The sequence below is a fragment of the Desulfovibrio desulfuricans DSM 642 genome, assembly GCF_000420465.1.
GTDB classification, from domain to species: Bacteria; Desulfobacterota; Desulfovibrionia; order Desulfovibrionales; family Desulfovibrionaceae; genus Desulfovibrio; species Desulfovibrio desulfuricans.
Genome location: NZ_ATUZ01000019.1, coordinates 1 through 57,671, shown reverse-complemented (window position 1 = coordinate 57,671; position 57,671 = coordinate 1). Strand labels below are relative to the sequence as shown.

49 protein-coding genes and 4 tRNA genes are annotated in these 57,671 nt (G+C 53.4%); 24 read left to right on the top strand and 29 right to left on the bottom strand.

Translation table 11 applies throughout. The features are described 5' to 3' along the window. Position 1 precedes the first annotated feature (1 nt). From G449_RS0114520 to gcvH, 3 genes are read left to right on the top strand one after another with little or no spacing between them, the layout of a single operon-like run. Complete coding sequence (locus G449_RS0114520) at positions 2-823, top strand: glutaredoxin family protein (protein ID WP_022660043.1); 822 nt, start codon at positions 2-4, stop codon at positions 821-823. An 8-nt stretch (positions 824-831) separates the two neighbouring features. After that, on the top strand, positions 832-2,205 hold the full coding sequence (locus G449_RS0114515; protein ID WP_022660042.1) for a dihydrolipoyl dehydrogenase family protein: 1,374 nt from the start codon (positions 832-834) through the stop codon (positions 2,203-2,205). Between the two features lie 25 nt (positions 2,206-2,230). Further along, entirely contained in the window at positions 2,231-2,611 is a 381-nt protein-coding gene (gene gcvH / locus G449_RS0114510; RefSeq protein ID WP_022660041.1) for a glycine cleavage system protein GcvH, read from the top strand. A 203-nt stretch (positions 2,612-2,814) separates the two neighbouring features. On the opposite strand, the gene G449_RS17350 is transcribed toward gcvH, so the two are convergent. The 4 genes from G449_RS17350 to G449_RS0114490 all read right to left on the bottom strand — a co-directional run bounded on the left by G449_RS17350 (position 2,815) and on the right by G449_RS0114490 (position 8,796). Then, the gene (locus tag G449_RS17350) at positions 2,815-4,182 is read right to left on the bottom strand and encodes an aryl-sulfate sulfotransferase (RefSeq protein ID WP_022660040.1); all 1,368 of its coding nucleotides are present in this window, start codon (positions 4,180-4,182) and stop codon (positions 2,815-2,817) included. Between the two features lie 54 nt (positions 4,183-4,236). After that, a complete protein-coding gene (locus G449_RS0114500) occupies positions 4,237-5,823 on the bottom strand; it encodes an outer membrane homotrimeric porin (RefSeq protein WP_022660039.1) in 1,587 nt (528 codons plus the stop codon). A gap of 29 nt (positions 5,824-5,852) precedes the next feature. Further along, the gene (locus G449_RS0114495) at positions 5,853-7,253 is read right to left on the bottom strand and encodes an SLC13 family permease (RefSeq protein WP_022660038.1); all 1,401 of its coding nucleotides are present in this window, start codon (positions 7,251-7,253) and stop codon (positions 5,853-5,855) included. A gap of 94 nt (positions 7,254-7,347) precedes the next feature. Next, the gene (locus tag G449_RS0114490; RefSeq protein WP_022660037.1) at positions 7,348-8,796 is read right to left on the bottom strand and encodes an aryl-sulfate sulfotransferase; all 1,449 of its coding nucleotides are present in this window, start codon (positions 8,794-8,796) and stop codon (positions 7,348-7,350) included. Positions 8,797-9,013: 217 nt separating this feature from the next. On the opposite strand from G449_RS0114490, the gene G449_RS0114485 reads away from it, so the two are divergent. Further along, complete coding sequence (locus G449_RS0114485) at positions 9,014-9,685, top strand: cyclic nucleotide-binding domain-containing protein (protein WP_022660036.1); 672 nt, start codon at positions 9,014-9,016, stop codon at positions 9,683-9,685. Positions 9,686-10,143: 458 nt separating this feature from the next. Here the strand turns inward: G449_RS0114485 and G449_RS0114480 are convergent. Continuing rightward, positions 10,144-10,226 (bottom strand) — tRNA-Arg (locus G449_RS0114480). A 130-nt stretch (positions 10,227-10,356) separates the two neighbouring features. Here G449_RS0114480 and G449_RS0114475 point away from each other — a divergent pair. From G449_RS0114475 to G449_RS17345, 4 genes are all read left to right on the top strand, one after another. Beyond that, entirely contained in the window at positions 10,357-11,607 is a 1,251-nt protein-coding gene (locus tag G449_RS0114475) for a tyrosine-type recombinase/integrase (protein ID WP_022660035.1), read from the top strand. A 138-nt stretch (positions 11,608-11,745) separates the two neighbouring features. Next, a complete protein-coding gene (locus G449_RS18510) occupies positions 11,746-12,174 on the top strand; it encodes a helix-turn-helix transcriptional regulator (RefSeq protein WP_159060485.1) in 429 nt (142 codons plus the stop codon). Positions 12,175-12,376: 202 nt separating this feature from the next. After that, on the top strand, positions 12,377-12,559 hold the full coding sequence (locus tag G449_RS0114470; protein WP_022660034.1) for a helix-turn-helix domain-containing protein: 183 nt from the start codon (positions 12,377-12,379) through the stop codon (positions 12,557-12,559). A gap of 130 nt (positions 12,560-12,689) precedes the next feature. Further along, the gene (locus G449_RS17345) at positions 12,690-14,615 is read left to right on the top strand and encodes a DUF927 domain-containing protein (RefSeq protein WP_022660033.1); all 1,926 of its coding nucleotides are present in this window, start codon (positions 12,690-12,692) and stop codon (positions 14,613-14,615) included. Positions 14,616-15,244: 629 nt separating this feature from the next. Here G449_RS17345 and G449_RS18705 read toward each other — a convergent pair. The 15 genes from G449_RS18705 to G449_RS18590 all read right to left on the bottom strand — a co-directional run bounded on the left by G449_RS18705 (position 15,245) and on the right by G449_RS18590 (position 33,878). Then, positions 15,245-15,379 (bottom strand): hypothetical protein, encoded by a 135-nt coding sequence (locus tag G449_RS18705; RefSeq protein ID WP_022660032.1) that lies wholly within the window; start codon positions 15,377-15,379, stop codon positions 15,245-15,247. Positions 15,380-15,730: 351 nt separating this feature from the next. Further along, positions 15,731-16,126: a hypothetical protein gene (locus tag G449_RS0114455; protein ID WP_022660031.1), complete on the bottom strand. Its 396-nt coding sequence runs from the start codon at positions 16,124-16,126 to the stop codon at positions 15,731-15,733. Positions 16,127-16,892: 766 nt separating this feature from the next. Continuing rightward, complete coding sequence (locus G449_RS18220) at positions 16,893-18,671, bottom strand: UvrD-helicase domain-containing protein (RefSeq protein WP_081640586.1); 1,779 nt, start codon at positions 18,669-18,671, stop codon at positions 16,893-16,895. Further along, on the bottom strand, positions 18,664-20,475 hold the full coding sequence (locus tag G449_RS0114450; RefSeq protein WP_022660030.1) for an ATP-dependent nuclease: 1,812 nt from the start codon (positions 20,473-20,475) through the stop codon (positions 18,664-18,666). The genes G449_RS18220 and G449_RS0114450 overlap by 8 nt, the downstream gene beginning before the upstream one ends. Before the next feature lie 841 nt (positions 20,476-21,316). Beyond that, positions 21,317-21,393, bottom strand: a tRNA-Arg gene (locus tag G449_RS0114445). Between the two features lie 166 nt (positions 21,394-21,559). Next, entirely contained in the window at positions 21,560-21,826 is a 267-nt protein-coding gene (gene rpsT, locus G449_RS0114440; protein WP_022660029.1) for a 30S ribosomal protein S20, read from the bottom strand. A gap of 198 nt (positions 21,827-22,024) precedes the next feature. Then, the gene (glyS, locus tag G449_RS0114435; RefSeq protein ID WP_022660028.1) at positions 22,025-24,109 is read right to left on the bottom strand and encodes a glycine--tRNA ligase subunit beta; all 2,085 of its coding nucleotides are present in this window, start codon (positions 24,107-24,109) and stop codon (positions 22,025-22,027) included. A gap of 3 nt (positions 24,110-24,112) precedes the next feature. Then, positions 24,113-24,991: a glycine--tRNA ligase subunit alpha gene (glyQ, locus tag G449_RS0114430; RefSeq protein ID WP_022660027.1), complete on the bottom strand. Its 879-nt coding sequence runs from the start codon at positions 24,989-24,991 to the stop codon at positions 24,113-24,115. A 109-nt stretch (positions 24,992-25,100) separates the two neighbouring features. Beyond that, positions 25,101-25,853 carry a DNA repair protein RecO gene (recO, locus tag G449_RS0114425; RefSeq protein WP_022660026.1) on the bottom strand — a complete coding sequence of 251 codons (753 nt, stop codon included), beginning with the start codon at positions 25,851-25,853 and terminating at the stop codon, positions 25,101-25,103. Beyond that, the gene (locus tag G449_RS0114420; RefSeq protein WP_022660025.1) at positions 25,850-26,908 is read right to left on the bottom strand and encodes a helix-turn-helix domain-containing protein; all 1,059 of its coding nucleotides are present in this window, start codon (positions 26,906-26,908) and stop codon (positions 25,850-25,852) included. Before G449_RS0114420 ends, recO begins: the two co-directional genes overlap by 4 nt. Positions 26,909-26,989: 81 nt before the next feature. Further along, positions 26,990-27,949, bottom strand: a complete 960-nt coding sequence (locus tag G449_RS0114415) for a SurA N-terminal domain-containing protein (protein WP_081640585.1) — start codon at positions 27,947-27,949, stop codon at positions 26,990-26,992. Between the two features lie 114 nt (positions 27,950-28,063). Further along, positions 28,064-29,296: a peptidylprolyl isomerase gene (locus G449_RS17340; RefSeq protein WP_159060484.1), complete on the bottom strand. Its 1,233-nt coding sequence runs from the start codon at positions 29,294-29,296 to the stop codon at positions 28,064-28,066. A 77-nt stretch (positions 29,297-29,373) separates the two neighbouring features. Further along, entirely contained in the window at positions 29,374-32,817 is a 3,444-nt protein-coding gene (gene mfd, locus G449_RS17335; protein WP_022660021.1) for a transcription-repair coupling factor, read from the bottom strand. A 315-nt stretch (positions 32,818-33,132) separates the two neighbouring features. Further along, positions 33,133-33,450: an IscA/HesB family protein gene (locus G449_RS0114390; RefSeq protein WP_022660019.1), complete on the bottom strand. Its 318-nt coding sequence runs from the start codon at positions 33,448-33,450 to the stop codon at positions 33,133-33,135. A gap of 101 nt (positions 33,451-33,551) precedes the next feature. After that, a complete protein-coding gene (locus tag G449_RS18590; RefSeq protein WP_081640584.1) occupies positions 33,552-33,878 on the bottom strand; it encodes an IscA/HesB family protein in 327 nt (108 codons plus the stop codon). A 124-nt stretch (positions 33,879-34,002) separates the two neighbouring features. On the opposite strand from G449_RS18590, the gene pyrR reads away from it, so the two are divergent. From pyrR to G449_RS0114360, 5 genes are all read left to right on the top strand, one after another. Next, positions 34,003-34,539: a bifunctional pyr operon transcriptional regulator/uracil phosphoribosyltransferase PyrR gene (pyrR, locus tag G449_RS0114380; protein ID WP_027181040.1), complete on the top strand. Its 537-nt coding sequence runs from the start codon at positions 34,003-34,005 to the stop codon at positions 34,537-34,539. Positions 34,540-34,903: 364 nt separating this feature from the next. Next, complete coding sequence (yedE, locus tag G449_RS0114375; RefSeq protein ID WP_022660017.1) at positions 34,904-35,998, top strand: YedE family putative selenium transporter; 1,095 nt, start codon at positions 34,904-34,906, stop codon at positions 35,996-35,998. After that, the gene (locus G449_RS0114370; RefSeq protein ID WP_022660016.1) at positions 35,998-36,216 is read left to right on the top strand and encodes a sulfurtransferase TusA family protein; all 219 of its coding nucleotides are present in this window, start codon (positions 35,998-36,000) and stop codon (positions 36,214-36,216) included. Before yedE ends, G449_RS0114370 begins: the two co-directional genes overlap by 1 nt. Positions 36,217-36,372: 156 nt before the next feature. Beyond that, on the top strand, positions 36,373-36,999 hold the full coding sequence (locus G449_RS0114365) for a putative Se/S carrier protein (protein WP_022660015.1): 627 nt from the start codon (positions 36,373-36,375) through the stop codon (positions 36,997-36,999). After that, the gene (locus tag G449_RS0114360) at positions 36,987-37,889 is read left to right on the top strand and encodes an NAD(P)H-hydrate dehydratase (protein WP_022660014.1); all 903 of its coding nucleotides are present in this window, start codon (positions 36,987-36,989) and stop codon (positions 37,887-37,889) included. The genes G449_RS0114365 and G449_RS0114360 overlap by 13 nt, the downstream gene beginning before the upstream one ends. Positions 37,890-38,061: 172 nt before the next feature. Here the strand turns inward: G449_RS0114360 and G449_RS0114350 are convergent, their stop codons facing one another. Then, positions 38,062-39,621 carry a putative bifunctional lysylphosphatidylglycerol flippase/synthetase gene (locus G449_RS0114350; protein ID WP_022660012.1) on the bottom strand — a complete coding sequence of 520 codons (1,560 nt, stop codon included), beginning with the start codon at positions 39,619-39,621 and terminating at the stop codon, positions 38,062-38,064. A gap of 397 nt (positions 39,622-40,018) precedes the next feature. On the opposite strand from G449_RS0114350, the gene greA reads away from it, so the two are divergent. The 3 genes from greA to G449_RS17325 all read left to right on the top strand — a co-directional run bounded on the left by greA (position 40,019) and on the right by G449_RS17325 (position 42,970). Beyond that, on the top strand, positions 40,019-40,507 hold the full coding sequence (gene greA, locus G449_RS0114345) for a transcription elongation factor GreA (RefSeq protein ID WP_022660011.1): 489 nt from the start codon (positions 40,019-40,021) through the stop codon (positions 40,505-40,507). A 371-nt stretch (positions 40,508-40,878) separates the two neighbouring features. Beyond that, positions 40,879-41,985: an AI-2E family transporter gene (locus G449_RS0114340; RefSeq protein WP_022660010.1), complete on the top strand. Its 1,107-nt coding sequence runs from the start codon at positions 40,879-40,881 to the stop codon at positions 41,983-41,985. Next, on the top strand, positions 41,978-42,970 hold the full coding sequence (locus tag G449_RS17325; RefSeq protein WP_022660009.1) for a D-alanyl-D-alanine carboxypeptidase family protein: 993 nt from the start codon (positions 41,978-41,980) through the stop codon (positions 42,968-42,970). The genes G449_RS0114340 and G449_RS17325 overlap by 8 nt, the downstream gene beginning before the upstream one ends. A gap of 387 nt (positions 42,971-43,357) precedes the next feature. On the opposite strand, the gene G449_RS0114330 is transcribed toward G449_RS17325, so the two are convergent. Then, positions 43,358-44,620 carry an O-acetylhomoserine aminocarboxypropyltransferase/cysteine synthase family protein gene (locus tag G449_RS0114330; RefSeq protein ID WP_022660008.1) on the bottom strand — a complete coding sequence of 421 codons (1,263 nt, stop codon included), beginning with the start codon at positions 44,618-44,620 and terminating at the stop codon, positions 43,358-43,360. Between the two features lie 438 nt (positions 44,621-45,058). Here G449_RS0114330 and G449_RS0114325 point away from each other — a divergent pair, with 438 nt between their 5' ends. The 3 genes from G449_RS0114325 (at position 45,059) to G449_RS0114315 (ending at position 48,413) form a co-directional block, all read left to right on the top strand. Continuing rightward, positions 45,059-46,006 (top strand): hydrogenase small subunit, encoded by a 948-nt coding sequence (locus tag G449_RS0114325; RefSeq protein ID WP_022660007.1) that lies wholly within the window; start codon positions 45,059-45,061, stop codon positions 46,004-46,006. A gap of 8 nt (positions 46,007-46,014) precedes the next feature. Then, entirely contained in the window at positions 46,015-47,694 is a 1,680-nt protein-coding gene (locus G449_RS0114320; RefSeq protein WP_022660006.1) for a nickel-dependent hydrogenase large subunit, read from the top strand. A 227-nt stretch (positions 47,695-47,921) separates the two neighbouring features. Beyond that, the gene (locus G449_RS0114315; protein ID WP_022660005.1) at positions 47,922-48,413 is read left to right on the top strand and encodes a HyaD/HybD family hydrogenase maturation endopeptidase; all 492 of its coding nucleotides are present in this window, start codon (positions 47,922-47,924) and stop codon (positions 48,411-48,413) included. 224 nt (positions 48,414-48,637) lie between these two features. On the opposite strand, the gene G449_RS0114310 is transcribed toward G449_RS0114315, so the two are convergent. The 4 genes from G449_RS0114310 to G449_RS0114295 all read right to left on the bottom strand — a co-directional run bounded on the left by G449_RS0114310 (position 48,638) and on the right by G449_RS0114295 (position 51,193). Continuing rightward, positions 48,638-49,072 carry a 2-thiouracil desulfurase family protein gene (locus G449_RS0114310; protein WP_022660004.1) on the bottom strand — a complete coding sequence of 145 codons (435 nt, stop codon included), beginning with the start codon at positions 49,070-49,072 and terminating at the stop codon, positions 48,638-48,640. Then, positions 49,072-49,302 (bottom strand): hypothetical protein, encoded by a 231-nt coding sequence (locus G449_RS0114305; protein WP_022660003.1) that lies wholly within the window; start codon positions 49,300-49,302, stop codon positions 49,072-49,074. The genes G449_RS0114310 and G449_RS0114305 overlap by 1 nt, the downstream gene beginning before the upstream one ends. 266 nt (positions 49,303-49,568) lie before the next feature. Further along, positions 49,569-49,733, bottom strand: a complete 165-nt coding sequence (locus tag G449_RS0114300) for a hypothetical protein (protein WP_022660002.1) — start codon at positions 49,731-49,733, stop codon at positions 49,569-49,571. Positions 49,734-49,753: 20 nt separating this feature from the next. After that, positions 49,754-51,193 (bottom strand): putative sulfate exporter family transporter, encoded by a 1,440-nt coding sequence (locus G449_RS0114295; protein ID WP_022660001.1) that lies wholly within the window; start codon positions 51,191-51,193, stop codon positions 49,754-49,756. 446 nt (positions 51,194-51,639) lie between these two features. On the opposite strand from G449_RS0114295, the gene G449_RS0114290 reads away from it, so the two are divergent. Both G449_RS0114290 and G449_RS0114285 read left to right on the top strand, forming a co-directional pair. Further along, positions 51,640-51,714: transfer RNA gene (locus tag G449_RS0114290), tRNA-Gln, on the top strand. Between the two features lie 9 nt (positions 51,715-51,723). Then, positions 51,724-51,800, top strand: a tRNA-Glu gene (locus G449_RS0114285). A gap of 136 nt (positions 51,801-51,936) precedes the next feature. On the opposite strand, the gene G449_RS17915 is transcribed toward G449_RS0114285, so the two are convergent. Further along, positions 51,937-53,211, bottom strand: a complete 1,275-nt coding sequence (locus tag G449_RS17915) for a tyrosine-type recombinase/integrase (RefSeq protein ID WP_022660000.1) — start codon at positions 53,209-53,211, stop codon at positions 51,937-51,939. 384 nt (positions 53,212-53,595) lie between these two features. Here G449_RS17915 and G449_RS18505 point away from each other — a divergent pair, with 384 nt between their 5' ends. The 3 genes from G449_RS18505 to G449_RS0114255 all read left to right on the top strand — a co-directional run bounded on the left by G449_RS18505 (position 53,596) and on the right by G449_RS0114255 (position 56,816). Next, positions 53,596-54,339 carry a hypothetical protein gene (locus G449_RS18505; protein ID WP_027181038.1) on the top strand — a complete coding sequence of 248 codons (744 nt, stop codon included), beginning with the start codon at positions 53,596-53,598 and terminating at the stop codon, positions 54,337-54,339. A 285-nt stretch (positions 54,340-54,624) separates the two neighbouring features. Beyond that, positions 54,625-56,427 carry a MobA/MobL family protein gene (locus G449_RS18215; RefSeq protein WP_081640583.1) on the top strand — a complete coding sequence of 601 codons (1,803 nt, stop codon included), beginning with the start codon at positions 54,625-54,627 and terminating at the stop codon, positions 56,425-56,427. Positions 56,428-56,534: 107 nt separating this feature from the next. Further along, the gene (locus G449_RS0114255) at positions 56,535-56,816 is read left to right on the top strand and encodes a hypothetical protein (protein ID WP_159060483.1); all 282 of its coding nucleotides are present in this window, start codon (positions 56,535-56,537) and stop codon (positions 56,814-56,816) included. A 6-nt stretch (positions 56,817-56,822) separates the two neighbouring features. Here G449_RS0114255 and G449_RS0114250 read toward each other — a convergent pair whose 3' ends face one another. Continuing rightward, a complete protein-coding gene (locus G449_RS0114250) occupies positions 56,823-57,362 on the bottom strand; it encodes a hypothetical protein (RefSeq protein WP_022659994.1) in 540 nt (179 codons plus the stop codon). 16 nt (positions 57,363-57,378) lie between these two features. After that, on the bottom strand, positions 57,379-57,671 hold a 293-nt coding region (locus G449_RS17310), incomplete at its 5' end, for an integrase core domain-containing protein (protein WP_022659993.1).

Below are 57,671 nucleotides of genomic sequence, written 5' to 3'. Positions count from 1 at the left end.
CATGGGCATAACCCTTTATACAGCGCCGGACTGCATCCGCTGCAAGATCGTCAAAGCCTTTCTTGCCGAACGCGGGCTGACATACGACACCATAGATTTCAAGGCTGACGCGCAGGAATTCAACACGTTCTACCGCACAAACCGCAAGGCCATTTACCGCAATCCTGAAGGAGTGGAATTTCCCCTGTTCTCCGATGGCGAGGTCATCAAGCAGGGTTCCGGCGAAATCATCGCCTACCTGCTTTCGGGCCACGCGCTGGAGGCCTGCGTAACCCGCAGCGACATGCTCCACGGCAAAATTGCGGGTCTTTACCCTTCGCAATGCCCTGCCGGGCAGGAAGATAATTTCGCGGTTCTTGTTGACCGACTGGCTGCTGGCGGCTTGCAGGTCTGGTTGCAGACCGATGGCCGCAAGCCGGAACTGCTGGAAAAACTGCTGAAGACCAAGGATGTGCACGTAGTCTGCAATCTTGTGGGCTGCCCTGAGGCAAGCACAAAAATTTTTGGCGGCGCTCCCAGCAAGGAAGAACTGGCAAAAACCATCGCCCTTGTGCAGGCCACGCCCGATGGCTCGGTGCGTTTTCTGGCCATGCCGCTTCCCGCTGGCGATGGCTGGGACTGGCCCAAGAGGGAAGATGCCGCAGCGGCGGCAAAACTTGTGGCCGAAGCTTGCGGCCAGCCCACCATGCCCTACAGCATCACCGCCGTCACGGCGGATATGGTGTGGGACATGCGCGGGCTGGAACCCCTGCCGGAGCAGAACCTGCTCATGTACCGCTCCGCCTCGCGCCAGCATCTGTTCAAGGCAGACATCGTTAAATAGGGGGCGTCATGCAATCTTTTGATATTGTCATTCTGGGCGGCGGCCCCGGCGGAACCACGGCAGCGCGTCTTCTTGCCCAGGCGGGCAAAAGCGTTGCCCTTGTGGAAAAAACGCACCTTGGGGGCACCTGCCTGAACTGCGGCTGCATCCCCACCAAGATGCTGCTCGGCGCTGTGGCCCCGCTGGCGCTCCTGCATGCCCAGCAACGAACCCGCGTAGCCAAGGGCGAAATTGCCGTGGACTTTGCAGCGCTCCAAACACGCGTGAGCCGCTTCACCTCAGGGACGAGCAAAACGCTTGGCAAAAGCCTTGCCAGCATGGGCGTGACGATCTTTACCGGGCGTGGCGAAGGTATTGCACCGGGCACTGTGCGCGTTCATGCCGAAGATGGCGCTACAGATCTGACTGCGCAGCACATCATTCTGGCCTGCGGGTCATCTTCCGCAGCGTTTCCCGGTCTGACGCCCGATCACGACTGCGTACTGGACAGCACTGATCTGCTACGCATTGAATCTGTTCCTGAAAGCCTTGTCATCATTGGCGCCGGGGCCATCGGCCTTGAACTGGGTGACTTTTTCTCAGCCATGGGCAGCAAGGTGACCATAGTGGAGGCTGCGCCCCACATCGCACCTCTGGAAGATACCGATATCGCAGCAGAATTGCGCCGGACACTGCAAAAAAACGGCATAACCTGTCACGAAGGCGCACGGGCCAAAGACTTGCGCACTGTTGACGGGCAGGCGCAGCTCACCCTGGAAGACGGCACGGTCATCAGCGCAGCCAAAGCCTTGGTGGCCGTTGGCCGCACACCCAACACCGCCGGGCTGAATGCCCAGCAATGGGGCTGCAATCTCAACAAGCGCGGCTATGTTGAGACAAACGCCTTTCTTGAAGCCGCCCCCAACGTCTATGCCGTGGGTGACGTCAACGGCCTTGTGCTGCTGGCCCACGCTGCGGAACATCAGGCTGTGTATGTGGCGGAACGCATCCTTGGCGAAAACGCCGGAGAATACCAATCCGGCCCGGTGCCCTCATGCGTTTACGGAGCCATGGAAGTCATGCGCGTTGGCCAGACGGCGGAGGCCCTCCTGCGCGAAGGCAAAATAGTGGAAGTCTCCCAGGCGGCCCTGTCCCTGAATCCCATTGCGCAGGCAAGCGGCGGCACAGCCGGATTTGTCAAAACAGTCTGGAGCGATGGCAAAATTGCAGGCATTGCCGCAGTTGGCGCGGGTGTTTCGCACCTTGTTATGGTGGCCCTGCTGCTGATCAAGGAAGGCTATACGGCGCAAAACCTGCACAAAGTCATGTTTGCCCATCCCACGCTGGATGAAATTGTGTCCATGTCCATTATGGCGCCCAGAGTGCGCGTGGAATCCAACTGACCCGGCGACCGCCAAGGAGAACACCGTGAACTTTCCTCACGACAGAAAATACCATGCAGAACATCTGTGGGCGCAAAGCCAGCCTGACGGCACCTGCCTTATCGGCATTACCGACTTTGCCCAGGATCAACTGGGCGGGGTGATCTTTGTTGACCTGCCCGCTGTGGGTGCAAGCTTCCGGCAGGGGGAATCCTGCGCTTCCATTGAATCCGTCAAGGTAACCAGCGAGGCCATCATGCCCGTCTCCGGTCAGGTCACGGCCATTAATGAAGCCCTCGCAGATGCCCCGGAACTGCTCAACGATGATCCCTACAATCAGGGATGGCTGATAAAGGTGCAACCCACGGCCCCTGATGAAGGCGGATGCATTACAGCCGAGGAATACGCTCAGGCTGTGGCAAGCTGACCTGCCCCATTGTTAAACTCCCCCAGCAATAGCCCCGAAGAATTGCCCTTCGGGGCTATTCTTTTATCACGCGGTAGCAAAGTCCTTCTTCATGTGCATTCACCACGCTGCCCAAACTGACCGAACAACAATTTGGGGCGCACAAATGCACAGCCCCCGAGTCTATAAAAGACTCGGGGGCTGTGAACTTTCATGGAGCGATTTTATTTTACTGCGGTGGGCTTCCAAACTTCAAAGAATTTCGGATAGCCGGGCAACAACTGGGCTTTAACGCTCAGATCCTTTCCCTTAAGGCCGGGATAATCCGGGGCGTATCTGTAAGCCCTGTGGATCATATTGGTAAATGTCTGATGGGCATTGGGCACGGCATCCTCTCGGTCGGAGAAAACAGGCTTGGCCTGCCCTGCCATGATGGGATTCACAAATTCCCATACAACCTCGCCTGCGGGGGTTACTTCAAAAAGATGCCCCTGATGCGTGGATGTCACAAGTACGTTGCCATTGGGCAGTCTTTCCGCAGCGCCCTGCCGGTAGCTGAAAAAGCTGTTGGAACCATTGGCGGCATACTGCCATACGATCTTGCCGCTGGCCGGGTCGACCTCGATCACGCGGGAGCGGTTGCCCTCGGGCCGTTCCGAGCCGTTGTCGAATATCTGCACATTCCCGTTGGGTAGCATGGTGGCGTTGTGTTCGCCAAAAACCTGCTGGGTGCCGTCGTAGTACCATTCGGGGCGCGTCCCCTTGCCGTAGGCGGCGGGGTTGCCCCAGCGCTTGACGATTTTGCCCGACTTTTTGTCAACAATATAGAATTCACTGAAGTTACGGGAATTCAGCAGAATCTGGTCGGTCTTGGGCAGGTACTGCACCGTATTGAAGTGCGACCAGTCAAAACTGTCGTATCCCGGCCCCACAGGTGTGGGCAGAGCAAAGTTGATGTCCAGCTGATCCGGGCCGGTGCCGATGTGATCCCAGGCATGCCATTCCCAGACAGTCTTGCCGTTTTTGTCCACCTCGCGCACAAAATCTACCCAGAAGTCGCGCACGGCCTGCCCCTTGATCTTGACTTCTTCAGGCCACGTGCCGGGCTTGCGGCCCTTGGCCTGGAATTCGGCGGGCGTTTTACGCTCCCAACCCAGAATCATGGTGTTGCCGTTAGGCATGCGGTCAAAGCAGTGGTGCTGGATCTCGTTTTCCGTAAGCATGGTGTACGACCACACCACGTTGCCGTTCCAGTCCAGTTCTTCAATAATGCCGCCTGCGCCGCCAATCTTGACCGGCTGATCCTTGGGGGCGGCTGCGCGCAGCAGATTGCCATTGGGCAACAGCGTGGCATAGAGGCCGGGAGGGTATTTGCTCTTCCACGTGTGCACAACGTCGCCGTTCATATCAATAAGATAGGTGGTTGTGCATTTAACCGTGGGGGCAAAGAGCGTGTAGCCTTTGAAGGTTTTTTCGGGCACGAGCTTGATGACGCCGGTGGGGCCGTCATGCACCTCATATGCAGGAGCCTGCGTGGACAGCCCAAGGGCAAGCAGACCTGCCAGCAGGGAAATTGAAGCACGAAATCTCATGATCATATTCCTCCGAGTTCGTGAACATTGCATGTACGGAAATATCGCTCGGGTCTAAAACGAATAGACGACATTGAACGATGCCTTCCATGCATCCTTGACATTGAGGCTTGTGCCAGAGATGTTCTGGTAGTGGCCCCATACGTCATTGTCCAGCCAAAGGTGGATATAGCCCAGTTCCAGGATGAACGTCAGATTTTCCGCGGCCTTGTACTTGCTGTCGAGGTTGACTTCCATACCCGTATCGGCTGTGGTGAGATACGTGCCGAACGAGTTGAAGTCAGTGTTATTGCGGTAGATTTGCCTTCCTGAAGCATCAGTGGCATGCCGCCCGGTGATGTATGAGGCCATTTTTGTATCGTTGGTGCCGCCAAAATAGTTGACGCGCAGGGTATGGCTTAAGTCATCAAGAAAGCTCACGTCCTTGATGCGCGCGCCTACGCCCCATGTCCCGCTGGGGTTGACGCCCAACACGCCCTTGCCGCCGCCCATGATGGGATTGCCCCGGTAACCAAAGGTGGAGAGCGAGTTGGTCAGGTTATTGGTGGTGGCAAGGTAAGGGAGACGTTCCGAACCGTTATTGGGATTGTCGTCATCGCCGCTGAAGTACCAGCCGTACAGGCCGGGAAGCCCCCAGTCCAAAGCGTATTCTGCCAGCAGCATGCCAAACCAGCCCCGGCGATTCAGGTCTTCCTTGCCGTGGTCAACGCTGCCGTAAATGAAATCCCATGAAATCCTGAGAGGTTCAAAGCTGGCCCACTGCCCGGTCAGCCCCCCCCAGTACATGGAGCTGTAATCATCGTTCCACAGTCTGGAGGTGCCCCTGCCGGAGCTGAAGGCCGCCGGATACAAACCATCACGCAGTTCCAGACCGTCAATGGCCTGCCCGGTTATGGGATTGGTCAAAGCAACCTTTTTGCTGCCGCCGGGCATGTTGGTAACTGCGGCTGGCATGAGACTGTTTGGTCCCATGGCGCCGCCCATGCCCCAGGGCGTAATTTTGAGTCCGTCCACCGTCACGGGCACGGTCAGGGCGAACAGATCAAAATTATCCATGTAACTGGCAGGCTGTGAGGTAGTACCGCTCCAGTTGTCATTGAGCAGGCGCATCCACACACCGGTAATGCTGACGGCATCGTTCATTTTCCACGATGCCGCTATTCCGGCCACATCGTCCTGAAAAATGGGACTGTCCAGGGCAAATCCTGGGAGTTTTATGCCCTGAAGGCCCATGCGCAGTTTCAGCGGAGTATTGGGCACGACCCAGTCGAGATATGCGTTTTTGACTTTGACAACGTTGCTGCCGTCGGCCCCCAACGCGCCGCCCTGAGCAGCCATGCCCCACCGCTGTTCGCCAATTTCAAAAAAAACGGTGCCGGCAAGATTCTCTGAAGCTTTTGCATTCAGCTGCAGGTGCAACCTCTGGATAGCTTCAAACTCGTCCCTTTGCTGATGGATGGCAGCCCACTGTTGACCCACGGTATTTCTTCCGTTGCGGTCCTTTCCCATGAAATTACCGCCGTTGATGTAGTCAAAGGCAAACTGCCAGCTTCCCTTGACGTCAAAATCAACTGCCCTGCACTGGGGTGCGCTTCCGAGCAGCAATCCTGCTGCCAAAAGTAATATGCCCAGCTTTTTCATCCTCCCGCCTCCTTTTGTCAGTGTGCGAGTTATCCAAGCATGCGCCAGTAGGGCATGGCCACAAAGGCCACAAACCCGCCCGTAAGCAGCATGCGCAAAGCCATGACCATAACCATCTCTTTGAAATTGATGTAGCCGCTGCTGAAAAAATAGAGATACAAGGCGTATTCATAGGGGAATATCAGGTTGTCCAGGCCGTACTGGAACGAAAAATACAGAATACGCGGATCCAGGCCCATCTGCATGCCGAGTTCGGTAATTGGTGCAGAAAGGGTCGAGGTGGCCGCAAGCGGCGTGAGCAGAAAGTTCAGCACAACACCAACGGCATATGAGCACACAGAGGCCAGGCAGGCCCCTGTTTCGCTGAACAGAGGCAACACAAGGCCAGCCAGCCAGTGTGTGACCTTGAGGAATCCGCCAGCGCTGCCGATTGCCATGCAGCCCATGATGAAGAACAGCGGCGCAAAGTTGATGGAAGCCATGCGCTTGCCGTCCATAAGCCCGATACCGGGCATAAAGGCCAGCGCCGTAATGATGACGAGCACCGATCCCGCGCTCAGATGGTGCAGTTTGTCGGTGGCAAGCAGCACCAGGGTGAGACAAAGCAGGATAAGCGCTCGCCTTTGTTCATCCGTAACATCGCCCAGCTCTGCGTGTTTTTGCTCCACTACGGCGCACAGAACACTCCTGTTAACCGAGCTGCGCAGCACAAGCAGCACAATTGCCAGCGACATGGCCGTGTACAGCATGGCGGGGAGGAAGTTGAACTTGGCATATTCAATCCAGCTGGTTTGAATGCCCATGACCTTGTCCACTATGCCCATGCCCATAACCAGATCGCCCGCCCCCGTAAGATAGGCCAGCTTGGTTGCCCCCACGGCAATGCAGGTGCCAAGCACAACGGCTGTGGCCTCGCGGCTTTTGGGCTTGAAATCAAGGGCATCGCACAGGCTCACCGCCACGGCGCAAAAAATTGCCGCCTTGCCCATGATTGAAGGCACAAGGGGAGAAACAATGGCCGCGCCAATAGTTATGCCTGCAAGCGCCCCGGCAAAACTGCCGCCGGTAAGTTTGACGCACGTCAAGGCAATGCGTTTGCCAAGGCCTGTCACCTGAATGATCTTGCCCAGAGTGAAACCACCAATAACGATGATCGGCACTTCGGAAAGCCACGGAGCAAAAACCACCTTCTGGGGTGTGCTGCAAAGCAGCACATAAAGAATGGGCAGCAGGATACCCACGGCAATGTCATTCAGCGTGTCCAGAGCCCATGCGATTACGGCCCATAGCGTGACCGCCAGAAATGCGATCATGGGGGGAGTAAGACTTTCGCTGCGGGGAAGGACGAAATACAAGGCCAGGGGGAGCGCCAGATTGATGCCCCATTTGGCAAGCAGCCCGGGCGTCAGGTCTGAAGTCTTGATAATCATGAGGATCTCCTGTGAAAGCGGGGATCACGGGTTCGCCCCGCTACTAGGCAGAGGCGAACCCAAAAGCACTTCAACGCAAATTTTCTCTAAGGCACTAGCCTTTGGGATCTTCCACAGAAGCCACGCAAAGCGCGTTACTGCCTTCGTAGGGCTGGCAGCCCTCAACGGTCACTTCTTTGGCGCGATCTCCTGCTGCGGCTGCCCCAGGCACACGAAAGGTAGAAACATTCAGCGGTTCAATAGGCGTTTCTACTGGCTTTGCCACCTGCGGCACCCATTCGTAAGGCACACGGTATGCGCGGTAGGTCATGTTCATGGGCACATGCTTGCCCCAGTAAGGTGAAATAAATTCCCACACGATTTCGTGGTTGGGGGTAACCTCGAATACGCGCCCGTCAGAACCCTCGGTGATGAGGGTATTGCCGTTGGGCAGGCGCTGCATGCCGCTGATAAAGGGGCTGTAGAAGCGGTTGCTGTCCATGGGTTCAAGGAATCCGGCTTCCTTGGGTGTGTACTGCCAGACAATCTTGAGAGAAACCGGGTCTATCTCAAGAACGCGGGAATGGTCGCGCAGGGCTGCTTTCACACCCGTGGGCGAGCCGGGATTGGGCACGTCGTAGCCGCCCCAGCCGCCGTTATCGAAAACAAGGATGTTGCCTGCGCCCGGCAAGCCGTGCGGCACCATGTGCGCATGGTGCTGACCGATGATCCAGCCTATGGCTTTGAGTTCGGGGGAGGTGTCGTAGTCCGGCCCGATCTTCCAGGTGATCTTTCCGGTCTTTTTGCTGATGATGAATATGATGTTTGCCTCGCGTCCATCAACAATAATGTTGTCAGGATGAAAGCGTTCATCGCCAGCATCGTACCATTTGTTGGGGCCAAGCACAGACATGGAGTTGATGTGCATCCAGTCGCCCATGCCTTCGGGCTGGGTCGGACGGTAGTTGGGGTTACGGCAAAGCGTGTTTTTGGGGCCTTCGCGGAAACCCATTTCGTCGAAATGCTCGTTGCACGACCATTCCCAGAGGATGTTCCCTTCCCAGTCCACCTCAAGGATGAGGTCATCAAGCAGCTGCTTGTCGCTGATTGCGCTATTTCGCACGTTGCGGTGCGCCAGGATAAGGGTCTTGCCTTCAAGCGCCTTGGGTTCCATGCCGGGGGCATAGTAGCCCACGGGGTTGCCTTCACGCTGGAAGTCGTGGTGATAACGTGCAAGCCAGCGGCCCGGATAGCCAGGATCTTCAACAAATTCATTTTGATCGAATTTCCATACTATGTTGCCGTCCCAGTCAACCTGGACAACATCAAGGCCGTCCTGCACACTGAATTTACCACTGCGGCGTCCTCTGCTTGTCACAAGGTACCCGCCGGGGAAAATTTTATTGGGCATACCGTGAACGCCCTTCCAGACATTTATTTCATGTCCGTTCATATCCATAAGCACAGCGCCAACTTCCTGAGCCTGAAAGATGGTGTACCCGCCCCAGCATTTTTCAGGTTTGAATATGGTAACGCCTGTGGGGTAAATTGTTGGATGGCCCATATTAAATTCCTCCAGATCAATTGATGTTTGCGGAATGCGCCAATATCCAGCAGAAGGCGAGGAACAGCGCACAAGGTATTTGATCCACTCTACGGGGCAGGATAGTACGGATTCAGGGAAGGCACGTGTTTCATTTGCAACATTTTTCACAATTAATTGCATTTTGGTGCAAAACCCTGTTATCAGAATGCCAGAGCAACTGTTCTAAGGAGGCAAAATGGAAAATCGCGGCATCAATTGTGGACGCAGCCTGGCCTTCAAGGAAATGCGTGAAATGAATTCCAGCTGGCGTTCAGTATTGCATCTGGGGCGAAAGCTGGTTTGGCCCAAGGGGCATCGCGTACCCTTTGGGCAAGAATTGTACTTTTTGGATCGAGGTAGGGTCCGGCTGACGAATCAGAACATGGAAGGGGTCGAAAAAATCCTCTGGTACATTCACGAGGGATGCGTTTTTGGTGAAACGCCGTTTTTTGATCCCATGCCTGCCGAGAGTTATTTTTCGTGTGCAACCGGTTGCGTGAGCTATGCCTTTACGGCTGAAAATGTAGAAGAAATCTGCAAGGACTATCCCCATCTGCTCATCAATCTGCTGTGTTCCATGTCCCGCAAATTGCGGGTACTTTCAAATCAGGCTTCCTCACTGTACCTTGATAACGTGTTGGCCCGTACCTGCAAATTTTTGGCGCAACACATAATCCCAGGCAGCGACCCCCTTACAGCCGATATGGGAGTTTCCAAGCAGGAGATGGCCAGCCTTTTGGGCGTACACAGAATCTCCTTGTACAAGATATTGCGGCAGCAGGAAGAAAGCGGACTGTTCGGGCCATTCTCTGGCAAAACCGTAACAATTCTGCGCCCTGAAGAATTTTTTATGCTGGCAGGGAGTTGATGAGCTTCGACATAAAGACAGAAAAGCCATTTTGCGGTGAGGGTGCGGCCAGTTGCTGCACAGCGGGAGACATACGCACGCAACATGTGCAGGTTTATGCCCAAAAAATGAGACGCACTGGTTATTTCGGCATGACGCAGCGCCCGGTACAGCTCACCTTTGGAGAAAGAGTGCCGGCATCAGTTTGGTTGCCATTGAGATGAGTAGGAATTGATCGCAATGTTGCGGCAAGCGGTTTCCACGCAAGTTCCTCTTGCGTGAGTTCGCCACTCTCCCCAGCCTCGCCGCAACTGAATATCACGAGAGATTTGTGTGCCTTCTGCACTGATGAAATGGCTGATGGACGAGCTGTCAGCTGAACGGCTTTAGCCTTTAGCACTGAGCCGCTATGGTCACCCAACAGCCACCAAAAACAGAAAAAGCCCTTACGGTGATTAACCGTAAGGGCTTGATTTTTATGGTGCGCCCGAAGAGATTCGAACTCCTGACCTACAGGTTCGTAGCCTGTCAAATATAACAACTAAGCATCCTACCTAGACGCCAAAATATAGCCAATAACCGCCTAAATGCTTGATTTTTAGAAATTCAACATATATCAATTTATATCAGATTAATTCAACTTGTATCAAAATCTGTGGCTAAATAGTGGCTAAAAATAAGGGGCGTAAAAAATGGCTATCGTGTGGAAGACATTTCAAAAAGGAATCAGGTACTATGAACATGAATCTCGAATGGTAAAAAAGGGAAGCCGTCAGCGCGATAGGTACTGGCAACTGAAATATAGGATGGGTGAAAAGGTTATTTCAGAAAGTTTAGGATGGGAATCTGAAGATTGGTCAGAGTTGTTTGTCATCGACTTATCAACAAGATTGGCAAGAAACCGCAAAGAAGGCAAAAAACCAGGAACTTTTAAAGAACTCAAAGAAGAAAATCAGCTTAAAAATCAAGCAATAATTGAAGCAAAGACAGAGGCTGAAGAACAAATTAAAATGGAAGCCTTACGCAATAAAACTTTTGGCAACATATGGAACGATTACATAAAATCAAGGCAATATGAAGTTAGAAATTTAAGGACAGTAAAAGAAGAAACTGGGAGGTGGGAAGTTTCAATTAAACCAATGTTTGAAAATATCATTCTTTCCAAACTCACACCAGACCGCATAACAGATTTTATAGTTGAATGTAAAAATCCAACACAGCTAAGAAATATAAGAGGAAAACTAGAAATTCCAAAACAAAAATCACTAAGCACAATCAATAAACATTTAGATGTAATCTCCCAGCTTTGGAATTTCGGCAAAAATCTTGGTTACTGTTCGGGCGAAAATCCAACCAGGGAAAAGACCATTAAAAAGATTGCTCCCGCCTCAAAAGTGGCCCGCCAGCGTTTTTTGTCAGAGACAGAGGCCGAAAGACTTCTTTCAGAGCTTAAATCAAGAAGCCTTATTACCTGGGTAAAGGCCACCCTCTTGCTCTACTCTGGAATCAGGCCTGGAGAAATGCACAATCTAAGATGGGCAGACGTTGAGAACGATAATATTTATATCCATAAAGAAACAAAAACGATTAAAGGCGGGCCAAGGAATATAAAAATGAGCAATAAGATTAAGCTTGCACTTGATGAAATCAGACCAAAAAGAGAAGAACTTTCTTTATATGAACTAATATTCAAAGAAACAACGGAAATTTCAGACACATTTAAAAGAGTTGTTGATGATTTAAAATTAAATAACGGCATAACAAGAGATACGGATAAAGTAGTTCCCTATACCCTGCGTCATACTTTCGCTAGCTGGCTTGCGCAGCGAGGAACGCCCATGCACACCATTGCTAGTTTGATGGGCCATACGACACAGACCGTAACAGAAAGATACGCCCACCTTGCGCCGAGCCATTTGTCACAAGCTATTGATACGCTTTAAAAAATAACAACAGTAGAATTTTCAAAACTATTGACAAATTAAAACAGAATGCATATATTATAAAATTTTTATAAAACATATTGACGCAAATAGAATTATATTGTATCGTTTTCGAACTATGAGAACGTAAGTTACATAATGACGCATACCAGCAGCTTTTTGCCCTGCATGCGTGAACAAAGGCAAAACAATTGGAAAACAAGGATGCTTCTTAATGATTTTAGCTGTCTTTCACCAGCGGCCCAAGATTTTGCCCAAGCTGCCATAAGCGGCACGGGCAAAGACATTCTGACTGTACCAGAACTATGCACTTTCCTAGGAATTTCACGCGCCACTGCGTTTAGGCATTACAAAAAAGGAGTTTTGCCGCTATACAAAATGCTTGGAGAATACCGTATTTCTATAATTGACGCTGCAAGAATTAAGGCTGGAGAGAAAATCGCTATACAAAATAACGAAAATCGCACTTCAGTAAATAAATCTACTACTTTTAAACAGCATAAAAATCCGATTCATAAAATGAAGTCAACACCAATTGAACTAATAGAAACTCTTAAAGCCCTTTAAAAAAATATTTAAATTTTTTATATTAAAAAAGCCCCTCATGCGAGGGGCTTTTTCTTTATTTTACAACGATAATTTTTTGTGAAATGTGACTAAAGTGCGATTACTAAACTTTGTCAACAGTAAAAATGACTTGAAAAGGTGTTTTGATGTGTTATTGTTATTCCAAGTTACACGAAATTACATTTTTTTATTTGGAGTTACTATGTTTGAAGACAAAATGACTGAGAAAGAAGTGGCCGCATTGTGGGACATCACTCTAGCCGGACTTAGAGCGAGGAGGCGAAAAGGAAAAGATGCGCCCTGCTACAAGATTGGAAGAAAGACATATTATAAATCGACTGACGTGAAAGATTTTTTTGAATCTAAACGTATTCAACAAAAGTAAAGCCGCAATGAGCTAGATTGCGGCTGTAGAAAGAAAAAAGCTATCATACTTTCAGATAACCACATGATAGCACAAAACAAAAAAAAGTAAACAGTAAAAAATAAATATTATAAATTTAATGAGGTGCATCATGACTAAGACAAACTTTGTTACACGTTTAAAAAAACAATCTGAAGACTTTGAAAAAACTAAAATTCAAGTAAAACCAAATAATAAAGAAGAATTAAAAGTCAAAAGAGCACAAAAAGTTAAGAAATATGGAGATGGATTCTGGAAAGTTGTGTTTGATGAAGAGTCAAAGGAACTTGTAAAAATACAAAAAATTTCTAGCCCGATTGAAATTCTTGCAATGACAAGAACTGAAGACAATTCTGGCTGGGGCGTCCTTTTGCAATGGACTGATCCTGATAAAAATATTCATACATGGGCAATGCCGTGGGACATGCTCAATAAACCCGGTAATGAGTGGCTTTCATATCTTCAAGGCCACGGTTTTAGCGTAACGCCAGAAGGTATTATGAATGTTAAAGAATTTCTCGCAAGCGCGGATACTTACACAACAAAACGTGCCAGACTTGCCACAAAAACGGGCTGGAGCGAAGACGCCAGGACATTTGCTCTTCCACATAAGAATTTAGGAGCCGAAAAAGCCGAAAAAGTAGTTATGCAGCAGACCCCAGGCACAGCAAAAATGTATAGAGAAGCTGGAACACTAGAAGAGTGGAAACGTGAAGTTGCAGAAAAAAGCGTAGGAAATTCTCGACTAACATTTATGATGTGCGCCGCCCTGACAGGGCCGATGCTCTACCTGACAGGCGGGGAATCTGGCGGTTTCCATATCGTTGGCGAATCATCAAAGGGAAAATCGACAGCACTACGCCTCGCCGCATCAATATGGGGCGACCAGGGAGGCCATTTTAAATCTTGGCGCACCACTGACAATGCAGCTGAAAGCCTTGCAGTTTTTAGCAATGATACATGCCTAGTTTTAGACGAAATTGGAGAAGCCCCCGCAAAAGCTTGCAGCGACCTTGCATATATGCTTGCAAATGGAACGGGAAAATCTCGCGCTGGGCGTGATGGACAGGCAAAAGCCGCACAGACATGGAGAACCACATTTCTATCTTCTGGAGAAATAACACTCTCTCAAAAACTTTCAGAAGTTGACAAAAAATTACAGGCAGGACAAGCAGTTAGAATTGCAGAAATCCTTGCCGATGCTGGGCGAAATATGGGCGTTTTTGAAGACTGCCACGGCATGAAACCTGCTGAATTTGCAGTAAAAATAAAAGATGTTTCGCGTGAGTTTTATGGGACTGCTGGGCCTGCTTTTGTAGAAGCTTTAATCAAAACAGATGAAATCTCAAAAAAAATCAAAGTATTAAGCGAAGATTTTGCAAAAAGAGTTTGTGAAGAAAAAGCAGATGGACAAGTTTTGAGGGTTGCTATGAGGTTTGGCATGTGCCTTGCTGCTGGGAAAATAGCTGTGGAACATGGTATTTTCCCTCACACAATAGAACATATTGAAACCGCAGTAAGAAAATGTTTTGAAAGCTGGTTAGAAATGCGAGGCGGTCAAGGAGCTGGGGAAGATAAAAATATTATAAAAACAATGCAGCTCTTTATTGAAAAACATGGTCAGAGCCGTTTTCAAAACTTACAACCCCGCACCGATGCAGAAGGAAACGAAATCGAACAAATCTGTATAAATAGGTGCGGTTTTAGAAGTGATGACGAATTTTATGTTCTAGAAGAATCTTGGGAACAAGAAATTTTCAAAGGTTTTAATACGAAAAAAGCCGCAAAAGTGCTGCAAAAAGAAGGTATTTTAGAATGCCAGGAAGCCGGACGCATTAAAACCAAAAAAAGCTTTCCTGGTGTTGGCAAAATTCGATGCTATGTCATTAGGATAAATGACGAAAAGACGAGTCAACTTAAAAAAGAAATTGAAGAGAAAGAAATACTTACGAATCAGCTCTTTATACAAGGCGAGCTTATGGACGGCATACCAGTCCAAGATTTTTGTAGAGAGCTTACAAACGGCATGGCAGTCTAACCAAGGGGGCAAACAGCCCCTTTTTTTGGGTCTGTTCCCGTTTTTCGGGAACAAAAAAAACGGGAACGCAAAACGGGAACAAAAACCCCTTATAACATAAGGGCGTTCCCGTTTTCCCGTTGTTCCCGCTGCAAAATGGGGAAGATAGAGAAAAGGACAGATGAAAGAAGAAAATTCCCGTTTTTGTTGTTTTTCATATATAATTTCATAGTATTTGGCAAAAACTTAAAATATATTTCAAAAAAACAGAAAAAGAACCTTCACTCTCTATACTAGCTCAAATGAAAACGGGAACAACGGGAAAACGGGAACAGAGCTAAAAAGTTGTTTAAATACAAATAAAATGCTGTTCCCGTTTTCTGTTCCCGTTTTTTTGTCAAAATAAAAACGGGAACAGCTTCAAAATGAAAAACCTTAATTAATGAAGCACGCACCCCTTCGGGGCGCGGGGCCGGTTGGGGGTGAACATGGGGCAAAGCACACAAACCCTTTCATCATTGCTTGGCCTTTAAGCCAAGCAATCAAGCGAAAAGGTCATTCTGATGCCAATCCTTGGGCAATAGGGAGGAGTGTCCTGGCAAAAAAGGACGGAATCACTCCGTCCTTAAATGCCATACAACCAAGGTGCGCTATTTCTTCTTTTTATCAGGCACTTTAACCGTTTCAATGACAGTTGTTTTAGGGCGTTTTTCAGCTTCTTTAACTGGTATAAACTTGCCACTTCCAGCGTCACGGCCAATTTTTCTCGTATTTTCTTTTGTCATGGCATTTCTCCTTTTATCTATTTTTCAGTGATAAACAAAAAATAACCGACAACTTCTTTTCAATAATAACTAAGAAAAAAGAAAGCAAGCAAAGATAAAGAAGATTCCCCGCCCCTCTAGCCCCTCATTATGTCATATTTTTTACCACACCCAAAAGAGGCTCAAAAACGCAAATTTGAGCTTTGTTTATGACTAAAGCCCGTCTTTTTCCTTCCTAAAAGTCTGCCCTCACCCCCTAAGCACACAACCGGCCCCGCACCGGGAACCGTGCCGCAACGCGGCATGGTCGGTGCGTGCTTCAAAAATTAAAAATCCCCGTTTAAACGGGAGTATCCTTAAAAAAAATATCTCTCACAGCTCAGCCCGATCTGGCTTAATAGTCGGCCTACATCTTTCTTGTGTTTCAACATTCTGCGCTGCGGCTGTATGTGGCGTGTGATTCATCTGCGGTTTAACTAAAACTTTCTGCGCCGCTACTTTAGAATCATTCTGTTTTGTCTGAATCTTCCTGCGTTTTTCTCCACATTCCGTTGCTAAAAGACTCTCACTCACCTGTACGCCTGCTTCAGAAAAGATGTTGGCGATCTCTTTCCACGTTCTGCCAGCTTTACGCGACGCCCGAATTTCACTCTTAAAAGTCTTTATGTTTTTAGTGAGCGACTGTGATTCTTTTGAAACTGCAATCTTTTCAAGCCCTGCCTTTACTTTAAAAACTTGTGTTTCATCCAAAGTTTTCTTTGCTTCCATTGTAATTGTCCTTTATTTTAAATGTGTTTTTTTTGAATAGCTCTGTAAAAGCTCTAAATATTTTTCTGTTTTACATAAAAGCTACTCTTATTTTTTCTATACTTTTATATGTAGCACTCTAAAAAAAATTGTCAAATATGCAAAAATTTTACAAAAAATTTTTCTGACTATAAATATTATTGTGGAACAACTGTAAACTGTCTGAAGGTCGTCTGAAGAAATTCTGAGCTTTTTCAAAAAGTTATTGTTTTTTAACAATAATTTTTTTCATTTTTTATGAAAATTATTTTTTCATATTTTATAACTTGTATTGAAGTGCTATTGTACAACTATAGACTAATGGTGAAGTGCATCAGTTTATCTGAAAAACTTCTAAATATGTCTACGAAACATCTAAATATAGAGTGAATATGAACAAGTCATAAGATCATAGCTGGATGGCCCTTGTGTCCACAAAGCTGCGCTTTGGGCACTGCGGGCAATCCAGCCCTGCGGGGCCAGGCAAACTCGCCTTCGGCTCGTTTCGGAACCAAGACAAGAACAAATTTCTGTTGTAAAAAATGAAATCAATGAATCACACCGCACTTAACGCACAGTGAGTCATTAAGTACGAATGTCACTAGGAAGAGTCAAAGGGAAAAAAAGAACCTAAAATTTTCTCGCTGAAAACTTAAGAGGCATTAAGATGCAGCAGTCTATTAAATAATTCAAAAGCAAATCATACAATTGTGAATTAATCATTCTATCAAAGTCAAAATAAACATGCCTATCTTTCAGATGAATCTATCCACTTTTTGACAGTTGTAACATAGCGAGAAGGATTCTTCTCAGTATACATGATGTGAACTTCTTTTTTTGCTCGTGTGAAGCCAACATAAAAAAGCCTTCTTGACTCAATAATTTCTTTTTCAACTGGTTTAGGGCGTGGAATGCGCCCTTCATCCATCCCAAACAGAATGACCACTGAAAATTCACGCCCTTTAGAACTATGCAATGTAGTTAAAACTAGGCTGTCTTGATTACTTCCTTGGCCAGCAAATTGTTCAAGAGACATCTCTTTGAGCTCGCCACTTTTGCATTTTTCAAAAAAATTTTGAAAATTTTCTGACTCATTATGTATAAAACTACATGTTGCAAGCAATTCGGAAAAAATATCTCTATGAAAATTTTCTAGCCATGAGGCTAGCGATACAGCTGAATCCCTTGAAGACCAAAGAAATGAAACAAGTTTTTGCTGAAACAAAACCGTTTGCTTATCAGGAAGCTTCTCGATAAAAAAAGTAATACCTTGCCTTGCGAGCTGTGAAAACCTTGGACTACCAGTCTTCCATCCTCCACAACACCATTCTGCACAGTGCTCGATCCATCGTAGCAGCCTACTACTTCGTGGATAAATTGCATTCTTGTCGTTACGAACGATAGAAATACCATGCTTGGCTGCCTCAGTTGCTAGGCTATTCCCAATCCACGCTCCAGGGTAGAGTAACGCAATATCACTCCAATTAATCCATGGAAGACGTGATAATATAGAAGGCAGCACTGACGAAAATAGCCATTGTGCTTGTTCTTTATAATCTCCTTGATGGGGGTGAAAAAAAATTAAACTTTCCTCATTTGCCGCAGACTCGTAATCCCTATGTTCTTCAAGCGCTATGGTTGATGCCGCTACTATACTAGCTCCTGATCTGTAGTTTAACCTTAGCCTGTGAGTTTCTACACTGTTTGTCGACATCAATTCATCTATCATCGCTGGTTGCGCACCTTGAAATCCATAAATGGATTGATCTATGTCGCCTACAGCAAAAATACGTATTCCAGAACTTAAGAGAGTCATGACCATATTGTGGAGTGCAAGGCCTAAATCTTGGTACTCATCAATGATTAAAGTTGGGAATTTAGCGACTATGGCTTTCTGAAGCCAATCATTTTTCTTTAATGCTGACAAAGCAAGTAACGGCATATCAGTAAAGTCAATAAGCCCCATACTTCTTAATTCACTTTCGTATGCAGTAGAAAGACTTGCAAGATATTGGTTGGTGTTTGCCCACATCGAACTTGACCTATCCAGTATTGAACACCGGTATTCATTCATTGGGAACATATAATATTGTGGATCATCAGATCTCTTTAATGTTTTATGAAAAGCTCTTTCTAGAGCAAGCTTGGTGTCACTCTCTCGCGCAACTTTAAAATCCTCAGGGAGACCTAATTGGGCAGTTTTTGCATATGGAATTATAATATGCACTAGAGCAAAAGAATGAACAGTACCGATAAATACTCTCCGATTTTGCTCAATGCCAAGGATAGAAAGTCTTCTTTCAAGTTCGCGCGCACATTCATTGCTATATGTTATACACGCTACAGACCGTGGCTCTCTAACATCTTCTGCAAGAATTCTAGCTAATTTTGTTGTTAAAACTTTTGTTTTACCGCTCCCAGGGCCAGCAATGACAATGCTATTGCCCTTGGATTCATACGCTGCCCACTGCCCCGGATTATTACGAAGCTCATCAGCAGATTTCAGGTAGTAAAATCGGCTAGACATGCGCCACCACGAATTTAATAGCATCCTTAATGTATGAAGGAAGCTTTGTTCCAGAAATACGAGAAGCAAGGCGCTGTGCAAAGCGTCCCTTTCCTATGGTTTCGATCATTTTCAATAATTCTTCATTATCTTCTCCTGATAAATCATCTGTTACTCTCCATTGTTCCATCAACTCCAGACGCCTTTGGCTAAAATTATGCTCTTTAAGAGTATCTATAATTTCATTTTTAAAATCATCGAGTAATTCTATCTCTAGTGTATCTGCATTTGTAAATATTCCATGAATATTGCATATTTCATCGAATTTTCCCCAGGCATTTTTCTCAATTAATTTACCTATAGCTTCTATTGTTTTATTACACATGTCTTCATCATGCTCTGTAACTAACCTCACAAGTTGTTTTGCGCGATTCGCTCCAAGTGGCAATTTATCATTTGGTTGTGGATCCCAGTCAGTCAGTACGGCAAAAGGAATATTTAATGCACTAAGAAATTTTACATATGGAGAAAAGTTAGTGCCAGAAACGGAACAGACAGATATTCCAAGTTGGTCTAAATCGTACCCCAAATTTTCTGCAAACGTAGGAATAAGAAACTTTTCAGCGTCACCTTCAACAAGTAATACACCTCGTGCAAATAAAATCTCAGCTCTTGTTACATCGAGATATCTAGTTAAATCTTCTTTTTCCTCCTCATAAAGACCGATGCTAGCTGTTGAATACCCAATAGTACCATTATTGTCTGTACTTTTTAATAAAAGCAATGAATCGATTGGAGAAATACTTGCTATGTGTGGCGAATGCGTTGTTAAGAAGATCGAAATAGGGCTTTCCGTATTATCAAAGTCAAGATTTTCAAAAAAATATTTATACACTGAACGCTGCAAATGAGGATGAAGATGTGCTTCTGGTTCTTCTATTGAGAGAATTGTATGGTCTCTGCTATTGTTTTCAACTTGGCGTTTTATATCTAAGAACTTTAATGTAAGAAATATTATGTTCGCAGAACCTAAGCTAGCATCAGAAACCTGACGTTTTTCATTGTCAATAAGCAACTTAATATTTCTATAAATATGCGAAATATTGGTCGTTCCTATACCAAGACTAAAATTTACAGCCTGTTTAGGACCGCTCATTGAAGTAAAAAGATCCATAATGCTATTTTCAAGACTATTCAAAACCTCAAACTCAGAAATTTTATCTGTAGCAGTTTCTATTGATTGTTTCACATTTTCAAGCTCATCTCCATCTATTTCGCTAAATGCAGTTTCCAGCAATGGGCGCAAAGGAGAACGTCGCCAACTTGATAAGTCACTCTCTGCATCACGCAATGCTGGAAGCAATTCAAAACGTATTCTACGCCGCACGTCATACCCAAACTGGCTTTTTTCTTCATGCTCACCTCCATAACATATAAATTCATAGTCAGCATCAGATTGAGGCGGATTGCTTGCATTTGGCTTTGGCCTAAATTCATATGTTAACCTGACTGTATCAGGATCATCATCAAGTCGAAAATCGGTAAGAAGAGCTAATATATTTGAATCCTCTTCAAAGTCCATAATTTCAACAAAGATTTTAATCTTAGTTTGACTACTTAGGACTTCTAAACCATCCCAAAAGTCAGAACGACAAAGCTGGCGTTCGCTATCTGGCAAAGTTGCATCTAAGAGTAATCGAAGAGCATACAGTAAATTTGTTTTTCCAACACGATTTTCGCCAACAATTACAGTTCGACCACTTGTTTGAACATCTAGTTCTGAAAAATTTCTAAAATTCTGAATTTTTATACGTGAAATTTTCATATCACCTCCCCCCATAGATTTAGATTATTGCTACACTGAAGTAGCATTTTTTGCTAAATAGCTTAGGCCTGTTGCGTGGTAAAATGCCAGATCGTTGTCTGAGGTGACTGTCTGCAAGTATTGATCGTACCTGCTACAGCAGTGCGTTTTATATCCTCATTTTTCTACTGAGCAGTTAAATAAAGGTCATTAAGAGTGCCTCGAGAGGCAATTTTTTTGGTAGCATGTAAGCATCTAACAGCTGCGCAAAAAAATGTTTTATGATTTTTTGTGATATTAGGCAGAGCAAGAAAGGTTTACGGAGCATTTTCTAACTCAGTGATTTTATTTGGTGCTTCAACTTTAGGAATACATTGACCAAGCCACCATTTTTTCTAACCCAGCGGCACAAAGAGAATTAGCAGTTGGTGTTATTTCTCCTTTCTATTCCGCTCACCATTGGCGGCGGGAAGACACTCTTCGCCATCGTGTGGGGGGGGGGCTCCTCGCTCCTAAGATATGGGCAAAATCAAACTTTCCTCTAAAAAAATCCTTACACTAAAAATGGATTTTTCCAAGTCCTTCAAATTTTGATTCTTAGCGAGGATTATTTTTGAACACACAAAATTACGTTCAATATAAAAATGGAGCTTAAAACCGATTTGTGAGCGACATATGGGCGACATGTGGAGAAAACGGGCGTGGAGAGATTGGCGGCTCTAGTAGCTGGCAAAACACTCGACTACCAGGGGAGGCTGACGGCTAAAAACCTTGCAACTAAAACTTGTGGCTAAATAGTGGCTAAAAGTGTGACAAAACAAAAAAGCCCTTACGGCGATTAACCGTAAGGGCTTGATTTTTATGGTGCGCCCGAAGAGATTCGAACTCCTGACCTACAGGTTCGTAGCCTGTTGCTCTATCCAGCTGAGCTACGAGCGCGTTCAACGAAGAGGAAACTAACGCAAGTCACAGTCGCCGTCAAGCTTTTTTTCAAAATATTTTTTGAAAAGCCTGTGAACTTGTTAAAAATTATTATCTGCAACTTCCCGTAAGGGAATGTGCTTGCCCCTTGGGCAAGCACGCCTCAAACCAGTAAATAAAACTACTACGCGCTGATGCCGTTAACGGCATGAGCCAGACGCGAAATCTTGCGTGCGGCCTTCTTCCAGTGCAGGGCACCCTTACCGGCAGCCTTGGCGAGCACGGAAGTGGCGCTTGACAGAGCTTCGCTGGCCTGGCCCTGTTCGTTGTTCTGGATGGCGGCGCGAACCTGCTTGATGGCATTCTTCACGCGGGTACGGGCGGCGCGATTGCGGCCTGCCCGCTGCAAGCTCTGCTTGTGACGCTTGAGGGCTGACTTATGGTTGGCCACTTTGAATCCTCCACATATGTTGGGCTTGCCCGCGCAAGCCATGAAAACAAAAGTTAGCGCGTTGTCGCGAAGAAGGGTTCTTACCACTGGCACGATTAGCTGTCAAGCAATCGTGTCTTTTTATCTAACATTTTCTTGTTTGAGGGTGAGGAAAACCGTCAAAAGCTCCCCTCTCCCCCCGCAAAACCGTTGAACAACCTACATCTGCAAGGCCGAAAAATCGGCCAGACGCGCAAACCGCGAGCCAAGGCCGCGCAGCATGCTCAATCTGTTGCGGCGCAGATCCGCATCATCGCACATAACCATCACACCGGCAAAAAAGGCGTCCACAGCGGGGCGTACCGCGCTCAGGCAGGCCAGTGCCGAGGCATGATCGTGGGCAGCCCACAGGGCATCAAGGCGAGGCAGCATTTCTTCCAGCGTGGATGCCAGCGCCTTTTCCGCGTCTTCACGCAGCAAGGCAGGATCCCAATGGTCAGAAAGTTCCTCGGCCTGGCCCTGCTTGCGCAGGATATTGGCAACACGTTTGAAGGTCTGCACCGCAGCTTCGTAGTCCGCCGCCTGACTAAAGGCCGCCAGCGCAGCAAGGCGAGCGCCGCAGTCCTTCACATCTTCTGCGCCCGCGCCAAGGGCCGCATCCACCAGCAGCGTGTCCTGTCCCTGACTCATGAAATAGTTGCGCAAACGCGCCGCAAAAAAATCCATGAGCTTGTCCAGAGCATCGTGCGGGGCAAGCTTCCACTGGCGATCGCCATAAAGCTGTTGCGCCTTGGCAAAGAACTGCCGCACGTCAACCGCAAGACCGAACTCGAGCATGATGCGGATGATACCCAGCGCACAGCGCCGCAGGCCGTTGGGGTCGGCAGCGCCAGTGGGGATCATGCCGAGGCCGAAGCAACCCGCGAGGGTATCGGCCTTGTCCGCCATAGAGAGCAGCGCGCCTGCGAGGCTCTTGGGCAGCGGAGAATCCGGCCCGGCGGGCAGATACTGCTCGCCCAGAGCTTCGGCCACGGCCTTGCTTTCGCCTTTGCGGCCAGCATAGATGCCGCCCATGATGCCCTGAAGGGTATCAAACTCGCCCACAAGGCCGCTCACCAGATCCGCCTTTGAAAGGCGTCCGGCGCGAGAGGCATCATCGGCAAGCTCTGGCGCGCAGCTTTCGGCAAGCCAGCGGCACAGAGCCTCAAGCCTGCGGGTTTTGTCGCCCATGCTGCCAAGCCCGCCGATAAAGATGACCGTATCCAGCTTTTGCAGCCAGTGATCAAAGGTATCGCGCAGGTCGGCCTGCCAGAAAAAGCGGGCGTCTTCAAGCCGGGCGCGCAGCACACGTTCCCAACCGCGCTTGACCACGCCCATGTCTTCGGGGGTGAGGTTCAGCACGGTGAGAAAATGCGGCAGCAGTTCGCCATTGGCCCCTTCAATACCAAAGCTCTTCTGGTGGCTTTCCATGCTGGTGAGCAGCACTTCGCGCGGCACCTCAAGATAGGCGGGATCAAAATCGGCCAGCAGCGGCACAGGGTGTTCGGCAAGGCCCTGCACTTCGTCCAGCAGGCTGTCTTTCCACAGCACCTTGCCGCCAGCGGCAGCCGCCTGGGCATTGCCGCCCTCAATAATGACATTGCGGCGTTGGGCAGGATCAATGGTAATGGCGCAGGCCCCGGCGAGGGTGGCCAGAAATTCATTGGCATGCGCCACAGCAAAAGGGCCAGCGCCGTGGATGCGGTGCCCGCAGGTCTCACGGCCAGAGGCCATGGGGCCAACGGTAAAGGGCACCACCGCATCGTCAAGCAGCGCCAGTATCCAGCGTAGCGGACGGGCATAGGCCAGCGAATATGCGCCCCAGCGCATGCGTTTCTGGAACGAAAGCGCGGTAATCACCGAGGGGCAGATATCAGCAAGCAAGCCGACTGCGGGCGCGCCGCCGGTGCGTTTGCGCACGGCCACGTATTCGCCCTTGTCCGTTTCCACACGAAAAACGTCTTCAAGAGCGCAGGCATTGGTGCGCGCAAACCCCTCAAGGGCCTTGGTGGGCTTGCCTTCGGCATCATAGGCCACGCGTACGGGCGGGCCGGAGACGACCTCTTCCCTCTCCACCTGTACAGGGTTGAGGTCTTCAACAATCACCACCGCGCGACGGGGCGTACTCATAACGCGCAGCGCACCGTATTCAAGCCCGGCCTCGTCCAGAGCGCCGCTAAAACGGGAGGCCAGCTCCCCTTCTTCGGGGGCCAGAAAACGGGAAGGCAACTCCTCGCTGCCGATTTCAAGCACAAAGGTCGCCACGGCTTACCTCGCATCCTTGTTGAGCATGGGATAGCCCAGTTCTTCACGCTGGGCTGCGTACAGTCGTGCCACTCCAGCCGCCAGAGCGCGCACCCTGCCGATATAGCCGGTGCGTTCCGTGATGGAGATGGCTCCTCGGGCGTCCAGAAGGTTGAATGTATGCGAGCACTTGAGGCAGTAATCATAGGCAGGCCAAGGCAACCCCTGCTCCAGCAGGACTTTGCACTGACCTTCGAAATCGCTGAAATGCCGCAACAGCATTTCAGGATTGCTGGCCTCAAAGTTGTGGCGTGACTGCTCCACTTCATTCTGGTGGTAGATGTGACCGTAGGTGACGTTTTTGTTCCAGGCCAGATCATACACGGATTCAACGCCCTGCAAATACATGGTAAGGCGCTCAAGGCCGTAGGTCAGTTCCACGCTGATGGGCGAAAGATCAATGCCGCCCACCTGCTGAAAATAGGTGAACTGGCTTACTTCCATACCATTGAGCCACACTTCCCAGCCAAGGCCCCAGGCGCCGAGGGTGGGGGATTCCCAGTCGTCTTCCACAAAACGGATGTCGTGCTGCGCGGGATTGATGCCCAGCGCCTTGAGGCTTTGCAGATACAGATCCTGCACGTTGTCCGGCGAGGGCTTCATGATCACCTGAAACTGGAAATACCGTTGCAGGCGGTTGGGATTTTCGCCGTAGCGGCCATCCGTAGGACGGCGGGAGGGTTCCACATAGGCCACGCTCCACGGTTCCGGCCCAATAACCCTCAAAAACGTGTTGGGGTTGAACGTACCGGCACCGCATTCCACACCCGAAGGCTGTTCGATGACGCAACCCTGGTTGGCCCAGTAGTTCTGCAAAGTTAAAATGACATCCTGAAAATACATGCGCTGTCCTTTGTTCGTAGCCTTTTTCAGACGCATACGCGCGGCTGTTCAATAATAACGCCGCCCCAAACCATCCCAAACCGAATCGGAAATTTCGGCGCAAACACGGTCACACGTGGCGAAAGTAGCCCCCTTCCCACGAGAGACCCAGGTGATATTGCACAAAACCGTCAATAACCTTGGCGCACGCGCGCCGATCTGCCGCAGGCAGTTCTTCCGCATGCCAGCCGGAGGGAAATTCTTGCTGCACATGACGCAAAAGGTCAAGCCCGGACGCGCCCAGTTCCACGCCATACCGCGCTGGCCCTGCTGTCGCCCGGCACGCGGGGCAGCGCAACTGGGCCTCGTCAACCACAAATTGCGCGGGGCCTGTTATGGCTGCGCCGCATGTGCCGCATCGGCCCAGATCAGGCGCAAAACCCAAAACGCCAGCAAACCGCAGGCGGAAAAACTGGGGCAGCAGCGAGGGCACGTTTTCCGCTTCTTCCAGCGTTTTGCGCAAATCTTCAACCAGCAGAAAGGCCTCGTCCGCGCCTTCGTCGTTAACGCCAAGCGCTTCCACAAACCGCAGGCAGTTGGCCGCCAGCCCCATGCGCCGCCAGTTTCCGCGCAGGCTTTGCGGCCCGGCCAGCAGCACGGCTTCCTCAAGATTGAGAAAGCTGCCGCGCCCCGAGGCCTTTACCCTGCAATGCAGGCTGTTGAGTACATCCAGGCAGCCGCAAAAACGACGCCTGCTGCGGCTGCCGCCAAAGGCGAACAGCGTCAGCAGGCCGTGTTTGCGACAAAGCATTTTCAGCCACAGATCCGCCTCGCGAAAGTGCCCGATACGCAGCACAAGCGCGTGATCTGCCCATTCGGTCATGGCCTGTCCGCAGGGGGAAACACCAGATTGCGCACCTGGCCGCTCTGCCCCGCCGGGGGCAGTTCTTCACCGTCATACCGCAGGCGCACACCGCCAGCGTTGCCGAGCTTCAACTCCAGGCTCTTGCTGAACGTAAGGGCAAAAGTATCGCCCTTATGCAGCGAAAACTGGCGAGTGTCGGTCTTGTCGGCGCTGGAGTGTACCCAGCATTCTTCTGTGGCGGTGATAATAAGCTTGTGGGCGCCAACTGGTACTTCACTGCCCTGCGAAGCGGCAGCGGGCGCAGCGGCGGAGGCCGCCGGAGCTGTTGAAGCAGGCGTCCCCGCAGCGGGTACATTTGCGGCAGTGCCGCGCACCGGGGGCAAACCAGGGGCAGCAGGCTGGGCAGCCTGACCTGTCGGCTGAACCGAAGCCTGCGCAGAAGTCTGGCCAGAGCTTTGGCCAGACGTTTGGGCCGGGGTCTGCCCCTGTGCAGGAGCAGCAGCGCTTTGCGGCTGACTGGCAACCGCCGGAGCCTGCGCAGAACCCTGGGCAGACATCTGCGCCGGGGCCTGCCCCTGAGCGGGAGCAGCAGGGGCGGAAGGCCGACTGGTCAGATTGCCGGGGTCAACAGACTCGGCGCTCTGCAAGGGGGCGGGCTGCGCCAGACGGCGCGTCTGCCGGCTCAAAAAATCAAACACTCCCTGTTGCCAGGCAACCAGCACCACAGCAACCACGCACACCATGAATAGCCCGGCCAGAATAGGCTTGAGGTTACGCCGCGGGGTGAGAACCATCTCGGGCTCATAAACATTTTGCGGCGCTACAGGCTCGGAAGCGGCCTCAAGCGCCCCAAGCGCCTCGCTGACTTCTTCTGCCGAAAGGCCAACATAGGACGCGTATGAACGGATGAACCCCTTGGTGTACGCCAGTGGGGGCAAGGACGTCTCGTCCCCTTCCTCCAAAGCGCGCAGAAGACGGGCGCTGATTTTCAGCCGGTTTGCCGCATCTTCCATGTCCAGACCCCGCTTTTCGCGCTCAACGCGCAAAGCAGCGCCCAATTCCACTAAGGTCATGAAAAGCCTCGATAATGGTCTTGCCGCCCCGAGGGGGCGGCGGTTGCCAGCAAAAAGCCGGAACCACCCGTGGCGGCCCTGCTACATTCTGATATCAATAACGGCCCGACTGCGAAGCTGGTTGGTGTAGTCCTCAAAACGCTCCATAGCCTTGGGCTGGCGCAGGATGCCGTCGATCATCGGCTTGGCCTGCTCAAAGGTGAGCATCTTGAGTTCGCCGCCGCCAGGGCGGTACAGACGCACCTGCGCCTTGCGGCCCTGAAGCTCAAAAACATCCGTTACATCGCCGGGTTTCATCTTGGTGAGGCGGGCCTCCCACTCGGGGTTGAGCTTGTCCCACTCCACTGCGCCCATGTCGCCGCCGTTTTCCTTGTTGGGAGCGATGGAATACTTGCGCACGACTTCCTCAAACGAAACCGCGCCAGACTTGATCTGCGCAGCCAAAGCCGCAGCATTGGCATTGGGATGATACACCAGAAGGGCCATGTGCAGACCGGTGCGGTCATACATGGTGTCCTTGTGCGCATCGTAGTAGGCCTTGATCTCATCCGGGGTCACAACTACCCGACGGCCCACTTCCATTGCCATAACACGTTGGCGAATCAAACCTTTTTCAATATTGCCACGCAGTTCGCTGACACTGGTCTTTTGCTGGGCCAGGCGTTCTTCAAACTGCTTTTTGGTGAGGTTGTTCCCCTTCATGATCTTGGTGATTTCGCTGTCAATTTCAGAAGAAGAAATGGAAACTTTGAGGCGTTTGGCTTCCTGCGCAACCAGAATATCCATGATCATACCGTCCAGCGCCTTGCGCAGCACGGCGTCCACGGCCTTGGCCTGGGCGGGATCATTGGGATTGATACGCGCCCGCATAAGATCAGGAACAGCGTTTTTCTGCAGATCGAACATGGTGATAACCTGACCGTTCACCACGGCCGCCACCTTGTTGATCTGTGCGGCCTGAGCGCCAACAGCGGTCATAAAACAGATAACCAGCGCCAAAATAAGCGTTTTTCTCACGTTATACTCCCTGCTTGCGCGCAAAAATTCCGCGCTTTATCTGTAAAATTATATCCCAATCCAGCGCAACATGCAATGCAACTGCCGCAGCCGCAGCCATCAGGCAGCCAGCAGCCGGGGCATGTTGCATGCAAATCCTCAGCGACGCCGCGCGGAGCCGCCGTTGTCGCGCTTGCGCTGATGGTCGCCCGAGGCTTTTGAAGCAGGGGCCGTTTCGGGACTATGCCCCTGATTTTCCAATGCTCCATTGGCGTTGGGATCGTGGGTACCTTCAGGCACATCGCCCTCGTACACATCATCCTTGCCGGGGGGCAGGGCCTTCATGTCCTCCGCAGCGCCAGAAACATCCGACACGGCGGGGGCATCACTGCTCTGCCCGCCAGAGTGGGACGCCGGGGGCGCAAGCAGATCGGGGGCAAGCTCCTTGCCCACCATGATGACGGAATCGGCCAGAGCCTTTTCAAGCCAGCGCTCAAAAGCCTCAGACATCTTCTGCTCCCGCAGGATGCCTTCCACCAGCGGATAGGCCTCCGCCAGACTGATGTGCGCTGGCGGGCGGCTTTCAATCAGGCCAAGGCTGCGCCACAGGCCTTCCTCCTGCCGCACTGGCGCGCACTGGCCCGGCTTCAGACCGGCAGCGGCCTTGCGCCATCCCTGGGGCAGATCGGTTGGGCGCACATTCTGGCACTGGAGCTGCACCTTGCTGCGCGCTTCACTTATGCCGCCGGGAAACACGGCGCAAAAGCCTTCCACGTCCTTGCGCGATTCGCCAGAAATCAGACAGACGCGCAGAGTTTCCGGCATCTGAAAATCGTCTTCGTGGGTCTGGTAGTAGTCGCGCAGTTCGGGCAACGAAACACGGATGCCCGCTGCAAGAACCCGCTTTTCAAAAGTAAGCATGGAAAGATGGTCAAGCAGCAAAGCCCGCCATTCTGAAGGGTCAATTGATTCTTCGGCCAGATATTTTTCCAAACCGTCGGCGCCGCCGTAATCATTCCTTACTTCTGCCACGGCCGTCTCCAGCATGGCTGGGCTGACCGACATCTGGAGCCGCTGCAAATCCTGCCGCACCAGAGCGTAAATGATCAGTGTGCCCAGCCCTTCGCCGTATTCGCGCCGCATGTTTTCCAGCGAAGGAGTGCGCATTGCCCCAAGGGAGGGAGAACGGCTGTCGAGCAGGGTCTGCAATCTGCGCAGGCTGATGGGCTCGCCATTAACGGTAGCCACCACGCCATCGGGGGGGCGGGTTTCAAAACAGGCAGCCAGCAGCAGACAAAAACAGCAGGCCAACGCCACGCGCAGAGGGCGGGCCAGGCGGGCAGACCGAGAGCCAATCTGGAAAAAACGCGCCAAAGCTATGAGGGACTGCATGAATCCATTCACCATTTTTCCCATATATTCAGACCAGTTTTATGACCTGAAAAACAGGCACAGCCGCAAACCAGCACCTATGCCCCGGCTTTAACACGGATACCCTCAAGGGCGGTACGCACCCTGTCCAGCCCCTCGGGGAACGAGACATCAGAGGGCATCGGCAGATGCAGCCCCGCAGGCGGCAGCATGCGCGCGTCCTTCATGGAAGCCGTAAGGGCTACAATGCGCTCGGGCTGCACGGCGGTCTGCCCGTCCGGCCAGACAAGCCGCACATGGTTGATGTGCACATCGGCCTTTTGCACCTGCAACTCGGTGAGGAACTGCTTGAAATCCAGCACGGCAAGGAAGTTGCGCAGTTCTTCGGGGAAGGGGCCAAACCTGTCGCGTATGCCGAGGGCCGCTTCTTCACGCGCAGCGCCGCCAGTGGCGGATGTGAGCGTTTTGTAGCAGCGCAGCCTTTCGCGCCCGTCCTCAATGTACGATGCGGGAATATGCGCAGGCAAGCCCAAAGTAAGTTCCGTTTCCACGGTCTGCGCCTCTGGCGTGCCCTTGAGGCGGCCCACGGCCTCCTCAAGCATTTCGAGGTACAGATCAAGGCCAACGCGGCACATGTGCCCCGACTGCACCTCGCCAAGAATATTGCCCGCGCCGCGCAGGCGCAGGTCTTCCATGGCGACCTGAAAACCCGCCCCCAGGTAGTCCATATCCATAATGATGCGCAGGCGTTCCTCCGCAATGGAGGTAAGGCGCTCCGCATCCGGCACCACAAAAAAGGCGTAGGCCTGCCTGTCGCTGCGGCCCACGCGGCCCCGCAGCTGGTAGAGCTGCCCAAGGCCGAACATCTGGGCCTGATCCACCACCAGTGTATTGGCGCGGGGAAAGTCCAGCCCGGATTCAACAATGGAGGTGCATACCAGCACATCAAGCTCGCCATGCCAGAATTTGTGCATGGTGTCTTCAAGCTCGGTTTCAGACATCTGCCCGTGCGCCATGCCCACCCGGGCATTGGGCACAAGGGTGTGCACGTATTCGGCCACCCGCTCCAGCCCCTGCACGCGGTTGTAAACCCAGAACACCTGCCCTTCGCGCTCAATCTCTCGCTCAAGCACTTTGCGCAGCACGGAATCATCCCGCCGCAGCACGGCCGAAGCCACAGGCTTGCGATCCTGTGGCGCTGTTTCAATGATGGAAAGCTCGCGTATGCCGGACATGGAAAGCTGCAAGGTGCGCGGAATGGGCGTGGCCGTCAGGGTGAGCACATCCACGTTCTTTTTGAGGGCCTTGAGCTTTTCCTTGTGGCGCACGCCAAAGCGCTGTTCTTCGTCCAGAATGAGCAGGGCAAGATTGGGAAGTTTGACGTCGCTTGAAAGCACACGATGGGTGCCGATGAGAATGTCCACCTGCCCGGTGGCCGCAGCCTTGAGCACTTCCTTTTGCCTTGGGCGCGTCACAAAGCGGCTGAGCAGCCCCACATTGACGGGAAAACCCGCCAGACGCGCGCGAAAGGTCTGATAATGCTGCTCGGCAAGCACCGTGGTGGGGCAAAGCAGCACCACCTGCCGCCCCTCGGAAGCGGCACGGAATGCAGCGCGCAAGGCAACTTCCGTCTTGCCGAAGCCCACATCGCCGCACACGAGCCTGTCCATGGGCTGGGATTTGTCCATGTCGTCCAGCACGTCCTGAATGGCCTTGGCCTGATCGGGCGTTTCCTCAAAACCAAAGGTTGCCTCAAATTCATGGTACAGCTCGCCAGGGGGATCATAGCGGAAGCCCTTGGTCACCTTGCGGTAGGCGTACATTTCCACAAGGTCGGCGGCGATTTTTTCAATGGCCTTGCGGGCTTTTTCCTTGCCCGAAGTCCAGCCCGTGCCGCCCAACCGATCCAGCGCTGGTTCCACGCCTTCCGAGCCCTTGAACCGCTGGATAAGCCCCATGCGGTCGGCAGGCACGTAGAGTTTGTCGCGCCCGGAGTATTCGATGAGCAGAAAGTCGTTGGCAACGGCGTTGACGTCCATGTGGTGCAGGCCGGCAAAACGGCCAATGCCGTAATCGCGGTGCACCAGCAGATCGCCAGCCTTGAGATCGTCAAAGGAATCCAGGCCCTTGAAAACACGTGAAGAAACGCGGGGCGTCTTTTCCGCCTTGGGGTACAGGATATCCTCGCCCAGAACCAGGGAGTTGTCCCACGCCAGATCCGCGCCCTGACGGAAGGGCGAAACAAGAGCGAAAAGACCGCGCTGGTCTGGCGCATAGCGCTGGGCAGGCAGGATGCCGTCCTGCTCTGCCAGTTTCAGAAACTTGGCGCGGCTGCGGCCGGATGAAAAGCTCAGCACCACCTGCCTGCGCGCGCCCTGCCACTCCTTGAGAGCGGCGGCCAGATGCTGCCAGGGGCGATCCTGCGCGCCGGAAAGGGGAAAAAGATCGCTGAAGGAATGCAGGGTTCTTTCCGCAAAATCCAGACCGCGCTCTTCCACGCCCATGACCAGAGGTTCAGCGTACACGCGCTGAAAAGCGTTCCACGGCGCGGGCTGCGAACTTTTGCGCAGGGCCAGCGCCGCCGGTTGGGGCAGGGGCGCATCCTCGGCCTCCAGCCGCTCCTTGAGTGCAAGGCGGCCATCGCGCAGGGCCTCGGCGCTGTCGGCCTCGCCGGGCAGCAGCCACAGGCAGTCCTGCGGCAGCCAGTCTTCCAGCAGGCTGGGAGCTTCCACGGCGCAACCGGGCAGCAGGCCCGCGCCGCCAGCATCCAGCGATTTTTTGAAGGAATAGCAGTCGTTTTCGCCAATGCGGCCTTCGGCAAACATGCGGTCAAAGCGCTTGCGCGTAGCCTCTGTCTCGCGCGCATCAAAGGCCAGCGGGCTGACAGGCAGCAGGGTCAGTTCGTCGCATCCCTGCAAGGAGCGTTGGGTCTCCGCGTCAAAAAAGCGCATTTCCTCCAGCGTGTCGCCAAAAAATTCCAGCCTTACGGGCCGGGCATAGCCAGAGGGGTACAGATCAAGGATGTCGCCGCGCCGGGCCATTTCGCCGGGCCGCGTGACCATGGCAACGCGCTCGTACCCCCACTCCACCGCCTGCTCCAGCAGCAGCTCGGGGGCGTAATCGCTGCCCTTGCCAAGCTCCAGCGTGCGCGTGTGGAAAAAATTGACCGGCATGTAGCGTAGCAGCAGGCTTTCAACACTGACTACCAGCACACGCGGTTTGCCAAGGGAGAGAGAATACAGCGCAGCAAGCCGGGCAGCCCATGAGGGTTTGTCCTGCCATTGGCTCAGGGCAGGCAGCCCCAGGCAGGGCCACTGCCACGCAGGGCGCACAACTGCCGGATCCGCCAGAGAAATTTCGGGAGAAAAAAGGGCCGCAAGGGAGCGGGCCGCGTGGAATTCTTCGCGGGTGCGGGCCACAAGGGCCACGCTGCGCCCTTTGTCCAGAGCCTCGCAGGCAAGGCGGCAGCGCGTGACCATGCCGCTGCGTTCCAGATATATCTGCCTGTCGTTGCTTGAGAGCAATGCGCCGAAAGTGTCCATGAACCTGTGGGGGGTTATATAACAGCACAAGGGGCAGCCTGCGCCGCCCCCGACACGACCACGTCAGCGCGGCCATGAAACGATAAACCGGACAGCAGCTTTTTGCTGCTGCACGGCACTGATGACAAAACCCGTTCACGGGTTTTGCGCCGCCACCGTCGGCAACGCCGCCGGGCGGAAATACACGGAAATCTGTCGCTTTACGGCGCGGCAAAGCCGCAGCCTGCTCCTGATTTCCGACCATGTTGACAAAGTCAGCATGGTCAAACCGGGCGGCAGCAAAAGGCTGCCACCCGGTTTGCTAGTCATTTGCTTCTAGTGGCCGCAGCCGCCTGAGCAGCCGCCGCAACCACCGCCCGTCTGGGGCAGGGGCACCGTGGGCTCAACTGTGAAGCCCGCGTAGGAAAGATCAATCTTCACGCCTTCAACCTGAGCAAGAAGCTCCTTGTTGATGCAGAAGGTGAATCCGCCCTGATCTTCGCTCATATCTTCATCCGTCGCGGCGTCCAGGGCAAGGGCCAGATGCGGGCCGCTGCACCCGCCGGGGGCGAGGTAAACGCGAATGGTGCTTTTTTCTTTACCTTCAAAAAAGGCCGCCAGTTCCTTCTGGGCGCTTTCGGTCAGTTCAAGCATGGTTCCTCCGGTGTTTTTCGATACGCTCGATATGTATTATATTGTAGAGTAACGAAAAACAGGCTGGCCTGCTTCGTCCGGCCAGCGGGAAACCACCCCGCCTACGCGTTGCTGCCGCAGCCGCTTGAGCAGCTGCTGCAACCACCGCCGTTGCCGTCAGAAGCGAAGGGCACTACGGGTTCAACCGCAAAGCCCATGTAGGTTAAATCAATTTTTACACCCTGCACTTCTGTCAGAAGGGCACTGTTGATGCAAAAGGTGTAGCCGGCCTGTTCCTCGGTTTGATCCTGGTCGTTAGGCTCATCCAGAGCCAGGGCAAGGCGCGGGCCGCCTCAACCTGCGGTCATGTAGACCCGGATGGGATCCTTTTTCTTGCCGGTAAAGAACGAATCCAGTTCCTTACGGGCGCTGTCGGTCAATTCGATCATACGTCCTCCATGATTCGAGTGTTTTACTAACTAAGGTCATGCGTGGGGCTTGTCAATTGCCCAGGGCTTTTCTTTAAAGGCGAAAACGGCTAGAATGGCGGGCATATCCACCTTTGGAGGAACCATGTCCACGACCCGGCTACTGGAAAAAGACGAAATGGCGCGCGTACTTGAACGCCTCGCCTCGCAGATACTCGAACGACACGCTGCATGCCAGGATGTAATGCTGGTGGGCATTGAACGGCGCGGAGCAGATCTGGCCCGGCGCATAGCTGCCCTGCTGCAGGCGCGGCTTGACCGCGTCATGCCCCTCGGAACCCTGGATATCAATCTGTACCGCGATGACTGGACAAGCCTTGTGGGCAAGCCCAGCATCGGGCAGTCGCGCATCACCGAAAGCGTGGACGAAAAGGTTATCATTCTGATTGACGATGTGCTCTACACCGGGCGCACCATCCGCGCCGCCCTCGAGGCCCTGCTCGACTACGGCCGTCCGCGCTGCGTGGAACTGCTGACCCTCATTGATCGTGGTCACCGCGAACTGCCCATCCATGCGGACTACGTGGGCCGCGTCATCAATACCAGCAGACAGGAACACGTGGACGTCATGCTGGCCGAGCGCGATGGCGAAGACAGCGTGAACCTGACGACCGCATCGTAAAACAGACGCGAAAATTGCCCCTGCGGCAGACACGGCACTGCGAAATGCCAGCCCAGGGAAAGTATCGACAGGCCTTTGCCTGACCATGACAGAGTACAGGAACAGAAATTCATTCACCACGCTGACGTGCCGCTCCCCAACAGGCTGCGGCAGCAGATACAGAACAGAGGAAACCATGCCCAAGCGCAAAACCTGACGCACAGCAAGGAGCTTCACGTTGTGGAGCTTACGCGAACGGCGGCCCGGTTTGCGGCTGGCGCATGGTTTCCCTGCCCTGCACCACTGACCCGACAAATCCTCCGTTCGCGCTGCCGTTTCATACATCGGCTTCGCCACGGGCCTGTGGCCCAAAAAGGAGGATTTCATGAAACCAGGCTTCAATTTTTTCTCCACCACAACAGGCATCATTGCCACCGGGCTTGTGTTCGGCGTGCTTGCCGTGTTGCTCCAGCAAATGGGCAATCCCGGCAACATGGGCATTTGCGTGGTCTGCTTTAACCGCGATATCGCGGGCGCTCTGGGCTTTCACCGCGCTGCCGTCGTGCAGTACCTGCGGCCCGAAATCATGGGCATGGTGCTGGGCGCATTTGGCGCTGCGCTGGCCTTTGGCGAATACAAGCCGCGCGGCGGCTCGGCCCCCATCACCCGCTTTTTGCTTGGAGGCATAGCGGGTATTGGCGCGCTGGTCTTTCTGGGTTGCCCCTGGCGTGTTATTCTGCGCCTTGCGGGCGGCGATGCCTTTGCTCTCTTTGGCCTTGCTGGCCTGATCTGCGGCGTGGGTATTGGCACCATATTTTTCCGCATGGGTTTTTCACTGGGCCGCAGCCAGGGCCAAAGCAAAATCTCCGGTCTGGTGCTGCCCGGCATCATGCTCTCCTTCGTAGCCCTGTATCTGCTCAATCCGCAGGTGACAGAACAGCCGCAGAGCGGCGTTCTTTTCTATTCCGTCAAAGGCCCCGGCGCGCAGCATGCACCCTTTATACTTTCCATTGGCGTGGGGCTGATCGTGGGCTTTCTGGCCCAGCGCAGCCGTTTCTGCACCATGGGGGCGCTGCGCGATGTGATGCTGTTCAGGCAATGGCATCTGGCACTGGGTTTTCTGGCCATGCTGGGCGCGGCCCTTGTTCTGAACCTGTACTTTGGCGCGTTCAAACCCGGCTTTGAAAACCAGCCCATCGCCCAGCCAGACAATCTCTGGAACTTCCTCGGCATGGCTACTGCCGGTCTGGCCTTTGCCCTCGCGGGCGGCTGCCCTGGCCGTCAGCTCTTTATGGCTGGCGAAGGCGACAACGATGCCGCCGTTTTTGCCGTTGGCCTGATCATTGGCACCGCTGTTGCCCATAACTTCGGTTTGGCCTCCAGCCCTGCAGGAATCGGCCCTCACGGCATGGCGGGCACCCTTGCCGGTCTTGCCATCTGCCTTTGCATCGGATTTTTCAACTGCAGGAGAGGCGCGTAATGTCCACTACCATCGACACTCGCGGGCTTTCCTGCCCGCAACCCGTACTCATGTTTCTTACCGCTGCCAAGGCCGATGAACAGGGGCCTTTCAGCGTATTGGTGGATAACGACGCCAGCCTTGAAAATGTCAGCCGCGCTGCCCGCAACCGGGGCTTTGCCGTCAGCACGACTGAAGAAAGCGAAGGCATAACGCGCATAGACATCCGCAAGGATTAACGTTCGGATTGGGGGACTGGCGGCGCGGATGAACAAAAAATGCCCGCGCCGCCACTGTCGCCCATATCAGCCAGTGATGGCTGAAAGCTGCCATTCCCCAGCCCTCGCCATGAGTGCTGTAACGGATCCGGCGAGCCAAAATTTTCGGGGGAAATCATGACGCAGAACAGTTCTCAGACCAGCCTGCTGCATGGCTTTGCGCAAAAGCTGCGCGGCCTGTTTTCTCCCAACGGTAAAGGATCTGCTGTGGATTCTGGCAGCGGCGGCAAACGTGGCTGCAACGATAGGGGGTTGCTGGTTTTTGACCACACTGGCGAGGTCATCCGCGCCGAACGCCTGCTGCGCAAGGCCGGGCTGGATGTGGAAGTAAAGGGGCCGCCGCCGGAACTGCGCACAGGCTGCGACATGGTGGTGGTTTTTGAACTGGTGAGTCAGGCGCGCGTTCTGGATGTTCTGGAACGGGAAGGGCTTGCGCCCAGTCAGGTGGTCAGCGCCCATGATGTGCTGCTGGAACCTGTGTCCCTGTTTCAGATAAAACATCTGGATGACCGCTGGCTTATGGTGCGAGCCGCCAACATGAAAATTACCCTTGATACTGCTGACGGGCGCATTGTGAATATTTCTGGCGGCGGCTGCCCCGATGTGCCGTGGGTGGCGCATCGGCTGTGTGGCCTGCGCCTTGATGAAGCCCCGGAACCCCTGACCCTGGGGCAGACCCTCTGCTGCTACAGCCTGCAAAAGGCCTTTGAAGAACTGCGGAGGCAAGTCGCATGTGGTGCATAGCAGGAACCCTGCCCGATCCGGATTTTGCCTTCTGCCCTGCTGGCCTTGAGGGCGAAAGCACGGTTGCGGGCGGTTTGCTCCACCTGTCGGATGGTCAGGCAGTACCTGTGCAGCGAGGCACTGCGGCCCTTGCCGCCACAGCCATTCTTGCCTGCAAGGAACTGGGCATTGCGCCGCCTCGCCTTCTGCTGGCGGGCGATCCTGGTTCCGGCGCGGGCAGCCGCGCCATTTACGCATGGCTGGAGCAAAATCTGGCGGGCCTCTCCCCTGCGGGGCTGACCTTTCACTATCTTTTCCCTGATCAGGATTGGCACAACCGGGTGCTCATGGCCGCGCAGGCCCTTGATGCGCCGCCAGTGATGGTGGCAGACGCGGGCTTTATGTATGTGGCAAAAATGAGCGGCTATGCCGATGCCTATGACCTTTTTACGCCTGATCTGGGCGAGCTGGCCTTTCTGGCAGATGAAAATGCCCCCCACCCCTTTTATACGCGGGGTTTTCTGCTGGCGCGCGAGGATGACGTGCCGCCGCTTTTGCAACGCGCTCTTGAGCACGGCAACTGCCCGAAAAATCTGATTATCAAGGGATCAAAAGATTATATTGTCGTGGATGGCCGCGTAATCGCCACGGTGGGCGCGCCCTCGGTTCCCGCCATGGAATGCATTGGCGGCACGGGCGATCTGGTGACAGGGCTGGCAACGGCTTTTTTGTGCGGCGGCGCGGCAATGGACGAGGCCTGCATGGCGGCGGCCCGCATGGCGCGCCTGCTGGCGCAACTCTGCGCGCCCAATCCCGGCACCCAGATTGGTGAACTGATTGAAATGCTGCCAGAAGCCATGCGCGGTGCGCGCTCAATGTGGCCGACCGCTCTTTCTGCTGCATCCGTCTAGCCCGCGCCGCAGGGCGCAGGCATGCCCCGCACGATCATATCCAGCATTGCCAGCATTCCCCATATCAGGTCAGCAGATACAACAAGCCTGCCTACAAAAATGCGGCCCTCCGTAAGCACGGAAGGCCGCATTTTTAAGCATACTGCAACAACTATATGCGTTCAGCGCGCTATCATTGATGCGCGGCCTTTTGCCGCCGGGCACGCAATCGCAAGGCAACGCGCCACAACCAGCCCGCTGCCAACCCCACGGCAATGCCAAGAAAATCAAGCAGTGTTTGCGCAGCCATGTGCGGGTGGTCAAAACCCCAGGCAGCGGCTTTATTCCATGAGGGATGATAAAGCGCCCATGCAATAAAGGCCATCAAGGCCAGCACCCCCAGCGCACCGAACAGCCAGTAGCCGGGGATTGGCTCTTCCCAGAAAAAGGATGAACGGTAAAAACGCCGCCGGGCCATGCACACAGTCAACAGCACAATACTGACCATGGATGCGGTGATCCACGAAAAACCGTTGAGCAGAGCTCCCGCAATCCCCAGGCAAAGGCATAGCACCGCCAGATGGAACCCGCGCGACTGCCGCCGCTCAAGCCCGTATGAAACAAAAAGCAGCATGGCGCCCGAAATAGCAGTGAGAAAATGCCCCACAGCCAGTGCCTCGTAGGGGATCATGCTGCGCAGGGCGTGCAGCATGTGCTTGCCTGGCGGCAGCATGGCGCAGACAAGCAGAATCACGCCCGCTGCAAAAACCATATAGGCAGAAATGGAGTGCGAGAGCACAGAAAGCCAGCGGCCAGTTTCGCGCAGCATGTCGCTGCGCTGGCGCACTTCGTAAACGGCCAGCAGCAATGCGGCTGCCAGCAGCGGAATGATAAAGTAAATGATGCGGAACAGCAGCACCGCCGCAAATACGGCCTGCGCCTGCGTGGTGTGGGTAAGGTGCAGGATGACAAGCTCAAAAACGCCAACCCCGCCGGGGATGTGCGTAAGCACCACCGCCACCTGGGCCATGAGGTAGCTCGGCAGAAAATCAAGAAACGATATGCCCATGTTGCCGGGCAGCAACACATACATGCAACCAGCTGCGGCGATAATGTCCACCCCTGCCACAAGAGCCTGGGCAAAGGCAATGTGCGGCGGCGGAAAGACAAATTCCTTGCCAAACAGATGCACGGGTTTGCGCACGGTACAGCACAGGATCAGGTAGGAGCAGGCAATAAGCAGCAGCACCACGCCCAGAATACGCACGTCTGTCATGGGCATTTTTGCCAGCAGATCATCAGGAATGGCAGGCGGGCTTATGATAAAAATCAACCCGCACAGCCCCAAAGCGCCCACCCAGAATGTGACCGCCAGCATCAGCACCAGGCGCACAATCTCTGCCAGCGAAAAACCCCAGGCTGAATAAAAGCGGTAACGCACACTGGTGCCGCCCAGCAGCGCGCCAAAGTTGTAGCTCACAGCCTGCCCTACAAAAGAAACAAGCCCCACGCGGGGCAATGGCAGGGTTTTGTGGATGGCCTTGAGCGCCAGCCAGTCGTAGCCCACAAGAATGATGTAATTGACCACCATCAGCAGCAACGAACAGAGAATCCGCCCGTGCGATATCTGGCTTATGCTTTCGCGAATCTGGGCTATGCTGTAACTTTTAAGCTTATGGTACAAAAGGTACACAGCCAGAAAAAACACCGCCGCGACAAGCACCGACCCAAGATAACGCAAATATTTTTTCATAGTCTGCCGTTGTTCATACAGTTGTTATATGCCGCTCAAACCAAGCGTTTTACGCAGCTCTGCCCTGCGGGCGCAAGCGCCTGCCGCGTTGGGCGCATCTCCAACATATACGCAGGCTCACTGCCGCGCAAGCCTGAACCTCATGTCGATTACATGACATTATGCAGAGGCAGGGCAGGTCTTCCCCAGCCCGCACGCTTCGGGGCTTGACCGTTTTGCGCCCAGTAGGTAGTGTGTACTTGCTGTTACGGATCATCACCCGGTTAACACAGCCGGGTTTAGCGCACAGTCACTGCGGCCCGTGCAGTCTTTTTTTCGGAAAATACCCCCCATTGCTTGCTCCGCTGCCTGGGCAGCGGCGCTTTTTTTTCGTTTGTGAGGTCAGATTATGGCAACCATGACAAGCATCCCCATTTCCGTGCAAGGCTACAAAAAGCTGGAAGACGAACTGGCCCGCCTGAAGAGCGAACGGCCCGCCATCATCCAGGCCATCAAAGAAGCCCGTGAAGAAGGCGACCTGCGAGAAAACGCCGGGTACGACGCCGCGCGTGAACGTCAGGGCATGGCTGAAGCCCGCATCAAATACATTGAATCGCGCATGGCGCTCTATCAGGTCGTTGATCTTGATTCTCTGAAGGGCGACAAGGTCATCTTTGGTTCTACGGTTGAGGTTGAGGATGTCGATAGCGGCGAAGCACGCTCCTTCACCATTCTCGGCCCTGACGAGGCCGACCCCGCCAAGGGTTCCATCTCGTTTCTTTCCCCTGTGGGCCAGGCCCTGCTGGGCCGCGAAGTAGGAGATGAAGTGACCGTGGATATTCCGCGTGGCCGCGTTACCTACGAAGTGATCAACATCAGCTTTAAAGGCAGCAACGTGCTGAACTAGGGCCGGGGCTGTTGCCCTGGTCTCCGCCAGCCGACGCCGCGCCTTTCTGGCTTCGCGGCAACGGTTTTATCCCAGACGTATTTTCCGCAGCGCGGCAACGCGCAAACATACCGCAGTGCGACCTTATGGCGCGCTCCGGCCTCTCTGCACAACCGCAGGGCGACGGGGCGCGCCTGACAAAATATTTCCGGTCGGGCCATTGCGCCGTGATGGCGCACTGACATATGCCGCACGGCTGCCAGCCCTGACTCGCGCGGGCGTATTTATACCCTTGCGCCTCTTGGCAGACCCCGCCCGCTTTTGCTACTCTTGCGCGTTCCAACGTTCCGGCGCTGGTTAAAAAGCCGCGCCCACATAACCCAAGGCCTACTATGACTCTAACGCTGCCGCGTCTGCTTTACCTCTTGGCCGCGCTCGCGCTGTATATGCTGCTCTGGCACAACCCGGTGACCATATTCATGGCTGCCTGTATGTCATGCCTTTCGCTGCCGCTCTACCGGACGCTACAAATGAAGGGCCGGATGTGGCGCAAACGCCTTGAAAAAACCCGGAGCGGCCCCCGCTGGCGTAAATTCCGGCTTAGTCTTTCAAGCAGCCTGCCCCTTTATGCGTACATAACCACCCTCCTCTCTTCCATACTAGTTCCCGTTGCCATGTTCGCCCTGCTGGTGACGCCGCAAGCGGCGGCTGGTTTTGCGCGCCTGCGCGAATTGCAAGCCAACAACTTTCAGTTGCCGCCCGAGTGGGTGGCCAATATTCAGCAATGGCGGCTAAGCCTTGCAGAATACCCACGCGCAGAAAAAATGGTCAGCGATTTTCTGCAAAAACTGGATGCTTTTTTCGGCGATGCCATGAGCCTGCTTTTGAGCCGAAGCATGGATTTTCTCGGCGGCACCATGACTGTGCTGTGGACAAGCTTTCTGTTCTTTACGCTCACGGTGATCTTTACCACCTATGCCCGCCATATCCGCAAAATTTCCGGCAGGATATTCCACATACCGCAAGCAATGCTCTGCCGCTTTACGGCTGCCATCCACCGGGCATTGCGGGGCATTCTGCTGGGTGTTGTGCTGGTGGCTGCGGCGCAGGGCATTTTGTGCGGCATCGCCTTTGCCTTTGCAGGGGTACGCCAGCCAGCATTCTGGGGCCTGCTTGCAACGCTCGTGGCCCCCATTCCCGCCATTGGCACGGCCATAGTGTGGGCGCCGCTTTGCCTTTCGCTCTGGTTCACGGGCAACAGCATGGCCGCTGTGGGTCTGGCCCTTTGGGGGGTTGTGGTGGTGGCTGGCGTAGATAACATCCTGCGTCCGCTCTTTTTGCAGCAGGGCATCAAGGCCCCATTCTTTGTATTGATCATCGCCATACTTTGCGGTTTGGCGAGCTTTGGGCCGGTAGGCCTTATTGTGGGCCCTGTACTGCTGGCTTTTGCCATTCAGGCAGTGGAAGAAGGCAACCGCACCTATAGGCACGATGGATAAGATAGACACCATACATTCCGGTTTTGGCAGGCTTGCCCCCGGCTATCAGCCCGGCAGGCCACACTCCGGCAGACTTCAGCAAGACGCCCCCCCCCGCACTGCGGGGGTTGCGCCGTCAGTTATGGGCTGCTTGCGGCGCATGGCGGTATTCAGCATCCTTTTTTGCGCCGTATACGCCGCCCTGCTTGCAGGAGCAACGCAATCCCTTGCAGCCAGAGGCGTGCGCGCGGCCATTCTGGTCAACATGGATACGGGCAAGGTGCTTTTTGAAAAAAACGCCGACATGTCCATCCCGCCTGCATCACTCACCAAGGTGATGTCCATGTTCCTGACCATGGATGCCGTCAGCGCCAAAAAGCTGAGCCTTGACGAAAAAATCCGCATCACGCCCGCCGCGTCCACCGTGGGCGGCTCGTCCATGCACCTCCGCAACGGGGAACGCGTGGCGGTCAGGCAACTGCTCACCGGCGCTGCCGTTGCATCAGGCAATGACGCCATTACGGCGCTCGCCCTGCGTGTGGCTGGCAACGAGCGGCAATTCGTGCGCGCCATGAATCAAAAAGCCAAAGGGCTGGGCCTGAGCCGCACGGAATTCAAAAATCCCACGGGCCTGCCCGCCGCCGGGCAACGCTCCACCCCCCGCGATATTGCCAGCCTTACCCGCGCCTACCTTCGTGCGCACCCCGGCGCGCAAAAATTTCACAGCACCCGCGTTTTTACTCACAGGAACAGACAAATGGCCAATACAAACGCCCTGCTCGGCTCTGTGCGGGGCGTCAATGGCCTGAAAACGGGCTGGACCGTGGCCTCGGGCTACAATCTTATTGTTACAGCCCAGCGCGGCAATACCCGCATCCTGGCTGTGGTTATGGGCGGCACAAGCCGCAATGCCAGGGATGCCATGGCAACACGGCTGATCGAAGCAGGCTTTGACGGCGGCGGCGACCCAAAGAAAATCCGGCGCGCCATGGGCTACAGACGCTAAAAAAATCTCAAAGATTCAAGATACTTTTATTGTAAAAAGGTTGTGAGAAACTGGCCGGATATCTGGCCGACTTCCACAACCTTTTTATTTTTGGTACGCCATTGCGCCACTCATTGCCGCTTAGTATCAAACAAGGGATATATAAAATGATGCAGACATGAATGCGGCCACGCGGGGGGGCCACAGACGTACATGCCCCAAAGAAAATCCGTCTGACGCAGTCTACAGCAGCCATGCGCAGACTGCTTCCCGCCCTGCACAGTTCCCCGCGCTAAGAGAATTTTTGGCTGTTGACAAGAAAGGCGGATTTTCTGAGCGGGGAGTGCGCATAGACGTGCATGACCCAAACAGAGAATCCGCCTGACGCAGTCAGCGGTCAAAAAGACCCTAGCGCCCCAGAGCTTGATCCAGATCGGCGATAATATCATCCACATGCTCAACGCCCACTGAGAGGCGCACCATGCCGGGGGTGATACCGGCTTCGCGCAGTTGATCATCGGTGAGCTGGCGGTGGGTGGAGCTGGCGGGATGGAGCACGCAGGTGCGGATGTCGGCCACGTGAACCTGGAGGGAGATCATTTTAAGGCTGTCGATAAAGCGCGCGCCGGCTTCCCGTCCGCCTTTGAGGGAGAGGGAGATGACGCCGCTGCACCCTTTGGGCATGTACTTGTCGGCCAGGGCTTTTTGCGGGTGGCCGGGCAGGCGCGGATAATTGACGGATTCCACGGCGGGATGCTTTTCCAGATAGGCGGCGACGGCTTCGGCATTGCGGCAGTGGCGTTCCATGCGCAGGGGCAGGGTTTCGAGGCCCTGATTGATGTAGAACGCGCCCTGAGGGCTCTGGCAGCAGCCCATATCGCGCATGAGCTGCACGCGCGCCTTGACGATGTAGGCGGCCTTGCCAAAGGCCTGGGAGTACACAAGGCCGTGGTAGGAAGGATCGGGTTCGGTAAACTCGGGGAACTTGCCGGAAGCCCAATCAAAGTTGCCGCTGTCCACGATGACTCCGCCCACCTGAAGGGCGTGGCCGTCCATATATTTGGTGGTGGAATGGACTACGATGTCGGCCCCGAATTCAAAGGGGCGGCAAAGCACGGGCGTGGCAAAGGTGTTGTCGATGATCAGGGGCAGCCTGTGTCTGTGGGCCAGATTGGCAAAGCGCTCAATATCCAGCACATCCATGGAGGGGTTGGAGAGCGTTTCGCCAAACACGGCGCGCGTGTTGGGGCGGAAGGCCTTTTCCAGCTCGGCCTCGGAGGCGGTCTGATCCACAAAGGTGACTTCAATGCCCATTTTTTTTAGGGTAACGGCAAACAGATTAAACGTACCGCCGTAGATGCTGGCGGCGCTTACCACATGGTCGCCGCTTTGGGCCACATTGAGCAGGGAGAGCATGCTTGCCGCCTGGCCGGACGAGGTGCACAGCGCGCCAACGCCACCCTCAAGGGCGGCGATTTTCTGTTCCACGGCGTCAACCGTAGGATTGCCAAGGCGGGTATAAAAAAAGCCCGCTTCTGCAAGATCAAAAAGCTTCGCCACTTCGGCGGTGGTGTCGTATTTAAAGGTAGTGCTCTGCACTATGGGCAGAACGCGGGGTTCGCCATTGCCCGGTTCATAGCCCGCATGCAGACAAAGAGATTCCGTTTTCATGCCGTCCTCTGCTGTGCTTGTGTTGGAAATTGTCGCATGTTTCCGGCTGCAATGCCGTGCGATTCAGGCACCGTAGCGCAAGCAAAGAGGCGAGGCAACCACCAAGCCTGCCTGAGAAATTTCCTGTACGGCTGATGAAGAGAAAGCAAAAAAAGTTCCTTCCTATTGACCGTTTGCATGTAGAAGTATAGGATTCTAAGAAGCAGGTGGTCGCCCTGTGGCGTGAGGCATTCTGGGGATAGCCATGACAATACGCGCTGCAACGCACCGCCCGAGTTTCTGATTTTTGTTTGCTGACAGCGCCGCAAAAAGAGCGGCCTTTCGTACATTGTAGCGCCGCTGTCTTGATGCGGAGTTGGCGCGATTTTGTTGCGCCGCAAGCGGGCCCTGTGGCGGGGCCGAGCAAAGCCTTTCACTCACTTTTGCCAGGAGGCTATTATGCGTATTGCCGTGGGTCTGGGCAAAAAAGGCGGAGAAGAGCGTTTAGAGCGCCAGGGCATAAGCCGCCGTGATTTCATGAAATTCTGCACGGCGGTGGCGGTGACGATGGGTTTTGGCCCCTCATTCGCCTCCGAGGTGGCCGCTGCGCTGACCGGGCGTCGTCCTTCGGTGGTGTATCTGCACGCCGCTGAATGCACGGGCTGTTCCGAAGCGCTGCTGCGCACTTACAAACCCTTTATTGATGCCGTCATTCTTGACACCATCTCTCTTGACTACCACGAAACCATCATGGCCGCCGCTGGCGAAGCCGCCGAACAGGCCCTGCATGCCGCCGTGGAAAACCCCAATGGCTTTGTCTGTATGGTCGAAGGTGCCATTCCTACGGGTATGGACAACAAGTATGGCTACATTGGCGGCCATACCATGTACGACATCTGCAAAGAAATTCTGCCCAAGGCCAAGGCCGTGGTCAACGTTGGCACCTGTGCCTGCTACGGCGGCGTTCAGGCTGCCAAGCCGAACCCCACCGGCGCCAAGGGCGTGAACGAATGCTTTGCCAGCCTGGGCGTCAAGGGCATCAACATTCCCGGCTGCCCCCCCAACCCCCTCAATATGGTCGGCGCACTTGTGGCCTTTTTGCAGGGCCAGAAAATCGAACTGGACGAACTGGGCCGCCCGCTCATGTTCTTTGGTCAGAGCGTGCATGACCTTTGCGAACGCCGCAAGCACTTCGACGCTGGCGAGTTTGCGCCTTCCTTCAATTCGGAAGAAGCGCGCAAGGGCTGGTGCCTTTACGAAGTGGGCTGCAAAGGCCCGCAGACGTACAACAACTGTCCCAAGGTTCTCTTCAATGAGACCAACTGGCCGGTGGCTGCCGGGCATCCCTGCATTGGTTGCAGCGAACCCGGTTTCTGGGACGAAATGTCGCCGTTCTACCAGAACTAGGGGGAATCATGAGCCAGATCAAACAAACGCCCCAGAGCAGCTACACCGGGCCCATTGTGGTGGACCCGCTGACCCGCATCGAAGGGCATCTGCGTATTGAAGTTGAAGTTGAAGGCGGCAAAATCAAGGACGCCCGCAGCTGCGGTACACTTTACCGTGGCCTTGAAGTCATCCTGAAGGGCCGCGATCCGCGCGATGCCCAGCACTTCACCCAGCGCACCTGCGGCGTCTGCACCTACACGCACGCCCTTGCCTCCACCCGCGCGCTTGAAGACGCCATCAACAAGCCCATTCCGGCTAACGCCACCTATATCCGCAACCTCGTTATGGCCATGCAGTTCATGCATGACCATCTGGTGCATTTCTATCACCTGCACGCCCTCGACTTTGTGGACGTGGCCAATGCCCTGCAGGCCGACCCGGCCAAGGCAGCCAAGCTGGCCCAGTCCATTTCGCCGCGCCCGGCCAAGGCAGAAGACTTTGCCGCCGTGCAGGCCAAACTGAAGACCTTTATTGAAAGCGGACAGCTTGGCCCCTTCACCAACGCCTACTTCCTGGGCGGGCACCCGAGCTACTACCTGGAGCCGGAAGCTAACCTGGTTGCCACCACCCACTATCTGGAAGCCCTGCGCGCCCAGGTTGATATTGCCAAGGGCATGGCCGTGTTCGGCGCCAAAAACCCGCACACCCAGTTCACCGTGGCTGGCGGCGTGACCTGCTACGAAGCATTGACACCCCAGCGCATCAAGGAATTCCGCGAGTTGTACAAGAAGGCCCGCACCTTCATTGAACAGGTCTACATTCCCGACCTGCTCATGGTTGCCGGTCAGTACAAGGACTGGGCGGCCATTGGCGGCACCGACAACTTCATGGCGTTTGGCGAGTTCCCCGCTGCTGGCGGCGAACGCGACCTCAACAGCCGCTGGTACAAGCCCGGCGTCATTTATGACCGCAAGATCGGCTCGGTCCAGCCCTTTGATCCTTCCAAGATCGAAGAACACGTACGCCACAGCTGGTACGAAGGCGACAAGGCCCGCACCCCCTACGAAGGCGAAACCAAACCCTTCTTCACCAAGATGGGCGACACCGACCGTTATTCCTGGCTCAAGGCTCCCCGCTACGCGGGTCAGTCCATGGAAACCGGCCCTCTCGCTCAGGTCCTGGTGGCCTACGCCCAGAACCACAAGACCATCAAGCCTGCGGTTGACGGCGTGCTGAAGGCCTTGAACGTGGGCCCCGAAGCCCTGTTCTCCACCTTGGGCCGTACTGCCGCCCGTGGTATCCAGACTCTGGTTATCGCCCAGCAGACCGAAAACTGGCTCAACGAGTACGAAAACAACATTGGCAAGGACAAGCAGATCGTCGAAGACTACGCTGTTCCTGCCAATGCCAAGGGCGTGGGCTTCCTGGATGCCCCCCGTGGCGGTCTTTCGCACTGGATCCGCATTGAAGAAGGCAAGATTGGCAACTTCCAGCTCGTGGTGCCCACCACCTGGAACCTCGGACCCCGGGACGCCAAGGGCGTTATGGGTGCTGCCGAGCATGCGCTTGTCGGCACGCCTGTGGCCGATCCCAAGCGCCCGGTTGAAATCCTGCGCACCATCCACTCCTTCGACCCCTGCATCGCCTGTGCCGTGCACGTTATCGATGGAGAAACCAACGAAGTGCACAAGTTCAAGGTGCTGTAGCAGCGCATTGAACACGCAGTAAATTGGCTTTGAAAAGGGCGGGGCTTCCCCGCCCTTTTTTATTTTGAGCCGCCGCAGCAGCATCCCCACAAACAGCCTGCAACTCAGCTGCGCAAACAACATAGACCAGAGAAAAATATTTTGGCATACTGCACAGATATGCGGCATTGCATCCACCTGGGACGCCGTGCGCACACTGGCAGCAACCCCCACATGAGAGCGCCAACGTGGAACAAAAAAGAATAATGATTATGGGCGTCGGCAACATATTGCTGACAGACGAAGGCTTTGGCGTACGCGCCGTGGAATATTTGCAGGCCAAATACACATGGCCGGAAAATGTTCGCCTTGAAGATGGCGGCACACAAGGCCTTTTGCTTATGTCCACGCTGATGGATTGCGATACGCTGGTGGTTCTTGACGTAGTTCTTGGGCCGGAAAAACCCGGCACCATCTATATGCTGGAAGGCGAAGACCTGCGCAAAAGCCTGAGCTTCCGCGATTCCATGCACCAGACAGATCTTCTGGATACTCTGATCACGTGCAGCATGGCCGGGCACGATGTGCAGGCCGTTGTTTTTGGCCTACAGCCTTTTGACTACCACACCATGCAGGTTGGGCTGACCCCGGAAGCCGAAAAACTGCTGCCGGAATTTTGCACCAAGGTTGTTGCTGCGCTTGCAGAGCGCGGCATCGCCACCGCACAGCCTGTTGCCTGAGAGACACTCGCTGCAACAAGGCATTCTGTACGTATCTGATGTGAAGCCATCACGCAGTTGCGCGAGAGTATTGTGCCCGCAAAAGAGCCTGCCGCTCTGATTGTCTGCATCACGGCAGTCTGCGAAGCAGCATTTTGACAAACAAAAAAGAGGCCGGGCGCGTTATCGGAAATTTCCGACTCGCGCCCGGCTTTATCGCACTGGCAGCTTTTGTCTGATGCTGGTCAGGATTCGTCAGGGAGCGAAAGTTCGCTGAACAGGGCAAATCCCTCGGCGCGCAGCATCTCTGCCCACACGCCATCCCCCACACAAAATGTATGGCTAAAGCTGCCGTCATAAATACGGTCAAATCCGCAGGACGGCGAAAGGCTCTTAAGAATTGCGGCGTTGCAGGCATTCTTGCGGGCAAATTCCACAGCCATGGCCGCGCCGCGTTCAAAAGCATCCGTCACGTCTTGCCCGTCACGGTTCACAACGCGGTTGCCCAGCCGTTCGCAGGGGCTGCGCGGCGTTTCAAGCCCACCCAGAATCTCTGGGCAGACAGGCACTGCCCTGCCCTCTTCCACCAGCTGTACCACAAGCGCGCAGGTATTGTCGCCGCCGTCATAGCGACAGCGTTCTCCAGCCAGACAGGCGCTGACTATGTAACGTGGGGGCATTACTTGCTTTCACCTTCGGGCAGCAGGGCCGCTTCCCACATTTCCTGATAATACATGCAGGTGCCGGGGTTCCAGGCCGTGGCCGTGGCGTGGTCATAACTTTCGGTTATGGGCCAGTCGGTGTGAGGCTTCAAGGCTTCCTCAAAGGAAGGGGCCTCCACAACGGTTTCAAATTCCAGATTCAGGGTATAATTGGGGCCTTTCATAAAGCGTAGATGATAATGCGGCATAGCCTTATCCTTCGCACAGTTTCGCCAGCAAATGCTGGACGAACGGTTATCAAGCCCGGTGCAAGGGGCAGTCATGCGCCGCAGGCAGGGGCTTGCGGGGCTGGCATTTGTTTGCCCGCCCAGTCATGCCATAGCGTGCAATCTTGGCCGTGACAGCGGACGTATTCATTTTCACATTATGGGGCTGCATCGTTACAGTCGCAGCACACAAGAGCGCCGGGGAGGAAACCCTCCCCGGCGTTCATATCAATGGGCGTCAGACACGTCTAGTGCGTGGTCATGACGAACTTGCTGATGACAAAGAGCACAACCAGCAGAACCACGCCGATGCCCCAGCTCCAGTGAACGAGCTTGAGTTCAACGGGATCCAGCGGTTCGTATTCCATCTTCTCGATTTCTTCGTGAAGCTTAACTTCAGTTTTCGTTTCCATAACTTACTCCGTATATTGGACTAGCCAGCCATCACAGGCGGGGTCATGCCGTGGAAGAAGGCATAAGAAATGAACAGGCCCACCCAGATGATGAAGCCGAACAGGCACACGATGTACACAACTGCCAGGCGGCCGATGCCTTCTTCCTTCAGCTTGCGGAAGTTGGACACCAGACCGATGCTGAAGAAGGTCAGCAGGAAGAACATGACGCGGAAGCCGTTGAGGGCGCCAGCCATGGACTTGCCGAGCTTGTGCAGTTCAGGCGAAGACAGGCAGAAGAACAACAGGATCAGGAAGGTGCCAAGGTAACCCAGCACGAAGCGGGGGAAACGATCCATAACGTCGCTCCAGGTCATGGTGCGCTCGCCACGGGTTTTGTCGAACTTGGCAGTCCAGATATAGGCGAGGACCAGGGCCCAAACGCCGATGAACATGTCGATGAATATCTTGACGGTAGTGGTAACCATCACGATCCAGCCTGGCTCCCACTTGGTGCCAAGGCCAGCCATCTTGGAAAGAATCAGGGATTCAGTGATGGCACCGCTGGCGATAGCGCCGCCGTCAGACTTAACGGCGAGGCCCATCCAGCCACCGGCCACCATGGGTTCGGTGTACAGGAAGTGCTGCGCGATGAAAGGCAGAATCAGCATTTCGATGCAGGTGAACACCACGACCAGCGAGGAAACCATGATCGGCACCACAGGCCGGGCGCGGATAGCGCCGCCGGTGGCAATGGCCGCCGAGACGCCGCAGATGGAAATGCCCGAAGCAAGGGGGGCGGCCCATTCCTTGTTGAACTTGAAGTACTTACGAGCCACGTAGTAAACAACGGACCAGTACAGCAAATAGGCTTCAACAATGGCGCACAGGCCTCGGAAAATAACGTGACCGGCAAAGCCAGCGGCGTCGGCGGCCTTCACGCCAAGTTCGGCGCCAAGAATAACGATGGCGATCTTGACGAAAAGTTCGGGGCGGCAGGCTTCGCGCAGGGATTCAGCAAAACCGGGCGTAAGGTTGCCCAGCAGAATACCCATGACCAAGGCCACAATAAGGCCAGCCTCGGTGCTCAGACCAAGCGACCAGGTGATGCCTTGCTTGGCGATTTCCGTGGGGTTGGCTGCAATGTAGGCGTTGGCGCCAACAGTGTAGCAGGCGATGGCGATGAAGAAAATGCAGGTAAAACCGTAAAGGAACTTGCCGATGTTGCCCTTCATGAGCTTGATGCCCACGGACATGACGGCGGCAATGAACACATAGCTGGCGATCAGAGCCCCCACGCCAGGCAACATGCCTTTGGATGCCGATTTCCAGCAATCAAGCGGGCTGTTAACCCACATGCCCATTTTGAGGCCCCAGCCCAGCAGATCCAGGCCAGCGAACTTGCCCAGCGCCAGCAAGAAGATGAAGCAGCCGATAAGCAGGGCTACTTTGTCTTCATTATAGGCTTTTGTTGATGCCATACCCAAACTCCTCCGTACAGGTTAAGCTAAACAAACAAACTCCAGCCGGACCTACGCCACGCAGACCACCTTGTTCCATAAAGAACAGAGCAGTCTTCATGAGGCGTCTTGCCGCGGAAACAGCTGGAAACCGATACTTGCAGCACCAATTCTCTGGTCTGCCGACCATTGGCGCATGTGGAAAAACATACCTTTATGCAAGATATTGTCAAGCTTAAGTCCAAAGTTTAACAATCAGTAACCAGATCCCAGAGCTGTTTCGCCAGCGGGCAAAGCTAAAAAAGCGCACCACCTCCTCGCCCTTCTATTCACATGCCTGCACAGGTGCCACCTCCCAAAACTTCGTTGAAGATGGAAGGCATAGCATAAAAATGCAGGCTAAAACATTTTTTTCAGATTTTCTGTTGACACTACCCGGCAGTTTCACATATACACTTTTCTCGCGTTGGGCTGTCGTTCAATTGGCAGGACGACGGATTCTGACTCCGTTAATCAAGGTTCGAGTCCTTGCAGCCCAGCCACAACACCGCGTCCCCATCGTCTAGCCGGCCCAGGACAACGGCCTTTCACGCCGTCGACAGGGGTTCAAATCCCCTTGGGGACGCCAATTGATTCCAAGAGGTTACAGTAAAAACCTCACCAGATACCCACAGGGAGCTAGCCCTGGGGGTTAGTTTTGAAAAAGGCTGCACTTAAGTGCAGCCTTTTTTCGTTTCCAAATAAGAAAGCCTGAATCATGTTCTCTACTCCGTTCCAGTTGGGATGAGTTTACCGGAAATCAGCCCCTGATTGCGGCGAACCACGTCTGCCTTTGCCCCTCCCCCCAGCTTCTCTTCATTTTCACTTGTAAAAGAATCCTTTTTCCGTGAAAGCGCGGAAGGGGCAGGAAAGGGGTGACAACTTGCAGGGCCACGGCTTGCCAATGCGCTCAGGGCATCCGAAACTTCCGCGAATGCTCCAAGGCTGTGCAGGTACCTGTCCGTGGTTGTCTGCTTTTCATGTCGCAGGGCGTGCTGGATGGCAAAGAGGCTCTTGCCCTCCTGGGCCAGAATGGTGGCAGCCAGATGCCTGATGGCATGAAATCCAAATGGTTTCACCTTGGCCTTGGCACAAAGCCTTTTCATCACGTGAGCTGCCGTTTTATAGGGTTGCCCGACGTACGGCTCAACCGGGCAGGTGAACACATGGTTTCCTTTGCCCTGACGGTATTGCCACAGCCAGAGCATGGTAGTGCGCACGTCCTCATTCATGGGCATTTCGTCACGTTTTGCCGTGCCTGTGCGGGTTTTGCGCGTTGTTAGCACAACGGTGCCGCGCTCAAAATCCACATCCTGCCAAGTCAACTTGAGCAGTTCGCCCTTACGCGCTGCGAGGTTGAGAAAACAGGTCAGCATGGCCTTCTCACGCTCTGGAGCCGCCTCGTAGACTTTCCAGAAATCCTCTTCCGGCGGAATGTAACGGGGAACCCGTATCTCCGCATACCGCTGGCAGGCCAGAAACGAATCCGGCATATCCAGCGGAAAGTGGTCAAGGTACGCTGCGCCCCACTTCCAAGCGGTGGTCAGGATTTTACGGTCTTTGTTGGAGCAGTTGGGGCCGCGCTGATCATGCTGCCAGGCAAGATACTTGCGGGCCTTTTTTCTGTCGAAGGATTCAACTGTATCATCTGGTGACAGTCCCTTGGTTTGCTCAAGGTAGCGGATGAACCGCCGAAAGCCGTCACGTTTCTCTTTGAAAGTCGCCAGGGTGTTGCGCCGCTGGCATTCTTCAAGGTAGGCCGTTCCCCACTCAAGAATCGTCACCCGTTGGGGCGCGGAGACCAAAGGGGTCACTTTTTCCGGCGCAGTCGCGGCTTCTTCCTCCAGTTGCTTCCTGGTGGTTACTTCCCACGCTATGGCATTCCTCTCGTCGGCCTTGCTGCTGCCAAACCATTTTACCGCTGCCATTCTGCCCTGAAACCAGACCTGTCCTTTCCAACGCTTGGGGGAGCCCTTCTTCTTGCTCGTGAAGGTTGCCATTGAATATCTCCAATATGCGATTTTCAAGGAACCTTAGAGCGTGCCCAATCCGCACACCCCCGAACGCTGTATAATACCGCCTGACCGTTCGCACATCAAGGCGGAAGATCGCAGCGACTTCTCTTGCTGTGAGCACTTTACCTATGGTATTTATTTGAGAATGTTCAGACATGGTGGTTCCTTATTTCCACCGTATTGATATTTACGTTACAAACAATTCTGAATGATGGTCAGAGGTGTTTTTTATGGACAAGCTACCCCGTTGTTTGTCGCTTCCAAGAGACTGCTAAAGAGAGGCTGAAGTGGCTTCGATCTTACCAACGCCGGGGATAGTATAAGCATTTGCGTGACACGTAACACACTAACTTCTATGAGAGACCAAGCATGGAACAGCTACCGCCAGATCTTACGGTGTCATTTCCAAGATACTTCTACGAGAATGATTATGGGAGCGGTATTGACATTATCTGCGGTTCTTTCATCTATAGCCATATGATTTTTCCGCGCGCGAACGAGAATGGGCACCGGTTACGCTATCAGGCTCTGGCCATGAAAACGGCGCTCAAGGAACTGGAACAGCAGGATCCAAAAAATTACCCAGAGATTATGCATGTTGTTATTAAAGAGACTTTTGGTACTCACTCCACCTATTGCGATATACTCACGCAGGCATCTTTTCCCAGCAAGGGTGATGGGTCATTACAGTCACGTGCGTGGCAGGGAATACTAACCGGGCAGATACTGCAGGGCGTCCTGTTAACAGAAAAAACCCTTGAGTCAGTAGCGGCAAGCCTAAATCAAGCGCTTCTAATGAAGCCTCTTGAAGAGCGCGCAGATATTTCCTGTCCTTCCGCTGACAATCTGATCAAAAACTATTGGGCACCCTTCAAGCCCGTGGCTCATTTATGGATGGCAATGCAATCCTTCACACTTCCCGAAGAACTTGATGGCATTGTGAGAATTGATAAAGCCATCAGAAATGAAACACAGGTAGTGGGCCGCGATGGATGGAAAGGCATCGTTGATGAAGCCGAAAGCATTCTTCACATGGCAGCGGGCTTACAGCGCAAGCAGACGCATAAAAAGCTTCTTGACCCGGAAAAATCATTCCGCCTGAAGCTCATATAACATACCTACATTTTTCTAGTGAGGCCCGCAGATACATGCTTCTGTGGGCCTCATCTTTTTTGCGCACTACTCTTTACGCCATAAAGAGGTGCATTAGCAAAACTGCGACTGTACGTTCTTCTAAACGGAGGGCGTGCAGTGTTTTTTTGTACCCACAAATTTTCTTTACTGATGAAAATCCCGCAAGGGCGCACTTATGCAAACACGCTTCGCGGTTTGCGTGCGCGGGGGCTGCGCCCCTCGACCCCCCAATGCGAAATGCACAAGGACTGCCAGGGGTAGGCTGTGGCGATTTATCATCTTCATATGCAGACCATCAGCCGCGCTGACGGAAGAAGCGCGGTAGCTGCCGCTGCTTACAGGGCAGCGTCTCGTCTGACGGCTGCCGATGGCCGAGTGTTCGATTTTCGGCGCAAGCAAGGGGTAGTGGCGCGAGAGATTTTTGTGCCTGAGGGTTGTCCCACTATCAGCAGACAAGACTTGTGGCTGTTGGCGGAGAACACTGAAAAACGCAAAAACTCCACCCTGGCTCGAGAGATGGATATGGCCATTCCTGTGGAGCTGAACAAGGAGGAGCGGTTCAAGCTTACGGCCCAATTTTGCCGCTGGCTTGCTCTGGAATATCAGGTGGCAGTGGATTGCTGCATGCACAGAAAGGACAAAAATGACCTGCAGGAAAATCCTCACCTGCACGTCATGTTCACAACTCGCTGCTATTCGCAGGAGGGGACGCTGGGCGCAAAAACGCGAGAGCTCGACGACCTGAAAACGCGGACAACACATCTTCTGCATGTTCGTGAAAAATGGGCGGATTTCTGCAACGAGTATCTCCAATTTTATGGAGGAACAATCGATCACCGCTCCTTCAAAGACCAGAGAGTTGATTTGTTGCCACAAATTCATGTGGGGTCTGCGGCAACAACAATGACCCGACGTGGTTTGGAAACAGAGCGAGGCATACTCAACCGGGCTATTCAGGGCAATAATGCTAGCATCATACAACTACAAAAGGAGATTGAAAATGTCAGATATTTGGGAAGCGAAAGTGACAGAAACTGTTCAGCGGGAATTGACGAACATGAAACCACACATAGCAACTTATTTGGAAAAACTGGTGAAGGACGAATCAGACAACGATTGGGGGCAGGCCTTGGCAATGATGGATTTGGTTCACAAGGAATTATTGGAGGTAGAAGCTCAACTACAAAATATGGGCAAGGGAGCAGTTCCGCCATCTCATTCGGTGCAGAATCTGGTGGCACGTCTGGAAGCACTGGAGCAAGACCATGCGCAGTTGAAGACGGATGTCCGGCTTCTGCAGCCCCTACAACCAAAACAGGACGACTAGCGGCCCTGGAGGCTCTGACACAACGTTGTGTCAGGGCCTCTGGGGAAATCCAAGCGGATATTCATGCCCTGGTTGAGGCAGCAAACTTGCGCTGCCTTGAACACAGCATTCGCCAGCACCAAGTGCAGCTTCTTAAGAAGCGCAGCACTGAAGTCTTGGTGGAATGCGGATCTGTTATCAGGGAAATTCTTCATGCTGTGGATAGAATCAACGCGCAGGCCATCCATCAGACGCACTTGATCTCCACACCCCATCCTTCATCGCGCTTAAGTGCCCTTGCTGAAAAAACCGCGAGCATCATTTCGGTCAGCCATAATATTCAACAGGAAATTCTGGCGGCTGTTGATCGCAGCAACATTCAGTATATTCAGGACTACCTGAATAAAACACGCCTCAAACAACTCAAGGCGTCCTGTCTAAATGTCTGTGTTGAATGCGGCTTCGTGGTCCGTGAAATTTTTGAGGCTACTGACAGGCTGGACGCCCGGTTCATGGAACAATGGCTTGCCCGGCCCAGCACAACAAAAACTACGGATGAGCAAGGTGCGCGCCGGATTCTGCCCTTACACAGCCCCGGCATACATAGAATGAGTTTGGAGAATCCTGAACCGCCCCAACGGGCAGAGCACAATGGTGTGATTCGGATAAATCTTGATGCCCCGGAACCATCAGGATCGGATTACCCGGAGGACGCATCAAGCACCCCTGACAGCGCTGCAACCGATTTTGAACCGACGTAGCGACGCAACCAACAAATACACAGGAGATTCCTATGAATAAAGACAATCAGACAGTTTCCAACAGCCCTGCGCCCTCCGGGGCGCTTCGCAAAACTCTTGCGGAAAAAATGCTCAGCCTGCAACGCCAAAAGCAGAAGCTGGCTCAAAAGGCAGCAGCGCTGAGCAAAGAGGCCCGCAAGGAGCGTACCGGGCAACTTATTGCCTGGGGCATTATGGTTGAAAGCAGATACCGAAACGCCGCCCCTGAACACAGAGAACGCCTTATCTCTGCCGCTCGAGAATTTCTTAAGGACAGGAACCTGAGCCGCGCTCTTGCAGGCTTTGCCCGACTGGATGATGAAATGGCAACTATGGAGAAAAATAATCAAAATGATAATACTGACAAATAACTACAGTCAGGATTTATTTACAAATGGAGCAGCAACGATTTGTGCAGTATTCAAATTCTCATTTGTTCCAAATGTTGCCCCGCGCAGCATATGTATTCTGATCCAGTTATTTACCGGGTAGATGTACGTCTGCCCCTCAATAATCCAGCGCAGCACTTTTGCCGTATAGGGATTATCTGTAATTATCCTGCTTTCAATGCGGCCAAATACCGCAGTTCGGCTAATGGGGTTGGACAAAAACAGGGGAGTCGCTATCAGTGTGCCAAACAAAACAACATTAACGAATATAGCCAATGACAGCCAGGGAATCAGGATTCGTAAGGAGTAAAAGCCTGTTTTGCAGACATGCACAATGATGCCGAGTAAAGAGAACAATAGAGCCAATGGCGGCACAATAAGTCCCCGCATGGCTTCTTTGCCCAATGCCTCGTGCTTGCCGCCACTGTCAAAATCAGCACTGGCAGCAAGAAGAGCCTTCTTTTGTTCTGTAACCAAATGCTCATACCAGGGGATATATGTTTGTCGCTCAAAATCTCTTGCGCTCATCCCGTTTCTTATGACCTTACCCCACTGCGTATACCACTTGTAAGTTAGTGGTTCCCAATGGGTTGCAGGTTATATTCTTTGCCCGAAATTCTTCCGGTGTCAGCCAGCCTAAGGAACTGTGCGGTCGCCGCTGGTTGTAATCCTGCCGCCAGGCTTCGACTGTTCTGCGGGCATCGTGCAGGGACAGAAACACGTTCTGATTTAAGCACTCATCTCGGAATTTTCCGTTAAAGCTTTCAATGTGTCCATTATCTGTGGGCTTCCCTGGACGAGTGAACTCTATCTGCACGCCGTGTTCAAAAGCCCAGG

What these genes read in the sequence shown, in the direction of transcription:
- G449_RS0114520 (WP_022660043.1), top strand. Translation starts at nt 2, where the DNA reads ATGGGCATAACCCTTTATACAGCGCCGGACTGCATCCGCTGCAAGATC.
- G449_RS0114515 (WP_022660042.1), top strand. Translation starts at nt 832, where the DNA reads ATGCAATCTTTTGATATTGTCATTCTGGGCGGCGGCCCCGGCGGAACC.
- G449_RS17350 (WP_022660040.1), bottom strand. Translation starts at nt 4,182, where the DNA reads ATGAGATTTCGTGCTTCAATTTCCCTGCTGGCAGGTCTGCTTGCCCTT.
- G449_RS0114500 (WP_022660039.1), bottom strand. Translation starts at nt 5,823, where the DNA reads ATGAAAAAGCTGGGCATATTACTTTTGGCAGCAGGATTGCTGCTCGGA.
- G449_RS0114495 (WP_022660038.1), bottom strand. Translation starts at nt 7,253, where the DNA reads ATGATTATCAAGACTTCAGACCTGACGCCCGGGCTGCTTGCCAAATGG.
- G449_RS0114490 (WP_022660037.1), bottom strand. Translation starts at nt 8,796, where the DNA reads ATGGGCCATCCAACAATTTACCCCACAGGCGTTACCATATTCAAACCT.
- G449_RS0114485 (WP_022660036.1), top strand. Translation starts at nt 9,014, where the DNA reads ATGGAAAATCGCGGCATCAATTGTGGACGCAGCCTGGCCTTCAAGGAA.
- G449_RS0114475 (WP_022660035.1), top strand. Translation starts at nt 10,357, where the DNA reads ATGGCTATCGTGTGGAAGACATTTCAAAAAGGAATCAGGTACTATGAA.
- G449_RS18510 (WP_159060485.1), top strand. Translation starts at nt 11,746, where the DNA reads ATGACGCATACCAGCAGCTTTTTGCCCTGCATGCGTGAACAAAGGCAA.
- G449_RS0114470 (WP_022660034.1), top strand. Translation starts at nt 12,377, where the DNA reads ATGTTTGAAGACAAAATGACTGAGAAAGAAGTGGCCGCATTGTGGGAC.
- G449_RS17345 (WP_022660033.1), top strand. Translation starts at nt 12,690, where the DNA reads ATGACTAAGACAAACTTTGTTACACGTTTAAAAAAACAATCTGAAGAC.
- G449_RS18705 (WP_022660032.1), bottom strand. Translation starts at nt 15,379, where the DNA reads ATGACAAAAGAAAATACGAGAAAAATTGGCCGTGACGCTGGAAGTGGC.
- G449_RS0114455 (WP_022660031.1), bottom strand. Translation starts at nt 16,126, where the DNA reads ATGGAAGCAAAGAAAACTTTGGATGAAACACAAGTTTTTAAAGTAAAG.
- G449_RS18220 (WP_081640586.1), bottom strand. Translation starts at nt 18,671, where the DNA reads ATGTCTAGCCGATTTTACTACCTGAAATCTGCTGATGAGCTTCGTAAT.
- G449_RS0114450 (WP_022660030.1), bottom strand. Translation starts at nt 20,475, where the DNA reads ATGAAAATTTCACGTATAAAAATTCAGAATTTTAGAAATTTTTCAGAA.
- glyQ (WP_022660027.1), bottom strand. Translation starts at nt 24,991, where the DNA reads ATGTATTTTCAGGATGTCATTTTAACTTTGCAGAACTACTGGGCCAAC.
- recO (WP_022660026.1), bottom strand. Translation starts at nt 25,853, where the DNA reads ATGACCGAATGGGCAGATCACGCGCTTGTGCTGCGTATCGGGCACTTT.
- G449_RS0114420 (WP_022660025.1), bottom strand. Translation starts at nt 26,908, where the DNA reads ATGACCTTAGTGGAATTGGGCGCTGCTTTGCGCGTTGAGCGCGAAAAG.
- G449_RS17340 (WP_159060484.1), bottom strand. Translation starts at nt 29,296, where the DNA reads ATGCAGTCCCTCATAGCTTTGGCGCGTTTTTTCCAGATTGGCTCTCGG.
- mfd (WP_022660021.1), bottom strand. Translation starts at nt 32,817, where the DNA reads ATGGACACTTTCGGCGCATTGCTCTCAAGCAACGACAGGCAGATATAT.
- G449_RS0114390 (WP_022660019.1), bottom strand. Translation starts at nt 33,450, where the DNA reads ATGCTTGAACTGACCGAAAGCGCCCAGAAGGAACTGGCGGCCTTTTTT.
- pyrR (WP_027181040.1), top strand. Translation starts at nt 34,003, where the DNA reads ATGTCCACGACCCGGCTACTGGAAAAAGACGAAATGGCGCGCGTACTT.
- yedE (WP_022660017.1), top strand. Translation starts at nt 34,904, where the DNA reads ATGAAACCAGGCTTCAATTTTTTCTCCACCACAACAGGCATCATTGCC.
- G449_RS0114370 (WP_022660016.1), top strand. Translation starts at nt 35,998, where the DNA reads ATGTCCACTACCATCGACACTCGCGGGCTTTCCTGCCCGCAACCCGTA.
- G449_RS0114365 (WP_022660015.1), top strand. Translation starts at nt 36,373, where the DNA reads ATGACGCAGAACAGTTCTCAGACCAGCCTGCTGCATGGCTTTGCGCAA.
- G449_RS0114360 (WP_022660014.1), top strand. Translation starts at nt 36,987, where the DNA reads ATGTGGTGCATAGCAGGAACCCTGCCCGATCCGGATTTTGCCTTCTGC.
- G449_RS0114350 (WP_022660012.1), bottom strand. Translation starts at nt 39,621, where the DNA reads ATGAAAAAATATTTGCGTTATCTTGGGTCGGTGCTTGTCGCGGCGGTG.
- greA (WP_022660011.1), top strand. Translation starts at nt 40,019, where the DNA reads ATGACAAGCATCCCCATTTCCGTGCAAGGCTACAAAAAGCTGGAAGAC.
- G449_RS0114340 (WP_022660010.1), top strand. Translation starts at nt 40,879, where the DNA reads ATGACTCTAACGCTGCCGCGTCTGCTTTACCTCTTGGCCGCGCTCGCG.
- G449_RS17325 (WP_022660009.1), top strand. Translation starts at nt 41,978, where the DNA reads ATGGATAAGATAGACACCATACATTCCGGTTTTGGCAGGCTTGCCCCC.
- G449_RS0114330 (WP_022660008.1), bottom strand. Translation starts at nt 44,620, where the DNA reads ATGAAAACGGAATCTCTTTGTCTGCATGCGGGCTATGAACCGGGCAAT.
- G449_RS0114325 (WP_022660007.1), top strand. Translation starts at nt 45,059, where the DNA reads ATGCGTATTGCCGTGGGTCTGGGCAAAAAAGGCGGAGAAGAGCGTTTA.
- G449_RS0114320 (WP_022660006.1), top strand. Translation starts at nt 46,015, where the DNA reads ATGAGCCAGATCAAACAAACGCCCCAGAGCAGCTACACCGGGCCCATT.
- G449_RS0114310 (WP_022660004.1), bottom strand. Translation starts at nt 49,072, where the DNA reads ATGCCCCCACGTTACATAGTCAGCGCCTGTCTGGCTGGAGAACGCTGT.
- G449_RS0114305 (WP_022660003.1), bottom strand. Translation starts at nt 49,302, where the DNA reads ATGCCGCATTATCATCTACGCTTTATGAAAGGCCCCAATTATACCCTG.
- G449_RS0114300 (WP_022660002.1), bottom strand. Translation starts at nt 49,733, where the DNA reads ATGGAAACGAAAACTGAAGTTAAGCTTCACGAAGAAATCGAGAAGATG.
- G449_RS0114295 (WP_022660001.1), bottom strand. Translation starts at nt 51,193, where the DNA reads ATGGCATCAACAAAAGCCTATAATGAAGACAAAGTAGCCCTGCTTATC.
- G449_RS17915 (WP_022660000.1), bottom strand. Translation starts at nt 53,211, where the DNA reads ATGGCAACCTTCACGAGCAAGAAGAAGGGCTCCCCCAAGCGTTGGAAA.
- G449_RS18505 (WP_027181038.1), top strand. Translation starts at nt 53,596, where the DNA reads ATGGAACAGCTACCGCCAGATCTTACGGTGTCATTTCCAAGATACTTC.
- G449_RS0114255 (WP_159060483.1), top strand. Translation starts at nt 56,535, where the DNA reads ATGCTCAGCCTGCAACGCCAAAAGCAGAAGCTGGCTCAAAAGGCAGCA.
- G449_RS0114250 (WP_022659994.1), bottom strand. Translation starts at nt 57,362, where the DNA reads ATGAGCGCAAGAGATTTTGAGCGACAAACATATATCCCCTGGTATGAG.